Origin of the sequence: Acidovorax sp. LjRoot194 (genome assembly GCF_964253015.1) — a bacterium.
Classification (GTDB): domain Bacteria; phylum Pseudomonadota; class Gammaproteobacteria; order Burkholderiales; family Burkholderiaceae_C; genus Acidovorax.
In genome coordinates, this window is sequence record NZ_CAXUQB020000001.1 from 3,368,771 (window position 1) to 3,423,694 (window position 54,924).

53 protein-coding genes and 1 tRNA gene (2 of these 54 only partly in view) are annotated in these 54,924 nt (G+C 65.5%); 16 read left to right on the plus strand and 38 right to left on the minus strand.

Annotation, left to right across the window (positions count from 1 at the left end):
* From ACSQ3N_RS15110 to ACSQ3N_RS15130, 5 genes are all read right to left on the minus strand, one after another.
* On the minus strand, positions 1-227 hold the start of the coding sequence (locus ACSQ3N_RS15110) for a hypothetical protein (RefSeq protein WP_156372007.1). 322 nt of this gene lie to the left of the window's left edge; 227 of the gene's 549 nt are visible here — the first part of the coding sequence; it begins with the start codon at positions 225-227; its stop codon lies off the left edge, out of view.
* Positions 221-877 carry a peptidoglycan recognition protein family protein gene (locus ACSQ3N_RS15115; RefSeq protein WP_082516813.1) on the minus strand — a complete coding sequence of 219 codons (657 nt, stop codon included), beginning with the start codon at positions 875-877 and terminating at the stop codon, positions 221-223. Before ACSQ3N_RS15115 ends, ACSQ3N_RS15110 begins: the two co-directional genes overlap by 7 nt.
* Positions 878-1,046: 169 nt before the next feature.
* A complete protein-coding gene (locus tag ACSQ3N_RS15120; RefSeq protein WP_056165466.1) occupies positions 1,047-2,327 on the minus strand; it encodes a patatin-like phospholipase family protein in 1,281 nt (426 codons plus the stop codon).
* A gap of 112 nt (positions 2,328-2,439) precedes the next feature.
* Positions 2,440-3,267, minus strand: coding sequence for an HDOD domain-containing protein (locus ACSQ3N_RS15125; RefSeq protein ID WP_056165464.1), 828 nt, complete (start codon positions 3,265-3,267; stop codon positions 2,440-2,442).
* Positions 3,268-3,327: 60 nt separating this feature from the next.
* Positions 3,328-5,697, minus strand: a complete 2,370-nt coding sequence (locus ACSQ3N_RS15130; protein ID WP_436146693.1) for a Tex family protein — start codon at positions 5,695-5,697, stop codon at positions 3,328-3,330.
* A 168-nt stretch (positions 5,698-5,865) separates the two neighbouring features.
* Here ACSQ3N_RS15130 and ACSQ3N_RS15135 point away from each other — a divergent pair, with 168 nt between their 5' ends.
* The 5 genes from ACSQ3N_RS15135 to ACSQ3N_RS15155 all read left to right on the plus strand — a co-directional run bounded on the left by ACSQ3N_RS15135 (position 5,866) and on the right by ACSQ3N_RS15155 (position 9,563).
* Positions 5,866-6,273, plus strand: a complete 408-nt coding sequence (locus ACSQ3N_RS15135; RefSeq protein WP_436146694.1) for a hypothetical protein — start codon at positions 5,866-5,868, stop codon at positions 6,271-6,273.
* 53 nt (positions 6,274-6,326) lie between these two features.
* Entirely contained in the window at positions 6,327-7,475 is a 1,149-nt protein-coding gene (locus tag ACSQ3N_RS15140; RefSeq protein WP_436146695.1) for a DUF72 domain-containing protein, read from the plus strand.
* Between the two features lie 98 nt (positions 7,476-7,573).
* On the plus strand, positions 7,574-7,861 hold the full coding sequence (locus ACSQ3N_RS15145) for a hypothetical protein (RefSeq protein ID WP_436146696.1): 288 nt from the start codon (positions 7,574-7,576) through the stop codon (positions 7,859-7,861).
* A 14-nt stretch (positions 7,862-7,875) separates the two neighbouring features.
* The gene (locus tag ACSQ3N_RS15150) at positions 7,876-8,643 is read left to right on the plus strand and encodes a histidine phosphatase family protein (RefSeq protein ID WP_436146697.1); all 768 of its coding nucleotides are present in this window, start codon (positions 7,876-7,878) and stop codon (positions 8,641-8,643) included.
* Between the two features lie 2 nt (positions 8,644-8,645).
* Positions 8,646-9,563, plus strand: coding sequence for an NAD(P)H-hydrate dehydratase (locus ACSQ3N_RS15155; protein WP_436146698.1), 918 nt, complete (start codon positions 8,646-8,648; stop codon positions 9,561-9,563).
* Between the two features lie 124 nt (positions 9,564-9,687).
* Here the strand turns inward: ACSQ3N_RS15155 and ACSQ3N_RS15160 are convergent, their stop codons facing one another.
* The 9 genes from ACSQ3N_RS15160 to ACSQ3N_RS15200 form a co-directional block, all read right to left on the minus strand.
* On the minus strand, positions 9,688-10,905 hold the full coding sequence (locus ACSQ3N_RS15160; protein WP_436146699.1) for a multidrug effflux MFS transporter: 1,218 nt from the start codon (positions 10,903-10,905) through the stop codon (positions 9,688-9,690).
* A 246-nt stretch (positions 10,906-11,151) separates the two neighbouring features.
* Positions 11,152-11,373, minus strand: coding sequence for a hypothetical protein (locus ACSQ3N_RS15165; protein WP_436146700.1), 222 nt, complete (start codon positions 11,371-11,373; stop codon positions 11,152-11,154).
* A gap of 956 nt (positions 11,374-12,329) precedes the next feature.
* Positions 12,330-13,418, minus strand: a complete 1,089-nt coding sequence (locus tag ACSQ3N_RS15170; protein WP_436146701.1) for a DUF4062 domain-containing protein — start codon at positions 13,416-13,418, stop codon at positions 12,330-12,332.
* Between the two features lie 318 nt (positions 13,419-13,736).
* Positions 13,737-14,183 carry a hypothetical protein gene (locus ACSQ3N_RS15175; RefSeq protein ID WP_156372006.1) on the minus strand — a complete coding sequence of 149 codons (447 nt, stop codon included), beginning with the start codon at positions 14,181-14,183 and terminating at the stop codon, positions 13,737-13,739.
* Between the two features lie 193 nt (positions 14,184-14,376).
* Complete coding sequence (locus ACSQ3N_RS15180; RefSeq protein WP_056165445.1) at positions 14,377-15,462, minus strand: GGDEF domain-containing protein; 1,086 nt, start codon at positions 15,460-15,462, stop codon at positions 14,377-14,379.
* A gap of 189 nt (positions 15,463-15,651) precedes the next feature.
* The gene (locus ACSQ3N_RS15185; RefSeq protein ID WP_056165444.1) at positions 15,652-16,932 is read right to left on the minus strand and encodes a TRAP transporter large permease; all 1,281 of its coding nucleotides are present in this window, start codon (positions 16,930-16,932) and stop codon (positions 15,652-15,654) included.
* Entirely contained in the window at positions 16,929-17,507 is a 579-nt protein-coding gene (locus tag ACSQ3N_RS15190; RefSeq protein WP_436146702.1) for a TRAP transporter small permease, read from the minus strand. Before ACSQ3N_RS15190 ends, ACSQ3N_RS15185 begins: the two co-directional genes overlap by 4 nt.
* A gap of 30 nt (positions 17,508-17,537) precedes the next feature.
* The gene (locus ACSQ3N_RS15195) at positions 17,538-17,987 is read right to left on the minus strand and encodes a type II 3-dehydroquinate dehydratase (RefSeq protein WP_056165439.1); all 450 of its coding nucleotides are present in this window, start codon (positions 17,985-17,987) and stop codon (positions 17,538-17,540) included.
* A 129-nt stretch (positions 17,988-18,116) separates the two neighbouring features.
* A complete protein-coding gene (locus ACSQ3N_RS15200; protein WP_436146703.1) occupies positions 18,117-19,118 on the minus strand; it encodes a TRAP transporter substrate-binding protein in 1,002 nt (333 codons plus the stop codon).
* 194 nt (positions 19,119-19,312) lie between these two features.
* Here ACSQ3N_RS15200 and ACSQ3N_RS15205 point away from each other — a divergent pair, with 194 nt between their 5' ends.
* On the plus strand, positions 19,313-20,098 hold the full coding sequence (locus tag ACSQ3N_RS15205; RefSeq protein WP_436146704.1) for an IclR family transcriptional regulator: 786 nt from the start codon (positions 19,313-19,315) through the stop codon (positions 20,096-20,098).
* A gap of 45 nt (positions 20,099-20,143) precedes the next feature.
* On the opposite strand, the gene ACSQ3N_RS15210 is transcribed toward ACSQ3N_RS15205, so the two are convergent.
* The 19 genes from ACSQ3N_RS15210 to ACSQ3N_RS15300 form a co-directional block, all read right to left on the minus strand.
* The gene (locus tag ACSQ3N_RS15210; RefSeq protein WP_436146705.1) at positions 20,144-20,743 is read right to left on the minus strand and encodes a methylated-DNA--[protein]-cysteine S-methyltransferase; all 600 of its coding nucleotides are present in this window, start codon (positions 20,741-20,743) and stop codon (positions 20,144-20,146) included.
* A gap of 67 nt (positions 20,744-20,810) precedes the next feature.
* Positions 20,811-21,719, minus strand: a complete 909-nt coding sequence (locus tag ACSQ3N_RS15215) for an SDR family oxidoreductase (RefSeq protein WP_056165433.1) — start codon at positions 21,717-21,719, stop codon at positions 20,811-20,813.
* Between the two features lie 205 nt (positions 21,720-21,924).
* Positions 21,925-22,860: a glutathione S-transferase family protein gene (locus ACSQ3N_RS15220; RefSeq protein ID WP_056165432.1), complete on the minus strand. Its 936-nt coding sequence runs from the start codon at positions 22,858-22,860 to the stop codon at positions 21,925-21,927.
* A 30-nt stretch (positions 22,861-22,890) separates the two neighbouring features.
* Positions 22,891-24,579 carry an acyl-CoA dehydrogenase family protein gene (locus ACSQ3N_RS15225; protein ID WP_056165430.1) on the minus strand — a complete coding sequence of 563 codons (1,689 nt, stop codon included), beginning with the start codon at positions 24,577-24,579 and terminating at the stop codon, positions 22,891-22,893.
* On the minus strand, positions 24,576-25,058 hold the full coding sequence (locus ACSQ3N_RS15230; protein ID WP_436146706.1) for a GNAT family N-acetyltransferase: 483 nt from the start codon (positions 25,056-25,058) through the stop codon (positions 24,576-24,578). The genes ACSQ3N_RS15225 and ACSQ3N_RS15230 overlap by 4 nt, the downstream gene beginning before the upstream one ends.
* Before the next feature lie 2 nt (positions 25,059-25,060).
* A complete protein-coding gene (locus tag ACSQ3N_RS15235; RefSeq protein ID WP_056419471.1) occupies positions 25,061-26,077 on the minus strand; it encodes an NADP-dependent oxidoreductase in 1,017 nt (338 codons plus the stop codon).
* A 94-nt stretch (positions 26,078-26,171) separates the two neighbouring features.
* Positions 26,172-26,603: a PaaI family thioesterase gene (locus ACSQ3N_RS15240; RefSeq protein ID WP_082485809.1), complete on the minus strand. Its 432-nt coding sequence runs from the start codon at positions 26,601-26,603 to the stop codon at positions 26,172-26,174.
* Positions 26,604-26,768: 165 nt separating this feature from the next.
* Positions 26,769-27,560, minus strand: coding sequence for an SDR family oxidoreductase (locus ACSQ3N_RS15245; protein ID WP_056165426.1), 792 nt, complete (start codon positions 27,558-27,560; stop codon positions 26,769-26,771).
* 180 nt (positions 27,561-27,740) lie between these two features.
* Complete coding sequence (locus ACSQ3N_RS15250) at positions 27,741-27,950, minus strand: hypothetical protein (RefSeq protein ID WP_056419469.1); 210 nt, start codon at positions 27,948-27,950, stop codon at positions 27,741-27,743.
* Between the two features lie 2 nt (positions 27,951-27,952).
* The gene (locus ACSQ3N_RS15255; RefSeq protein WP_436146707.1) at positions 27,953-29,818 is read right to left on the minus strand and encodes an acyl-CoA dehydrogenase; all 1,866 of its coding nucleotides are present in this window, start codon (positions 29,816-29,818) and stop codon (positions 27,953-27,955) included.
* 48 nt (positions 29,819-29,866) lie between these two features.
* Positions 29,867-30,340 (minus strand): hypothetical protein, encoded by a 474-nt coding sequence (locus ACSQ3N_RS15260; RefSeq protein WP_056165421.1) that lies wholly within the window; start codon positions 30,338-30,340, stop codon positions 29,867-29,869.
* A gap of 307 nt (positions 30,341-30,647) precedes the next feature.
* Positions 30,648-31,823: an acetyl-CoA C-acyltransferase gene (locus tag ACSQ3N_RS15265; RefSeq protein WP_056165419.1), complete on the minus strand. Its 1,176-nt coding sequence runs from the start codon at positions 31,821-31,823 to the stop codon at positions 30,648-30,650.
* 200 nt (positions 31,824-32,023) lie between these two features.
* Positions 32,024-34,123 carry a 3-hydroxyacyl-CoA dehydrogenase NAD-binding domain-containing protein gene (locus tag ACSQ3N_RS15270; protein ID WP_056165417.1) on the minus strand — a complete coding sequence of 700 codons (2,100 nt, stop codon included), beginning with the start codon at positions 34,121-34,123 and terminating at the stop codon, positions 32,024-32,026.
* A gap of 330 nt (positions 34,124-34,453) precedes the next feature.
* Entirely contained in the window at positions 34,454-35,149 is a 696-nt protein-coding gene (locus ACSQ3N_RS15275; RefSeq protein ID WP_436146708.1) for an ABC transporter ATP-binding protein, read from the minus strand.
* 8 nt (positions 35,150-35,157) lie between these two features.
* On the minus strand, positions 35,158-35,949 hold the full coding sequence (locus ACSQ3N_RS15280) for an ABC transporter ATP-binding protein (RefSeq protein WP_436146709.1): 792 nt from the start codon (positions 35,947-35,949) through the stop codon (positions 35,158-35,160).
* Between the two features lie 2 nt (positions 35,950-35,951).
* A complete protein-coding gene (locus tag ACSQ3N_RS15285) occupies positions 35,952-37,283 on the minus strand; it encodes a branched-chain amino acid ABC transporter permease (protein WP_436146710.1) in 1,332 nt (443 codons plus the stop codon).
* A 4-nt stretch (positions 37,284-37,287) separates the two neighbouring features.
* On the minus strand, positions 37,288-38,241 hold the full coding sequence (locus ACSQ3N_RS15290; protein ID WP_436146711.1) for a branched-chain amino acid ABC transporter permease: 954 nt from the start codon (positions 38,239-38,241) through the stop codon (positions 37,288-37,290).
* 75 nt (positions 38,242-38,316) lie between these two features.
* Positions 38,317-39,549, minus strand: a complete 1,233-nt coding sequence (locus tag ACSQ3N_RS15295; RefSeq protein WP_056165409.1) for a branched-chain amino acid ABC transporter substrate-binding protein — start codon at positions 39,547-39,549, stop codon at positions 38,317-38,319.
* A gap of 131 nt (positions 39,550-39,680) precedes the next feature.
* Positions 39,681-41,324, minus strand: a complete 1,644-nt coding sequence (locus ACSQ3N_RS15300; protein ID WP_056419451.1) for a 3-(methylthio)propionyl-CoA ligase — start codon at positions 41,322-41,324, stop codon at positions 39,681-39,683.
* A gap of 222 nt (positions 41,325-41,546) precedes the next feature.
* On the opposite strand from ACSQ3N_RS15300, the gene ACSQ3N_RS15305 reads away from it, so the two are divergent.
* Positions 41,547-42,233, plus strand: a complete 687-nt coding sequence (locus ACSQ3N_RS15305) for a Crp/Fnr family transcriptional regulator (protein ID WP_056166426.1) — start codon at positions 41,547-41,549, stop codon at positions 42,231-42,233.
* Positions 42,234-42,278: 45 nt separating this feature from the next.
* On the opposite strand, the gene ACSQ3N_RS15310 is transcribed toward ACSQ3N_RS15305, so the two are convergent.
* Complete coding sequence (locus ACSQ3N_RS15310; RefSeq protein ID WP_056165404.1) at positions 42,279-43,985, minus strand: carboxylesterase/lipase family protein; 1,707 nt, start codon at positions 43,983-43,985, stop codon at positions 42,279-42,281.
* 183 nt (positions 43,986-44,168) lie between these two features.
* On the opposite strand from ACSQ3N_RS15310, the gene ACSQ3N_RS15315 reads away from it, so the two are divergent.
* The 6 genes from ACSQ3N_RS15315 to ACSQ3N_RS15340 all read left to right on the plus strand — a co-directional run bounded on the left by ACSQ3N_RS15315 (position 44,169) and on the right by ACSQ3N_RS15340 (position 48,894).
* A complete protein-coding gene (locus ACSQ3N_RS15315) occupies positions 44,169-45,203 on the plus strand; it encodes an AraC family transcriptional regulator (RefSeq protein WP_056165402.1) in 1,035 nt (344 codons plus the stop codon).
* Between the two features lie 98 nt (positions 45,204-45,301).
* Positions 45,302-46,783 carry a protein adenylyltransferase SelO gene (locus ACSQ3N_RS15320; RefSeq protein ID WP_056165400.1) on the plus strand — a complete coding sequence of 494 codons (1,482 nt, stop codon included), beginning with the start codon at positions 45,302-45,304 and terminating at the stop codon, positions 46,781-46,783.
* Complete coding sequence (gene msrB / locus ACSQ3N_RS15325; protein WP_056165398.1) at positions 46,780-47,193, plus strand: peptide-methionine (R)-S-oxide reductase MsrB; 414 nt, start codon at positions 46,780-46,782, stop codon at positions 47,191-47,193. The genes ACSQ3N_RS15320 and msrB overlap by 4 nt, the downstream gene beginning before the upstream one ends.
* Positions 47,194-47,217: 24 nt before the next feature.
* On the plus strand, positions 47,218-47,757 hold the full coding sequence (locus tag ACSQ3N_RS15330; protein WP_056165396.1) for a septation protein A: 540 nt from the start codon (positions 47,218-47,220) through the stop codon (positions 47,755-47,757).
* Positions 47,758-47,768: 11 nt separating this feature from the next.
* Positions 47,769-48,038, plus strand: a complete 270-nt coding sequence (locus tag ACSQ3N_RS15335) for a BolA family protein (RefSeq protein WP_056166423.1) — start codon at positions 47,769-47,771, stop codon at positions 48,036-48,038.
* Positions 48,039-48,108: 70 nt separating this feature from the next.
* The gene (locus tag ACSQ3N_RS15340; RefSeq protein WP_056165394.1) at positions 48,109-48,894 is read left to right on the plus strand and encodes a peptidylprolyl isomerase; all 786 of its coding nucleotides are present in this window, start codon (positions 48,109-48,111) and stop codon (positions 48,892-48,894) included.
* A gap of 317 nt (positions 48,895-49,211) precedes the next feature.
* Here ACSQ3N_RS15340 and ACSQ3N_RS15345 read toward each other — a convergent pair whose 3' ends face one another.
* The 4 genes from ACSQ3N_RS15345 to ACSQ3N_RS15360 form a co-directional block, all read right to left on the minus strand.
* Entirely contained in the window at positions 49,212-50,003 is a 792-nt protein-coding gene (locus ACSQ3N_RS15345; RefSeq protein WP_436146712.1) for a heparan-alpha-glucosaminide N-acetyltransferase, read from the minus strand.
* A gap of 231 nt (positions 50,004-50,234) precedes the next feature.
* Positions 50,235-50,311 (minus strand) — tRNA-Pro (locus tag ACSQ3N_RS15350).
* A gap of 89 nt (positions 50,312-50,400) precedes the next feature.
* Entirely contained in the window at positions 50,401-50,652 is a 252-nt protein-coding gene (gene infA / locus ACSQ3N_RS15355; RefSeq protein WP_056165388.1) for a translation initiation factor IF-1, read from the minus strand.
* Positions 50,653-50,879: 227 nt separating this feature from the next.
* Complete coding sequence (locus ACSQ3N_RS15360; protein WP_436146713.1) at positions 50,880-52,187, minus strand: HPP family protein; 1,308 nt, start codon at positions 52,185-52,187, stop codon at positions 50,880-50,882.
* A 317-nt stretch (positions 52,188-52,504) separates the two neighbouring features.
* Here ACSQ3N_RS15360 and ACSQ3N_RS15365 point away from each other — a divergent pair, with 317 nt between their 5' ends.
* The 3 genes from ACSQ3N_RS15365 to ACSQ3N_RS15375 form a co-directional block, all read left to right on the plus strand.
* Positions 52,505-53,692 carry an ABC transporter substrate-binding protein gene (locus ACSQ3N_RS15365; RefSeq protein WP_436146714.1) on the plus strand — a complete coding sequence of 396 codons (1,188 nt, stop codon included), beginning with the start codon at positions 52,505-52,507 and terminating at the stop codon, positions 53,690-53,692.
* A gap of 236 nt (positions 53,693-53,928) precedes the next feature.
* The gene (locus ACSQ3N_RS15370) at positions 53,929-54,792 is read left to right on the plus strand and encodes a branched-chain amino acid ABC transporter permease (protein WP_056165383.1); all 864 of its coding nucleotides are present in this window, start codon (positions 53,929-53,931) and stop codon (positions 54,790-54,792) included.
* On the plus strand, positions 54,789-54,924 hold the start of the coding sequence (locus ACSQ3N_RS15375; protein WP_056165382.1) for a branched-chain amino acid ABC transporter permease. 875 nt of this gene lie beyond the right edge of the window; the window shows 136 of its 1,011 coding nt (coding positions 1-136); it begins with the start codon at positions 54,789-54,791; its stop codon lies off the right edge, out of view. Before ACSQ3N_RS15370 ends, ACSQ3N_RS15375 begins: the two co-directional genes overlap by 4 nt.

The window sequence follows — 54,924 nt, forward strand, 5'->3', positions numbered from 1 at the left end:
GTGCCGAGTGGAAAGGCTCTGGCGGTATTTCTCACGCAATCTTCGCGTTCGTCCCGCGATTGGATGCCAGTGCAGCTGTCGAGGCCTGCCTTCACCTCGTTAGCGTTTTTTACAATCAAGCCATTGCTTGAAGGGGGCTGAAAGGCCGGCTCGCCCTTATTTTCTGCAAGACAAGGCAATGCGAGCGACGCGATCGATACGCCTACCAACAAAGGCTTGATCACCATGATGCTGTGCTCGCTTCGGTCGGATTCTTTCTGCTGACCACCGGATGGCGAAACACTTCTGATTCGGCGATTTGAAGTGTTTGCCGCAATTCGGAGACCAGCCAGCGCAAAGATAAGTTTTGCGCATGATTCACGTCTTCATATACCGAATTGTTGTTGAAATAGACCTCTTTTTGTCTTGGAGAAGCTCCAGCCGGGGCCGACTTTCCAGGCGGCAGAAATGCTTTTCCGGCAATTTCTATTCCTATGCTATCCACGTTAGATGGGTATCTGGACAGCGTAGACTTCAGCATTTCGATCTCGTGCATCCGGTCTACGGCACTTTCTTGTGGGAAACCTTTGGATTTTGCAAACGCCGCGGGTTTACACGAATATTCAGCCAGACAACGTGCCTGCAGTGCGCCAACGTGGTTGGTTCGTTTGAACACAGAAGCTGTCTGGTAGATGACCCCGTCCTTGTCGATAAGAAAATGCGCGCCGTTTGCCTTTGCGTTTGCGTAGCTGTTGAGGGAGCTTGAAGCACGGTCTGCGCCAGTTTGATGAACAATAATCCCTTTCACGTCAGTCAACGGCTGTCTTTCGATCTGCGAAAACCGCCTAGGACGTACATGCGCGGAAACCAGCATGCCTTGCTCATCAATTTGCAGCATCTCAACTCCTGTGAATATCAGGCGATTGTATTTATCAGACGATAGCAATCTATAAAATTAGAAACACTTGTGTTTTTTGAAACTTGCGCACAACAAGATTGGCAGCGATGAATGCGACTCCCGTGACGACAGATATACCCTGAGATAGTCACGATACCCTGTATCTCTGTTACAAAATGCCTACTTGCGTCATATTCACCCGCTCCAGCCAGGTTACCCATTCGTCCACCAGTTGCTGGCTAGCGCGTGTGGCCGTGAGCCAAGCCTTGGCGCGTGCAGCGCTGTCGGTGCCGTAGTGGGTGAAGTCGTTGCGGTCCGGCAGCTTGGCATTGGGCAGGGAGCGCACCCAGTCCGGGCTGGGTGACAGCACCACCATGTTGTCCAGGGCGGCGGTGGAGCGGTGGCGCCACTTGAGGCCTTTGTCCAGCCAGCCGGGGACCACGCTGTGCTGGAAATGCGGGTACAGCACCAGCCCGGGCGATGGGCGCGAAGGGTATTTGTGTTGATTTTGGCTGCCACCGCTCTCTCCGCTTGCGCTACCAGCTATTAAATCAATAGCACCATCCAACATCGTGTCCGGTGTCCGTGACTGCGCTTGCGCCGGCATCGGTGCCGATGTGGGTGTCGGTGTAGGTTTAGAAGTCTGCGATGGCTTGCCGTACGCCAGGTGCAGGTGGTAGTCGGTGATGCCGCCATCCCAGTAAGCCCCCCGCGGAGCGCCCGGAATGTTGTGCACCGCCTGCAGTACGAAGGGGATGGAGCAGCTGGCCTGCAGCGCCGGCATGAAGTTGCCGGCGTTCAGCAGCACCTGCCGCGTGCGGTAGTCCGACGTGGCAAAGGGCAGCGCAGCGCATGCCCGGGCGGCAGCGTCGGCCCCCGTGCCCACGGCATCGGGCGATGAAAACACCACCCGCTCCAGCCAGGCGCCCAGGGCCTTGCGGTGCACGGTGTTGGTCAGGAAAGCGCCCAGATAGCCCAGCGGCGTGGCCAGGCCGTGCTCACGCCGCAGCATGTGGCGCCCGCGCGAGGTGACGATGTGCAGCCGGTAGCGCGGGTGGTTGAGCACCTCGTCCACCCGGCCGCCGTAGAACGCATCAAGGTTCTGGCCGAACCGCTCGCTCACGTGGGCCGCCGTGGGCCGCTTCTTGCCGGGCGGCAGGTCGTAGTTCTGGTGGATGTAGTCGTGCTCCAGCCGCTCGAATGCCGCCACCGAATCCTGCAGGCAGGCCGTGGCCATGCGCCACGCGCCGATGGAGGCGCCGACCAGGTGCACCGGCTGGGTGGATTGCGGCAGCCACTGGCCGAAGATGAACCGGTCCATGGGCCCCAGGATGAGCCCCTTGGGACCACCCGCTGCGCCGGGGATCACGCCCACATCGGCGGGCTGCAGGCCGTGTTGTTCAAGGTGTTCGCGGGCGCGGGGGCCGGCATGGATGCGCAGGGCTTTCATGGGCGGGGATTGTCGCAAAGCCCGGCGCTTACGCCTGTCGCGCTGTCATCCGCCACGGCCCTGCGAATCACCCGCTGCGGGCGATACGCCGCACCCGGGCTTGGCGGCCAGTTCACACCACGTAGTCGGCCGCCTCGGGCTTCACCGTCCAGTCGATCGGGTCCTGCTGCAGCACCATGTCGATGTCGAGCCCCAGCGTCAGGCCCACCTCGCCGGGGAACGACACCGCCAGCTCCCGGTCATCCAGCTCGGCCTCGCGGGCGCGGGCGCGCCAGGAGGCCAGGTGGATGACGCCGGCCAGCGGCTCGTAGACGTTGTTGTCGAAAGGTGCGCCCTGGTGCTGCAGGGCGTCCACCACCGTTTCGGGCAGCTGCCACCGGCGGGCCAGGGCCGCGGTGACGTGGCCGTAGCTGTAGCCGAAGATGCGGTGCTCGATCTTGCCGCGCCGCAGGTCGAACGGCGCGACCAGGGTGTTGACGGAGTGCGCCTTGTCCGGGTCGGCCAGGTGGATCACCAGCTCGCCCAGCGCATGCAGCAGTCCGGCCGTGAAGGCGGCGATCTGGTTCTGGTGCACGATGCCTGCGAGCGACCGCGCGAGCTTGGCGGTGTTCAGGCTGTAGCGCCAGAACTGCTGCATGTTCACACCCGGCACCGAGCGGGACGTCGTGCCCAGCGTGGCCGACGACACCAGTGCGCGCACCTGCCCGGTGCCCAGCAGCGCCAGCGCTTCCGGGATGCCGGCGATCTGGCGCGGCAGCTGAAAGGTGGGCGAGTTGGCCAGCTCCAGCAGCCGTGCCGCCAGCGTGGGGTCGGTGCCGAAAAGCTGGCTCAGGCGCCGCAGGCTGGGCTCGTCGTGCGCCAGCTCGTTCATCAGCAGCGCCACGGCGCGCGGCAGGCTGGGCAATGCCACTGGTTGGGCCAGCAGTGCGTTCAACTCCATGGGGTATGGCACCGAAGGGTTTGGTTGGGCCGATTATGGCCCGCCCTCACCGCCCGGCGCCTAACGATTCTTGGCCTGTTGCAACTTGGCGAACGCCGACGCCATGGCCGACTGCTGCGCGGGTTCGTTGGCCCGGCGCTGCGGCTGCGCATAGCCCCGGCCGGCGCCCTCGAAGCGGTTGTCCCGCGGTGCACCGCGGTCGCCGCTTTGGCGCGGCGGTGCGGCATCGAGTTTCATCGACAGCCCGATGCGCTTGCGTTCCACATCCACCTCCATGACCTTGACCTTGACGATGTCGCCGGTCTTGACCACTTCGCGTGCATCGGTCACGAACTTGTGCGCCAGCTGGCTCACATGCACCAGGCCGTCCTGGTGCACCCCCAGGTCGATGAAGGCGCCGAACTGAGCCACGTTGCTCACCGTGCCCTCCAGGATCATGCCTTCCTTGAGGTCCTTGATGTCCTCCACGCCGTCGTTGAAGCGCGCCACCTTGAAGTCCGGGCGCGGGTCGCGGCCGGGCTTTTCCAGCTCGCCCAGGATGTCCTTGACGGTGATGACGCCGAACTTGTCGTTGGCGAACAGCTCGGGCTTCAGGGTCTTGAGCATGTCGGCGCGGCCCATGATCTCGGCCACGGGCTTGCCCGTCTTCTCCATGATCTGCTCGACCACGGGGTAGGTCTCGGGGTGCACGCCGGTCATGTCGAGCGGGTTCTCGCCGCCTCGGATGCGCAGGAATCCCGCGCTCTGCTCAAAGGTCTTGGCGCCCAGGCCCGCCACGTCCATGAGCTGCTTGCGGCTCTTGAACGCGCCGTTGGCTTCGCGCCAGCGCACCACGGCCTTGGCCACGCTGCCCGACAGGCCCGACACGCGGCTGAGCAACGGCACGCTGGCCGTGTTCAGGTCCACGCCCACCGAGTTCACGCAGTCTTCCACCACCGTGCTCAGGGTGCGGGCCAGCTCGCTCTGGTTCACGTCGTGCTGGTACTGGCCCACGCCGATGCTCTTGGGGTCGATCTTGACCAGCTCGGCCAGCGGGTCCTGCAGGCGCCGGGCGATGGAGGCCGCACCGCGCAGGCTCACGTCCACATCGGGCATCTCCTGCGAGGCGTATTCGCTGGCGGAATAGACGGACGCACCGGCCTCGCTCACCACCACTTTCTCGATGGCGCGCTCGGCTTTGGCGGCCAACTTGATCAGGTCGGCTGCCAGCTTGTCGGTCTCGCGGCTGGCGGTGCCGTTGCCAATCGCAATCAGGTTCACGCCGTGCTTCTCGGCCAGCTTGGCCAGGGTGTGCAGCGAGCCTTCCCAGTCGCGGCGCGGCTCGTGCGGGAACACGGTGGCCGTCTCGACCAGCTTGCCGGTGTCGTCCACCACGGCCACCTTCACGCCGGTGCGGATGCCCGGGTCCAGCCCCATTACCACGCGCGGGCCGGCGGGTGCGGCCAGCAACAGGTCGCGCAGGTTGTCGGCAAACACCTTGATGGCGACCTTCTCGGCGTCGTCGCGCAGACGGGCGAACAGGTCGCGCTCGGTCGACAGCGACAGCTTCACGCGCCAGGTCCAGGCCACGCTCTTGCGGATCAGGTCGTCGGCGGGGCGAGCCGCGTGGCTCCAGCCCAGGTGCAGGGCGATCTTGCCCTCGGCCAGGCTGGGCTTGCCGGGCTCGGGTTCGACAGGCAGCACCAGCTTGGCTTCCAGAATCTCCAGCCCCCGGCCGCGGAACACCGCCAGCGCGCGGTGCGACGGCACGCGGCCGATGGGCTCGTCGTATTCGAAGTAGTCGCGGAACTTGGAGACCTCGGGGTCGTTCTCGTTCTTGCCATCGACCTTCTTGCTGCGCAGCAGGCCCTCGGCCCACAGCCATTCGCGCAGGCCCTGTACCAGCACGGCGTCTTCGGCCCAGCGCTCGGACAGGATGTCGCGCACACCGTCGAGCACGGCGGGCACGGTGGAGAAGTCGGCGCCGGGCTTGCCGTCGTCCAGCACCTCGGGGGGCTTGGTGAAGGCCGCTGCTTCCGTGGCGGGGTCGAGCGTGGGGTCCGCAAACAGCTTGTCGGCCAGCGGCTCAATGCCGAACTCGCGGGCGATCTGGCCCTTGGTGCGGCGCTTTTGCTTGAAGGGCAGGTAGATGTCTTCCAGCTCTTGCTTGGTGGGCGCGGCGGCGATGGCAGCGCGCAGCGCATCGGTCAGCTTGCCCTGCTCGTCGATGCTCTTGAGCACCGCGGCGCGGCGGTCTTCCAGCTCGCGCAGGTACGACAGGCGCGCTTCGATCTCACGCAGTTGGATGTCGTCCAGGCCGCCGGTCACTTCCTTGCGGTAGCGTGCGATGAAAGGCACGGTGGCCCCACCGTCCAGCAGCTCGACGGCTGTACGCACCTGTTGTTCACTGACCCTGATTTCTGCGGCCAACTGCCGGATGATCTGCTGCATGTGTGGGCGAACTCTCTCTGACGGCGAACCGGCCTTTGCCCTGCGGGGCGCAGCCGGTTCTGAAACAAACAAAACGCGAAGCGCGGGAGTTTGCCACAGGCGCTTTGGCCCCCACCCGACCCCACGGCGTGGTGGTCCTGCAGAGGTCCCTAGAATGCGCAGGCTGCCATGAACGACCCCATCCCTTTCCCCATCCGCACCGAATGCCCGCCCGGCACCTGCGTCTGCGGGCGGGACGCATTGATCGAGGCGCCTGGCGGCGACGTGCGCATTCTTCGCCTGACACGCGCCGAAGAAAAGAAACTGCTCGAGCGGCTGGAAAACCTGACCAGCCTTGAAGACCTGCGCCGCATGCAGGCGCGCCTGGAGCAGCAGCTCGGCGTGCGCCTGTCCATCACCCCCGGCCCGAACGAGGTGCGCACGCTGCGCGGCATCGCCATCCTGGTGCTGGACCAGCCCGGCCTGTGCCGCAAGACGCGCCAGGCCATCCCCGCCGCCATCAAGAAGAGCCTGGACCAGCGCCCCGAGATCACCTACGAACTACTCGACGAAAGCGGGCTGTTCGGAGGGCTCTGAGCCACGCGCCCACCTGCCCACACAAGCACCAACGACCCGCCCTACCCGCCTGAATGCAAGACGACCTGTTCGGCGGCCCGCCCGCACCGCCGCCCTCGCCCGCCCCCCACAAGCAGCCACCCGAGTCGTACACGCCCACGGACGGGCTCGGCACCCACCCGGCACCACCCTCCCGACCTCGCCGCACCGGCGTGCACCCCGCCCCCGGCCACGACGACCTGCGTGTCCTGGCTGACGCCTTGCCCCCGCAACTGCGCATGGGCACGTCGTCGTGGACCTACCCCGGCTGGAAAGGCCTGGTGTGGGAGGGCGAACATTCCGAGTCCATGCTGTCCAAACAAGGCCTGCCGGTGTACGCCCTGCACCCATTGCTGCGCACCGTGAGCATCGACCGCAGCTTCTACCGTCCGCTCACGGTGAGCCAGTACGAGCGCTATGCCTCGCAGGTGCCTGACGACTTCCGCTTCGTGGTGAAGGCGCCCAGCCTGGTCACCGATGCGCTGGTGCGCGCCGAGGATGGCCGGGGCCGCGAGCCCAACCCCGCGTTCCTGAGCCCCGACCTGGCCCGCAGCGAGTTCGTGGAGCCCGCCCTGCAGGGCCTGGGGCACAAGCTGGGGGTGCTGGTGTTCCAGCTCAGCCCGCTGCCGCTGGCGCAGCTCGACCGCCTACCGCTGCTGCTGGAGCGCCTGCGCGCCATGCTGCTCGCGCAGCCCGCACTGGCCCCGCTGGCACCCGACGGCGTGATCGCTGTGGAGGTGCGCGACCCCGAGTGGCTGACCCCCAACTTCGCCGCCGTGCTGCGCGAGGCCGGCGCCACCTACTGCCTGGGCCTGCACGCCAAGATGCCGGCCCTGAAGGATCAGTTGCCGGTGCTGCGCGCGCTGTGGCCCGGCCCGCTGGTGTGCCGCTGGAACCTGCACCCGGTGCACGGACCGTACGGCTACGAAGACGCCGAAAAGCTGTACCAGCCCTACGACCGCCTGCACCACCCCGACGAAGAAACCCGCACCGAGCTGGCCGCCGTGATTGCGGGCATGACCGGGCGCGGTCAGAACGCGTTCGTCACCATCAGCAACCACGCCGAAGGCTCAGCCCCGCACACGGTGCTGGGGCTGGCGCGCGCGGTGGCTGGGGCCAGCGGGCACGCCACGCCCGGTGCCGATGCGTCGGCCCAAGTCGAGTCCGCCGGCACAGCGGTGTAGGACACGGATCACCGCCAGCAAAACCGCAGGCTGACAGCGTGCGGCATTCACCTCGGCAACGATGAAGGCAACGACATCCAATCCAAGGGGAACCACACATGGGCATTCGCCAAAAAGTCAAAGAAGTACGCAATTGGGATGAGGCACGCCCGAGCTTCCCTGCAGAGCATTGGTTGGTACTGGGAGCCGGCCTGCTGGTCATGCGCAGCGCCGGCAAAAGCAGGGGCTTTCTCGGCCGCATGGTCGGGCGCGCCGTCGGCAGCGCACTGATCGCCCGCGCCGCATCGGGCCGGGATGGCGTGGTGGGCAAGTTGGCGCGTGCCAGCGCCCCTGGCGCAGGCGTTGCAGGTGTGGTCCGCGCACTGCGCGACCGCACCACGCGCTGACCCGCTGCACCGCCATGGAAACCCGTTGGCCCGCCGCGCTGTGGGTGGTACGGCATGGACAAAGTGCCGGCAACGTGGCCCGCGATGCCGCTGAGGCCGCGGGCCTGGAGACCATTGACCTCGCTTGGCGCGACATCGATGTGCCGCTGTCGGACCTGGGCACCGAACAATCCATTGCCCTGGGGCAATGGTGGGGCCAGCAGCCGGTGGATGCACAGCCCGAGGTGATCCTGTGCTCGCCCTACATACGCGCGGTGCAGACCGCGCGGCTGGTGGCCGAGCACAGTCGGCTCGAACATGTCACTCTGCGCCTGGACGAGCGTCTGCGCGAAAAGGAGTTCGGCATTCTGGACCGGCTCACCAAGTTCGGCATCCAGCAGCAGCACGCCCAGCTGCACGAGCAGCGCACGCACGTGGGCAAGTTCTACTTCCGCCCGCCGGGCGGCGAGAGCTGGTGCGACGTGATCCTGCGCCTGCGCAGCCTGCAGGAGATGGTCACGCGCGAATACGCGGGGCGGCGGGTGCTGGTGGTGGCCCACCAGGTCATCGTCAACTGCATGCGCTACCTCATCGAGCAGATGACCGAGGAACAAATCCTCGCCATCGATCGCGAGGGCGACGTGCCCAACTGTGCGGTGACCATCTACCGCGCCCACGCGGAAGGTGAAGGCCGTACCGACCAGGCCATGCAGCTGGTACAGGCCAACTTCCTCGCGCCGCTGCACGCTGCCAACGCCGCGGTGACCAGCGAGCCCGACGCCACCACCGCCCCCAAGCCCTGACCATGTCTACCCATGCACGGTTGCCCCGCCCCCGGGCGCTGACGGAGTCGCTGCTCGCCCGCTGGCCGCTGCCCGATCCGGGCGACCATGCAGACAAGGAAACGCGCGGCCATGTGCTAGTGGTGGCAGGCAGCCACGAGATGCCGGGCGCCGCCCTGCTGGCCGCCATTGCCGCGCTGCGCGCGGGTGCCGGCAAGCTGACGGTGGCCGCACCCGAGCGTGTGGCACTGGGCCTGGCCCTGGCCATACCCGAGGCGCGTGTGATGGGCCTGGCGGAAACACGCGGCGGCGGCTTTGCCGCACGGGACTGCGACCGCCTGGGCCCGCTGGCAGAAAAGGTGAGCGCCGTGGTGCTGGGCCCCGGCATGCTGGACGAAGCACGCAGCGTGGCCTTTGTGCGCACCATGCTGCCGCTGTTCACGCAGAGCACGGTGGTGCTCGATGCCTACGCCATGTCTGCCGTGGGCGACCGGCCCTTCGATCAGCCGGTAGTGATGACGCCGCACGCTGGCGAGATGGCCCACCTCACAGGCCAATCCAAGGACGAAATACTGGCCGACCCGTTGGCCGCCGTGCGCGCTGGCGCGCAGCGCTGGGGGGCGTGCGTGGCGCTCAAGGGGGGCATCACCTTCATTGCGCAACCCGACGGCAGCGCGCTGCGGTTTGCGGGGGGCACGCCAGGGCTGGCCACATCGGGCTCGGGCGACACCTTGGCCGGGTTGATCGGCGGGCTGGCAGCGCGTGGCGCACAGCCGCTGCACGCCTGCGCCTGGGGCGTGCTGCTGCATGCACGCGCGGGCGCTGCGCTGGCCCGAGAGCAGGGCACCCTGGGCTACCTGGCACGCGAACTGTCCGCGCAGGTGCCTGCACTCATCCACGCCATAAGGCGACGCACCGGTGGCAAAGGGCCAGCGGGATAAGCAAAAAAATCTGCCCTGCCGCGCTCTGGGTGAGCGCTAGCAGCTATATTTTCGATAGCATATGGCCGCAACCGTGTCGTTGAGCTGCGGGCCGTGGGCTCGGAGCTTTGGGGTCTTTTTGGCCCTACAAAGCCTGACCGTGCCCATCACCTGGCACCGCTCGGCTGCGCCCCAGCGTCACCCAGGTCAGCACCAGGCCCATCAGCGCGCCACTGGCCATGCCCACCACCATCGGCAGCGGTTTGCCGGTGGCAAACAGGCCCACCACGCCCATGGCCACGGCGCCGATCAGCATCTGCAGCGTGCCCAACAGGGCCGATGCGGTGCCTGCGATGGCGCCATGCTCCTCCAGCGCCAGCACCGAGGTGGTCGGGATCACCAGCCCCATGAGTGCGCTGGCGAAGAAGTACAGCCCCAGCAGCACGGCCAGCTGGTCGCCCCCGGCCAGGTAATAGGCCAGGAGGGCCACCATGATCACTCCCGCCCCGGTGACGGCCGCCTTGACCGTGTTCACCAAACCAAAACGCCGCCCCAGCTGCGCATTGAACTGCGCCGCCGCAAAGAACGCCGCCGCGTTGACCGAGAACGCCAGGCTGTACTGCACCGGCGTGAGGCCGTAGTGATTGATCAGCACAAACGGCGAGCCCGCCAGGTACACGAAGAAGCCCGCCATCGAGCAGCCGCCGATGAACACCAAGCCCAGGTAGTGCCAGTCGCGCAGCAGCAGCGCGTAGCCCGACAGCGCGCTGCCCAGGCTGCTCTCCAGCCGGTCGGCCGCGGGTCGCGTCTCCTGCAGGCCCTGAGACACCAGGACCAGCCCGGCCACCGCCGCCACGGCCACCGCCCAAAACACGCCACGCCAGCCCGTCACGGCGATCACGCCGCTGCCGGCCAGGGGCGCGAGCAATGGCGAAATGCTGAACACCAGCATCAGCAGCGACATCAGCCGCGCGGCCTCGGTGCCCGTGTGCAGGTCGCGCACCACGGCCCGCGGTATCGCCATGCCCGCCGCAGCGCCCAGCCCCTGCACGAAACGCAGGGCCACCAGCGTCTCGATGTCGGTCGCCAACGCGCAGCCCACGCTGGCCACGGTGAAGAGCAGTAGCCCGGCATACAGCGGCGGCTTGCGCCCCACCATGTCGGAGATGGGTCCGTAGAACAGCTGGCCCACGCCCAGCGAGACGAAGAACGCCGTGAGGCTCCACTGCACCGCGGAGACGTCCGCCCCCAGGCTGGCGCCGATCTCGGGCAGCGCCGGCAGGTACATGTCGATGGCAAAGGGGCCGATGGCCGAGAGCAGGCCCAGGATGAGGGCCATCTTGAAGAAACGGGTCGTTTGCATAGCCGGCCATTGTCACCAGTTTGGTGCGCGGGTGCGGGAAAACCCTGAATTCCCCTGCTTGCGCGCATGCAGGCGGCAGATTACTACGGCCGCGATTTCGCGTGATGCGAACGCCACTGTTCGTTGGAAACTTCGACATCGGATTTGGACGCGGTGCGTCGCAGCAGGCGGCTAGACTTCCGCTGTCGGCCAGCAGCGGTCGTCCGGTGCAAGCGCAATGACTTGCGATCCATCAATACAAATTCTCTATTTCATCAAATGCCAACGCGGACATTGCCCGTAATTGCTTGCCAAGTTAAGGATGAGAGCGGCGAGAAAACCATCATTGCCCTGGCGACCGTATCCGAAGCTCAACTCAGTGGGCTGAACCCAAGGCAGATCGTTGGTCAGTTGATTCAGCCATCCACAACGGATGTGATCGAGTCGACAAACTTTGCGCGGAATCCCGCGTTCGTCGAGTTCATGCATGACGTTATTCGAAGACATAGCCCGAGCCTTCCAGCCCTTCAAGCGGCTGCTAGGAGCCAATGGGAGGGCCATGTGTTCATCATCGATGCGCGGACACCATCTCCACAAGGTCCAGTACCACCCGAAGACATCGTCGGCGGATTTCAAGTGCACAAAGGCCTATTGGACGTGTCAACCTACTCTGCGAATCCCAACCACCGACTACTGTCGGATAGGGGATTTGCACAACTGGACTCTGACCTTGTAGAGATATTGCAAGCTGAGGCCTGCCATGCTCCCTTTCAGGCGGCAAGATCGATTCCAGTTGGGACAGAGAAGCCTTGGTATAAATTCTGGTAGCTCGACAAATGCAATCGGCCAGCAGAAAACCTTACTGTCAATGAATCCACTGCGTTGGCTGTTGAACCTCAGTGCCCTTGCCGCAGAACGTCGGGGCGGGAAAGGTGCGGACCTGTGGGGCACGGGCGGGGCGGCAAATGATCCTCAAGAGTTTGCACCAGTAGAAATCGATGGATCGATACTGCTTCTTGAGACAACAAGAGAGATTGAGATTTGGACGCTTCTTTCGGTGGATAGGTGTCGATTCGCCCGCGCAACTCGTTCGGCTGACGGCACTGTCATGAAGCTCACAGTGTTTGAGCGCCGATTGCGAAACGAAGAAAGCGCCGAGTGGCAGCTGTGGGAAGGTCCGTCTCTTGTGGGTTCACTGGCTGATGCTCAAGCGCTAGGAAAATCGCTGCTAGACCGTTCCGATACATAGGTCCCTATCTGGTTTGGGTAGAGGGTGGCCTGCAGCCTTGGGCCCGCTAACGTCCCTCGCCATCGGGCAGAATTCGGCCAGGAGCAGTCAGTGGCACTTCGGTGAACCGGACGCTCAACGTCTGCGGTGAGCTGTGCCGGAGCAAAACGGATGGAGCCTAACAGACAGCGCCTGCTAGGTTCGTCATGACAGCCAGTTAGACCTCTTCACGCGCCTGCTCATCATTGTCGTCAGCCTCTTCATCGGTGTCGTCATCCTCCGTCCGTATAGCTCGAAGGCTCGTCAGAACTTGGTCTCCATATGGCGTGAGTGTCCAGTACGTTCCCGCGTCCTTGACGCTGCGTGTTTTCTCACTCTTCGCGATTAGGCCCAATGCGCGCAGCTGAATCTTGACGGTCTGGTAGTCATGGTCATCGATCTCGAAATTGCGCAGATTTATGTGGCCGCGCAGGCGCTCTTCAGTAGACCGCTGCGCACGGGAGCGAGCTTGGACCATCTTGTTCATCGAGATGCGAAGGCCGGCTTCGGATGCCTCATCAATCAGGTAAGGTCCAACGTCGTAGAAGATCGCGTTCCAAGAAAGATCGATGCTTAAGTTCCAGGCCCAGCTATTACGGGATGAGTCAAAGGAGTCAAAACGGTAGTTGACCGAATACTCCTCGTATCCTTGCGATAGTTGTTCCGTTCCAGGTGGGGCAGAGTTGCGGACCGCCGAGAGCTTGGCTTCTAGTTCTTCAATCTGACGGCGCAAGCGGAGCACCTCCGCCGCTGCAGCCCCATCAATCAATTCGTTGGATCGGACCCAGCCCACCCCTGGCTGCTGCTTGATTAGCTTCACGACGCTGCGGCTAACTACTGAGCCGAGCTCCGCAGGGCCTTCCCAGAACTTGCACAGCTTTTGGCTAACAGATGATCGGAAGGCAAGAAGCTTGGCTCTCCCTTCATCGGTTTGCTCGCACTTCGCTGAGGGGAGGTTCGCGGGCGTTTTATGGAGGAAGGCTAGCGTTGGTTTACCTGTTTCTAAAGCATACCGATATTCCATTTCGGTGTAGCTAAGGCCACTTGGCGCAACGCTTCCATAGCGACCTGCGCAGATGATGATGTAGTAGTCGCATTCATCGATAACGCGCTTTATTAGACTCCATTGTTCCTCATCAGCAGCTGGGAAAAGCTCCATGCCTGATGGGATGCAGTCCAACTCAAGCAATGCTTGCATCACTTCCTGACGCTCGGCGCGCAGGTCCTCATACGTGGAGCTGACGAATACTTGATAGCGCTTGTCCATTGATGAAGAGACCTAACTTAATGTTGAACGAGCCAACCCGCAGGCCATATCTAGCGCTAGCGGTCTAAATTGATTGGGGAACAAAGCTGCAGTCTGCTCGCAGCCTATTCCGGCAGCACACGAACTGCAAATGATCAAAACACTTAGTCCAGCCATGGAACCGACAGCCCCTCGGTTGCTAATCGGTCCGCGAATGCATTCGGTTCAAATACTACAGCCTGCGCGCAGATTGGGCCATCCCCTGGTCCGTACACCATCAGATGACGCCTTTGCGGGTCTTATAGGAAAGACTGCTCAGGGCCCAAAGCCGACTACCCTTCACGAAAATGGGAAGGTGCCTCCGGTGGAAAACGAGGGGCAAACTTCGGACTGACCTCTACAGAAGGCCAGCACCTGTTTCTGCAGCTCGGCAACTAGCACCGGGTCGGAAACCAAGGTCACCGGATACTGGTCAGCATCGACTTCGCACCAAAGGTTCAGGCTTCGCGCTGCGTCACAAATAGCAGATAGTGCATCTGCAAATTCACTAGCGGTCGGCCAGGGATATGTGCGACGCGGGTCCAATCTGGGAACCAACGAAAGTTGCAATTTGCTGGCGTTGGTAGTCGGCTCCACGAGACCCAGCAAAGTGCCATCAAAGAAGCAAAGTTCCTCGGTCGATTCGCCCCATTGAGTTCGAAAGAAGTTTCGCGACAATCCAGGCGTCTCAATATCTACGGTCAAAACGAAGATGTCGGGGGTGCGTATGAATGGAAAATCTTGCATTGCCGAACGCCTGCTTGTGGCCGATTTCGGTCATCGTATCAGCGCGGCACTCCCATGAAATCAAGGCCCACGCTCACTTCAACAAGTTCCGAAGAGCAGTAGCCTGGATTCACGCAAGCAAATCCACCATGCGTGCGCAACGAGAGCTCAACGCCACCCCCGGCCGCTTCAGCTTGACTGCCGACGGCTGTCCCTAAAGATCAACCTCGCCTCTCCCCGACCCCTCTCCCAGGACCTGCGCCAGCTCGATCCTATTCCGCCCGCCCTGCTTCGCACGATACAGCGCCCTATCGGCCTGGCGCACCAGCTCTTCGGGCAATTGCTCGCGCTGCGGCTGCAGGCTGGCCACGCCGAAGCTCACCGTCACAATGCCGTGCGGTGCGCCCTCATGCGGCAGCGCCAGCTGCACGATGGCCTCCTGGATGTGGCGCGCCACGTCGGCGGCGGCCTTCAGGTCCGAGCCGGGTAGCAGCACCACGAACTCCTCGCCGCCAAAACGCGCGGCCAGCTCGCCTTCGCGCCGCGCGCCCGTCTGTACCAAGGTGAGGGCCAGTGCCTTCAGGCAGGCGTCGCCCGCCAGGTGGCCGTAGTGGTCGTTGAAGTGCTTGAACACGTCCACGTCCAGCATGATGAGCGCCAGCGGCGTGCGGGCCCGCTGGGCCCGGGCCCATTCGCGCGCCAGGGCGTCGTCGAAGTGGCGGCGGTTGGCGATGCCCGTGAGGCCGTCGGTATTGCTCAGCAACTCCAGCCGGTGGTTGGCCTGCGCCAGCGCCTCGGTGCGCTCGTCGACCAGCGCCTGCAGCTCACTGTTGCGCTGGCGCAGGTCGTCGATGGGGTACACCTCGCTGCCGTGCGGCTTGCCGTAAGGGATGGAGACGCTCACGTGGGCGATCTTCCAGTCGCCCTCGGTGCCCTGCCCTGCGGTCGCCGCGGGCTCGCGCCGGAACAGCACCACCTTGCGGGCCGTCTCGCGGGAGAACAGCGCGTCGGGGATCGGCAAGTGGATGTGAAAGAACGCGGTGGCCGCCAGCAGGTCCGGGCCCAGGTCCTGCACGAACAGGTCCACCATGTCGATGCCGATGCGCGCAGGCACCTGGGTAAAGTCCTGCTGCGTCACCTCGACCCATTCGGCCCGGCTTTTCACCAGCCTATCGCTGCTGCCGGCAAAGCCGCTGAAGCTGTCGCAAAAGCGCGCGAGCAGCCGGGTATCGCGTGCGGCATACATCTCGATGTACTCATCGAAAAGCATGCGGGTGAGTCGCTCGCGGTCCGGGGGCATGCAGGGGGTCCTTGTCGTGGGGTGGTGGTGATGGGGCGGCGCCAGCGGCCGCATCACGCGGGCATGGCGACAGGTGCGTTTGAATGTAACACCCGCTGCGCCGCAACAACCACCCCGGCTTACCCTGCGGCCGGCCCTGCACCGGTACCGCTGGGCCCTGCTCAGTCACCCCAGCCGCGCCCGCCTTCGTCACCCATGGAACCACCGCGCGGGGCCCATCACCAGCCAGGGGAACAGCACCATCAGGAACATGATGGCGAACTCCGCGATCATGAAGGGCACCACGCCGCGGGTCACGTCGTCCATCGACATCTTGCCCACCCCGGCCACCACGTTCAGCACCGTGCCCACGGGCGGCGTGACCAGGCCGATGGAGTTGTTGATGATGAACATCACGCCGAAGTAGACCGGGTCGATGCCGGCGGCCGTCACCACCGGCATCAGCACAGGGGTCAGGATGAGGATGGTGGGCGTCATGTCCATGGCGGTGCCCACCAGCATCACCAGCACCATGATGGCCGCCATCAGCAGCACCTTGTTGTCCATGAAGGGCTGCAGCAGCCCCACCACCTTGGACGGCAGGTCGGCCACGGTGATGAGCCACGCGCTCACCATGGCGGCGGCGATGAGGAACATCACGATGGCGCTGGTCTTGGCCGCGGCCACGAAGATGCCGTACAGGTCGCGCCAGGTGATCTCGCGGTAGATGACGGCCGACACGAACAGCGCGTACACCGCCGCCACCACGGCCGCCTCGGTGGGCGTGAACACGCCCATGCGCAGGCCCACGAGGATGATCACCGGCAGCATCAGCGCCCACAGCGCCTTGCGCAGGGCCGTGAGGATCTCGCCCGCGGACTTGCGCGGCGGGGGCACGATCTTCTCGCTGCGCACCAGCACGGCCCACGTCAGCCACAGGGCCGCACCGATCAGGATGCCCGGCACGATGGCCGCGAGGAACAGCTTGGAGATCGACACGTTGGCCGCCACGCCAAAGATCACGAGGCCGATACTCGGCGGGATCACCGGGCCGATGACGCCGGTGGCCGCGATCAAACCGCCTGCGCGCGACTTGTCGTGCCCGGCCTTGACCATCATGGGCAGCAGCAGCGCGGTGAGCGCCGCCGCATCGGCCACGGCCGAGCCCGACAGGGCCGACAGCAGGCAGCCGGCCATGATGGTCACGTAGCCCAGGCCGCCCTTCACATGGCCCACCAGGGCCAGCGCAAAGTCCACGATGCGGCGCGACAGGCCGCCCACGTTCATGATCTCCCCCGCCAGCATGAAGAACGGCACGGCCAGCAGCGGAAAGCTGTCGGCCCCGCTGATCAGGTTCTGCGCCAGGATCTGCGCGTCGAACAGATCCAGGTGCCACATCAGCGCCACACCGCTGGCCAAGAGCGAGAACGCGATCGGGATGCCCATGGCCATGGCGAGCAGCAGCGCGCCCACAAAGACGAAGATGGTCATCGCGCGGCCTCCTTGCCGTGCGGAGCATCGGTGGTGCCTGCCGAGCCCAGGATCTGCTGCAACTGCACGGCCTCTTCGGACTCCTGCACCATCACCAGGTCTTCATCGGCGATCTGGCCGCTGAGCAGGCGGTACAGATCAATCGCCAGGATGAGCGCCGCGCACACCGCAAACACCAGCCCCGCCGCGTAGACGATGGCCATGGACGCGCCCGTGGTGGGCGCCGTCACGTCCCAGTTGATGCGCGCCTGCGCCAGGCTGCCCTGGAACAGCAGCCACACGATGTAGAGCATCACGACATGGCCCAGGGCCAGGCAGATCTTCTTGCCCACAGCCGGCAAGCGCTGTACCACCATGTCCACCCCCAGGTGGCCATGCTCGCGCAGCGCGACGATGGCCCCGAGGAAGGTCATCCAAATGAAGAGCCAGCGCGAGACTTCTTCCGACACGGTGATGCCCGAGTTGAAGCCGTAGCGCAGCACCACGTTGCCGAACACCAGCACCACCATCAACGCGAGCATGGCGGCGATCACCGCCTCCAGGCCGCGGCAGGCGCCATCCATCCACCGATTCATGTTGTATTTCCTGTGATGGAGGATGGGTACTCAGGCGGGCTGCGCAGCCTCGCGCAGGCTCTCCACCAGCGAGCGCAACGCCGCCAGGTAAGAATGCGGCCCGAAGCCCTGCACCGTGGCCTTCACGGCCGGCGAGATGATGGAATGCGCGCGCCATGCCTCGCGGGCGGCGATGTTGGACATGTGCACTTCGATCACCGGGAACGGCATGGCTTTGATCGCGTCGTGCAGCGGCACGCCGTGTTGCGTGAGGCCCGCGGGGTTTACCAGCGCGCCCTGCGCGGCGTCTATGTGGTCGTGCAGGAAGTCGATGAGCGCGCCTTCGTGGTTGGACTGCACGATGGCCAGTTCTACCTGCAGTTCGGCTGCGAGCTTTTGCAGCCGATCGTTGATCTGCGCCAGCGTGGTGGTGCCGTAGATGTGGGGTTCGCGGCGCCCGAACAGGTTGAGGTTCGGGCCGTGGAGGACGAGGATTTTCATGGGGTGTTAAGGGTTGAGAGCGGCTGACAAAGCTCAGCGAAGCGGTTCTGGCTAGGCGCTGCGTCGCAGGCAGTGCGAATAGCACGACAAGACGCAGCAACGACGCCAGAAGAGTTTTGCCAGGCGCTCTTACTTGCGGATGCGGGCGAGTTCGCTGTTGTAGAGCTTCACGATGGCCGGGTCGTAGGTGGCGGCGAACTTCTCGATCACGGGCTTGGCGATCTGCTGCATGCGGGCCAGCTCGGCCGGCGCGATCTCGTTGTAGACCATGCCCTTGGCCTGCAGGTCGCCCACCGATTTCTGCGCGGCGGCGCGGCTCACCTGCCGCTGGTAGCCGCGCGCCTCGTTGGCGGCGTCGTGCATCATCTTTTGCTCGGCGGGGGTCAGCTGGTCCCAGAACTTCTTGCTCACCAGCACGATGTTGGCGGCATACACGTGGTTGGTGGCGCTCACGTACTTCTGCACCTCGAACATCTTGTTCGACAGGATCACCGCATAGGGGTTCTCCTGGCCGTCCACCGCCTTGGCCTCCAGCGCGCCGTACAGCTCGGCAAACGGCATGGGCACCGGGTTGGCCTTGAAGGCCTTGAAGGTGTCGAGGAACACCGGGTTGGGGATCACGCGCAGCTTCAGGCCGTCGAAGTCATCGGCCTTGGTGATGGGCCGCTTGCTGTTGGTCACGTTGCGAAAGCCCAGGTCCCAGTAGCCCAGGGCCACCAGGCCTTTTTCGGGCAGCTTGGCGATCAGCGTCTGGCCCAGCGGGCCGTCCAGCAGCGCATCGGCCTGGGCAAAGTTGGCCACCGCGAACGGAAAGTCCACCAGCCCGAATTCCTTGACGATGCCGGCCAGCGACGTGGTGGCCGGGGCCGACATCTGCTGCACGCCGCCCTGCAGGGCCGACTGCTGCTGCAGCTCGTTGCCCAGCTGCGAGGCGGGGTATTCCTGCACCTTGAGCTTGCCGCCGCTCTTGGCCGCCAGCAGCTCGGCAAAGCGCTTCACGCCAAAGCTCACCGGGTGGTCCGCATTGTTCAGGTGACCGAAGCGGATCACGCGCTCTTGCTGGGCCGCGGCCGGCAGGGCCAGCAACAGGGACAGGCCGGCGGTGGCCAGAAGGCAGGCAGTTTTCTTCACGGGGCATCTCCATCAAAAAAGGGCAAGGCTTGCCAGGGCGCAACCGATGTCGCCGCCGCAGCACTTGGAATGCATCGTAGAAAAAAGTGGAAAGTGTTTCCATAGTAGAAACCCTTTAACAAATTTTGGTACATTGCTGCCGAACCGTGCCAGCGCCCCCGGCCTGCCCACACCCCTTTCGAAAGCTATTGCCCATGAGCAGCATCCTCGAGCGCAGCTTCAAAGTCCTGGAACACCTCGCGCCCCACCCCGAAGGCAAGGCGCTGTCGAACCTCGCGTCCGAGCTGGACATGCCGCTGAGCGCCACGCACCGGCTGCTGGCCGAGCTGGTCCGCTGCGGCTATGTGCGCCAGGAGCACAACCAGGGCAACTACATGCTGACGATCAAGCTGGTGTCGCTGGGCCTGGGGTTCCTGAGCGCGAGCGGCATCGTGGACATCGCCCAGCCGCTGCTGGACCGGCTGGCGGCCGAATCGGGCGAGCTGGTGCGCCTGGCCGTGGTGGACGGCAGCGAGCTGACCTTCGTCGCCAAGGCGCAGGGCGCCGTGCGCGGCCTGCGCTACGACCCGGACATGGGCCTGTCGGTGAACCTGTCGTGCAGCTCGGCCGGCCATGCGTGGCTGTCCACCCTGAGCGATGAGGAAGCGCTGGCGCTGGTGTCCCAGCAGGGCTTTGGCAAGCCCGAGGACTACGGCCCCAACGCACCCACCACCGTGAAGGCCCTGCTGGCCTACCTGAAGGCGGCGCGCCAGCGCGGCTTCAGCATGATCGTCGAAGTCTTCTCGCCCGCCATGACCGCCATGGCCGCGCCCATCCGCAGCAGCCACGACGGCGCGGTGATCGGCGTGGTCACCATTGCAGGGCCGCTGGTGCGCCTGACCGAGGAGCGCATGCTGGCCCTGGGCCCTGCCCTGCTGGCCACCACCGAAGAGCTGGCGATGGCCAGCAGCGGATCGGCGATGCTCAGAAAGCGTGGGTAGGCAGGGTGGGCTGCTGCTGGCGCTGCGACTGCGTCTGAACCCGCGTTAGCCTCGGGGCGCAAACAGCGCCAGCGTGTCGTGCGCAAAAGCGCCCTCGATCGCCAGCATGCGCATCTTGGTGGCGGCCCCACCCCCGGCAGAAAAGCCGCCGGTCTTGCCATTCGCGGCCAGGATGCGGTGGCATGGCACTACCGGCGCAAAAGGGTTGTGCCCCAGCGCCTGGCCCACGGCGCGCGCTGCACCGGGCTCGCCCAGCGCGGCGGCCATTTCGCCATAGGTCATGGTCTTGCCCGGCGGGATGCGGCGGGCCAGTGCGTACACGCGGGCGTTGAACGGCGGCACGCCGTCGGTGGCCAACGGCACATCCAGCAGATCGTCGTGCACGCCCTCCAGCGTGGCCACCACGCGCGCGGCCCAGGCGGCCACGGCGGGCGGCATGGCGCATTCGGACAACTGCGGAAAGCGCCGCTGCATGCGGGTGCGCGTCGCGGCCTCGCCCGCGTCTTCGGGCAGTTGCACGCCCACCAGCAGATCGCCCTGCCATGCGATGCCGCAGTGGCCGATGGCGGTGCCGAACAGCGCGAAGCCGCGATCGCCGCAGGCGCTGCCCTGCTGCGCGGCGATGGTGTCTTGCTCTGCAGTCATTGCTATATTTTTAATAGCTGTTGGCACTTTTGCAGCAAGCGGCAGGGGCCCGTTCAGTCCTGAACCCTCAACCCTCGGCCCTCAACGCTGCCCGCAGTTGCTCGCCCACTTCGGGCTTGCTGGCAAACGGGTCGGTGGGGTTGCGGCTGAGCATGATGTCTTCCATGCGCGTCTGCACCGAGGCGATGGCCTTGGGGTGGCTGTAGATGTAGAACTGGCCCTGCGCCGCTGCGTCGAACACTTTCTGCGCGACTTCGGCCGCGGTCACCTTGCCGCTGCCCACGGCCTTGTCGCTCATGGCCTGGCCGATGAGCTGGCTCTTGGTGGGCTTGTCGGCCGGCATGTCGCCAGGCCGGTTGCGGTGGCTCTGGGCGATGCCGGTGGGCACGAAGAACGGGCACAGCACGCTGGCCTTGATCTGGTCCGTGACCAGCGACAAATCCTGGTACAGCGTCTCCGACAGGCTCACCACCGCGTGCTTGCTCACGTTGTAGATGCCCATGTTGGGCGCATCCACCAGGCCCGCCATGCTGGCGGTGTTGACGATGTGGCCGCGCCAGGCCGGGTCTGCCTTGGCGGCCGCCAGCATCATCGGCGTGAACAGGCGCACGCCGTGCACCACGCCCCAGAGGTTCACGCCCAGCACCCATTCCCAGTCCTTGACCGAGTTCTCCCACACCAGGCCGCCCGCGCCCACGCCGGCGTTGTTGAACACGAGGTGCGGCGCGCCGAAGCGCTGCTGCACATCAGCGGCCAGCTGCTCCATCTGCGCGGCGTTCGACACATCGACCTTGCGCGCCAGCACCTGCACGCCCGCGGCCTGCATCTCGGCCGTGGCAGCGTCGAGCGCGTCCTGCTGAATGTCCACCAATACCAGGTTCATGCCCAGGCGGGCGCCGATGCGCGCGCATTCGAGGCCGAAGCCCGAGCCTGCGCCAGTGAGGACGGCGGTCTTGCAGGCAAAGTTGTCGATCATGGTGGTGTCTCCTTGAAGTGGTGTGTGGTTTTGTGTGTGTTCAGCGACAGGGCATGTATCGATGCATCCGTGCGGTGACCGGGTCATCCATCGCCCTGCCGTTCGCCCTGAGCTTGTCGAAGGGTGTCCGCGAGGGCTGCCCTGGCTTCGACAGGCTCAGCCCGAACGGAAGTGGGTGTGGTTGTGAGGTGGCGCGGCGCCGCCGTCAGGCCTTCGCAGCCCGCAGCACATACCCGATGCGCGGGAAGTGCACGTGCACGGTGCCCGCGCGCGGGTCGGTGCGGCGCAGGGTGTAGCGGGTGCGGGTGGCGGCGATCAGCTCGCCCTCGGTCGGCTCGGTGCCGAAGCTCTCGGCGGCGATGGCGACCTGCGAGCCCAGCGGGATGCCATGCTCGTCCTGGAACACATCGTCCATCAGCGGCAGCGGCTCTGCGCCGGCCGCCACGGTGATGGCGTCTTCGGCCGCGAACTTCTCCATGCGCCCGTGGCCCAGCGCGGCCACACGGTCCATCCATTCGAGCACCGCGGGCGTGGCCGCAAAAATGTCGGCCATCACCGGCACGCACTGGCGGGTGAACCACAGCGGGTGGTAAGCAGCAAAGTCGGCAAGACACGGCTCGGCGCCGAACAAAAAGTCATGCTCCTCGGCCATGTGCGCGATGCGGCGCAGGTACGAGCGGTAGGCCGCCGTGGCGTCTGCGGGGCGCAGGCGCTGCATGCCCGCGCTCATCTCGCGGCGGTCTTCGCTGAAGGCCTGGGCCACGTTGGGCGGCAGGTTGGCGAACATGGCCGATGCGCCCTTGGGCTGCAGGTTGTAGGCCATGGCCGCCCAGAACAGGCTGCTGTCGGCCCACTGCGCAAACACCCGGGCCACGCCCTTGAGGTGCGGCGGGTACAGCACGGGCTCGGGCTGCTCGTGCTCCAGCACGTCGCAGATCAATGCGGAGTCGCAGTAGATGTCGGCACCGACCTGCAGGAACGGCGTCTTGCGGTAGCCGCCCGTGAGCGCCACCACATCGGGCTTGGGCGCGATGCTGGGGATGATCACGGACTTCCAGGCCAGCTTCTTGAAGCCCAGCACCAGGCGGATCTTTTCGGAAAACGGCGACGAGGGGTAGTGGTGCAGGATGAGATGGGACATGGGTTTCTCCGCAAAATTCTGTGGGGTGAATCAGATCGGAAGCGCGCGGGCCAAGATGGCGTCCAGGTCCACGCCCGCACCCAGCGTGCCGAAGCTGTAGCCCCAGTCGCCGGCCAGGCGCGAATCGCAGAAGGCACCGAACACGGCGCCGGGTGCACTGCGGTACAGCAGCGCGGCCTGCACGGCCAGGGCCACGTCCTGCGCCAGGCGGCGGGCCTCGGCCTCGGTGGTCATGGCGTCCACGCGCAGGGGCAGCGCGCTGGACAGGCGGTCGAGCGCCGGGTGGGCGCCGCGCGCGGGGGCCAGTTCGTCGGCCAGGGCCGCAGCGGTGTCGGCGCGGCGCACGGCGCGCAGCAGGTCCAGCGCCATGATGTTGCCGGCGCCTTCCCAGATGGAGTTGAGCGGCATCTCGCGGTAGATGCGGGCCATGGTGCCTTCGCCGCCCTCTTCCACGTAGCCGTTGCCGCCCAGGCATTCCATGGCCTCCTGCGCAAACACGCTGCCGCGCTTGCACACCCAGAACTTGGCCACGGGCGTGAGCAGGCGGGCCATGACGGCCTCGTGCTCGCTGGAGGCCTTCTTGTCGAAGGCGCTGGCCAGGCGGATGGACAGTGCGGTGGCGGCCTCGCTCTCCAGCGCCAGGTCGGCCAGCACGTTGCGCATGAGGGGTTGCTCGATGAGCTTCTTGCCAAAGGCCGACCGCTGGCGCGTGTGGTGCAGCGCGATAGTCAGCGCCTGGCGCATGAGGCCGCTGGTGCCCAGGGCGCAGTCCAGCCGCGTCATGGTGCCCATCTCCAGGATCTGCGCCACGCCGCGGCCTTCGTCGCCCACGCGCCAGGCGTTCGCGTCGATGAATTCGACCTCGGAGCTGGCGTTGGCGTGGTTGCCCAGCTTGTCCTTCAGGCGCTGGATGCGGATGCTGTTGAGCACGCCGTTGCGGTCGTCCGGCAGCACGCGCGGCAGGAAGAAGCAGGTCAGCCCGCCGGGCGCCTGCGCCAACACCAGGAAGGCATCGCACATGGGCGCCGAGAAGAACCACTTGTGGCCCGTCAGGCGGTAGCGCGGGCCCCAGGCATCCTCGCCGTCGGCCACGGCCTGGGTGGTATTGGCGCGCACGTCCGACCCGCCCTGCTTCTCGGTCATGCCCATGCCCATGGTGAGCGCGGATTTTTGCGAGAACAAGGCCAGGCGCGGGTCGTATTGCGTGCTGGCCAGGCCCGCGCTCCAGTCGGCCCACACGGCGGTGTTGCCGCGCAGTGCTGGCGTGACCGCATAGCTCATGGAGACCGGGCACAGCACCGAAGGCTCGGCCTCTGTGAACAGCATGAAGCCGGCGGCCCGCTCGGTGTGGGCGTACGCCGCTGCTGCACCCGTGCGCGACCAGGGCGTGGCGTGCAGGCCGTGGCGCAGCGCCGCGCCGATCAGCGCGTGGTAGCTGGGGTGGAACTCCACCACATCGGTGCGGTGGCCGAAGCGGTCATGGGTGTGCAGCTGCGGCTTGTGCGTGTTGGCCAGGCGCGCGTGGGCCTGTATTTCGGCCGAGCCCATCTCTGCGCCCAGGGCCGTGAGGCCGGCCAGCGGCAGCGCGGGGCTGTGCAGGCGCAGCGCATCCTGCAGCGGCTGGTTGGTGGTGAACAGGTTCACATCCGCCCACGGCGTGCTCTGGTTGAACACGTCGTGGGTGCGGGCCAGGCCCGCAGCAGGTGCCGTTGTGGTCATGACGGGCTCCGCAGCATTTCGACGTGGGGGATGTCGTCTTCGAGGTATTCGTCCGACACCGTGACAAAACCCAGGCTGCCGTAGAAGCGCTGCAGGTGCGCCTGGGCGCTGATGCGAATGGCGTGGCCCGGCCACGCCGCGGTGCAGCGGGCGATGCCCTCTTGCATGAGCGCACGGCCCGTGCCGTTGCCGCGCGCCTCCTTGGCGGTGACCACGCGGCCGATGGATGGCTCGGCGTAGTTCACACCCGGGTCTGCCACGCGCAGGCAGGCCTGCAGCACGCCAGCGTCGTCGTAGCCCAGCAGGTGGTGCGACTTCTTGTCGGCGCCGTCCGGGTCCTGGTAGGGGCCCTGCTCCAGGATGAACACCTTGCAGCGCAGGGCCAGCGCGTCGTGCAGCGCGTGCACGCCCAGGTCGTCGAAGCGGGCCCAGGCCCAGCGCAGGTGGGGCGACGGGTTGCTGGTTTCCATCATGCCCATGCTCAGATCAATTTCACGAGCTGCTTGCCGAAGTTCTTGCCCTTGAGCAGGCCCAGGAACGCTTCGGGTGCGGCGGCAATGCCGTCCGCCACAGTCTCGCGCGGGCGCAGCTTGCCGGTGCCAACCAGCGTGCCCAGCTCTTTCAGGGCCTCGGGCCAGACTTCCATGTGCTCGCTCACGATGAAGCCTTCGACCTTCATGCGGTTGATGAGCATGAGCGCAGGGTTGGCCATGGGCAGCGGCGCGCCGTCGTAGCCGGCGATCATCCCGCACAGGGCGATGCGGCTGAAGGCGTTCATGCGCAGCATCACCGCGTCCATGATCCATCCGCCCACGTTCTCGAAATAGCCGTCGATGCCGTTCGGGCAGGCTTCCTTGAGCGCCTTGGACATGGCCTTGACGTCGCTGTGCTGCTTGTAGTCGATGCAGGCGTCGAAGCCCAGTTCCTCTACGGCGTACTTGCATTTTTCAGCACCACCGGCAATGCCTACCGCGCGGCAGCCGCGCGCCTTGGCCAGCGCGGCAAACGCGCTGCCCACGGCGCCGGTGGCGGCGCTCACCACCACGGTGTCGCCTTCCTTGGGGGCGATGATCTTGACCAGGCCATACCAGGCCGTCACGCCGGGCATGCCCACCGCGCCCAGGTAGTGCGACAGCGGCACGTGGGCCGTGTCCACCTTGCGCAGCGCGCCGGGGGCGTTGGCGTCGACCACGCTGTATTCCTGCCAGCCGCCCATGCCCACCACCTTGTCGCCCACGGCGTACTTAGGGTGGCGGCTCTCGGCCACCTCGCCCACGGTGCCGCCGATCATGACCTCGCCCAGGCCCTGCGACGCGGCGTAGCTCTTGCTCTCGTTCATGCGGCCGCGCATGTACGGGTCCAGGCTCAGGTAGTGGTGGCGCACCAGCACCTGGCCGTCCTGCAGCGCAGGCGTGTCGGTGGCGACCAGCTTGAAGTTGCTGGCCACGGCCTCGCCCTGGGGACGGTTGTCGAGAACGATTTGCTGATTGCGTGGCATGGGAAGCTCCTTGAACGTTTGCTACTATATTTATAGCCGCCAGCGCTTATCCATCAAGCGGTAGCGGCCATTTTGACTTGAATTTCGGGCCGACTCAGTCGGTAGAAATCACCTTGAGGCCATTGACGCTGCGGCCGTCCACCGGCAGGCGCTTGACGTACTTGAAGGTGCCGGTGGCGTGGCTGCAGATCTTGCCTTGCGCGTCGTACACCGTGCCTTCGGTGAATGCCATGGTGGCGGTGCGGTGGATGAGCCGCCCCTTGGCCACCAGCGGGCCGCGGGCGGGCTGCATGAAGCTGGTCTTCATCTCGATGGTGACCACGCCCATGTCGGGGGTCTCGCTGCGCGCGGCCGTGGCCATGGTCACGTCCAGCAGCGTCATCGACGCGCCGCCGTGGGTCACGTCGAACGAATTCAGGTGCTCGGGCTTGGCTTCGTAGCGCAGCTCGGATTCGCCCTTCTCCATGCGGTGCAGGGTGAAGCCGAGGTGGCTGACAAAGGGGATCTCGACACCAAATTTCAGCACAGGTAACTCCAGTTTTTGTAGGGAGGCAAAAGCATACGCCTTCGCACTGCCTCGGCGGCACAACCACGGGCATGGCGAGGGCATCGGGTGCACTGCCCACACTGCCCACACTGCCCGCTCCGCCTGCTCCGGCCTGCCCGCCACACGGACGTGCAGGCGGGGCCATCAGCCGCCAGTGACGATGCTCACGCCGCCGTCCACTGCCAGCCACTGGCCGGTGATGTGCTTGCCCGCGTCCGACGCATACAGCGCGCACAGGCCCTTCAGGTCCTCGTCGTCGCCCAGGCGGCCCAGCGGCGCGTGCGCGGCCAGGGCTTCCTCACCCATGGCCTTCAGGGTGCCCACCGTCATCTTGCTCGGGAAGAAGCCCGGGCAGATGGCGTTGACGCGGATGTTGTACTTGCCCCATTCAGCCGCCAGCGCGCGGGTGAAGTTGATCACCGCGCCCTTGGACGTGTTGTAAGCGATGGTGTTCATGCCCTTGGGATTGCCGCCCAGGCCCGCGATGGACGCCACGTTGATGATGCTGCCACTGCGGCGCGCGATCATGCTGTGCTTGGCGATGTGCTGGCTCAGGATGAAATAGCCGCGCACGTTCAGGTTCATCACCTTGTCCCAGGCGTCCACGGGGTGGTCTTCGGCCGGGGCGCCCCAGGCGGCGCCGGCGTTGTTCACCAGGATGTCCACATGGCCCAGGCGCTCCAGGGTTTCGTCGGCCAGGCGGCGGATGTCGGCTTCGTTGGAGCAGTCCGCGGCGATCCAGCGCGCGTCGATGCCGGCGGCCTGCAGGTCGGCCGTGGCTTCTTCCAGGTCGGACGCCTTGCGCGAGCTGAGCACGATCTTGGCGCCCGCCTCGCCCAGCGAATGGGCCAGTTGCAGGCCCAGGCCGCGCGAGCCTCCGGTCACGAGGGCGGTCTTGCCGGTCAGGTCGAACAGTTGCTGGATGGTGCGGGTCATGAAGTGTGTCTCCTTGGGTTTGTGGGTCTGCAGTCCGGGTGCGAACGGCCCGCCCTGCGGGCGTGCGGCCATTCGGCACATGAAATCAAGTCACGCAATGATTGTGCGATGCAACGCGGAGGTGCCATGTCGCGGGAGTGTCGCGGATGGGGCCACGGCATGCAGAGGGCGCTGACCGCTTCATGGCGCAGCGTCTGCCCGCAGGCGCGAGCGCACGCCGATCAGCACCAGCCCCACCACGGCAGCCACCCCGCCCACGGCGATGAGGGTCCAGCCCAGCGCATCGTCCGTGCGCGCCGTGGCGATGCCCAGCACCAGCACCAGCAGGCCGCCGTAGATCAGGGCCCAGATGAGCTGGTGCAGGCGCTGCAGTGCGCGTGGTGTGGCCATGGTCAGAACGCCTCTTCAGGAAAGCTGGCGCAGGTCGCATCGCGGGTGCTCACCACCTGCAGCCACGCGCCGATCTTGGGCAGCTCGTAGTGGAAGAAATAGCGCATGGCGCCCATGCGGCCCACGCTGGCGGGCTGCGCCAGCGCAGCGTCGTCGGCCAGTGTGGCCAGCGCCAGGTCCAGCCACACCCAGGCCAGCACCGTGTGGCCGAAGGCCTGCATGTACGGCACGGCATTGGCCAGCGCATCGGCCGGCTGGCCCGTGGCCCACGCGGCCTTGGTGGCGGCACTGATCTGCTGCAGGGCCGCGCCCAGTGCGTTCGCATGCGCGGCCAGCGCGGGCACCTGGATCGCCCGCTCGATGGTGGCGTTGATGCGCCCGGCCAGCAGCGTAAGGCCGCGTCCGCCTTCCATCAGCACCTTGCGGCCCAGAAGGTCCATGGCCTGGATGCCGTGCGTGCCCTCGTGGATCATGTTCAGGCGGTTGTCGCGCCAGTACTGCTCCACCGGAAAGTCGCGCGTGTAGCCGTAGCCGCCGTGGATCTGGATGGCCAGCGAATTGGCCTCCAGGCAGAACTCGCTGGGCCAGCTCTTGGCGATGGGCGTGAGCACTTCGAGCAGCAAGCGGGCCTCGTCGGCCGCGGCTGCGTCGCCGGTGTGCTGCTCGTCCACCAGACGGGCGCAGAACAGGTTGAGCGCCAGCGCGCCTTCGCCATAAGCCTTCTGGGCCAGCAGCATGCGCTTGACGTCGGCGTGTTCGATGATGCGCACCTGCGGCTGCGCGGCATCCTTGACCACGGCGGCGGGGGCGCCACCGGCCGCGTCCTTGGCGCCCTGCACCGGGCGGCCCTGCGGGCGGTTCTTGGCGTAGTCCAGGCTGGCGTAGTAGCCCGCCAGGCCCAGCATGGTGGCGGCCATGCCGATGCCGATGCGCGCCTCGTTCATCATGTGGAACATGCAGTGCAGGCCCTTGCCCGCCTGCCCCACCAGATAGCCCACGGCGCCGGCCTGCCCGGCCACCGGGAACTTGCCCTCGCCAAAATTCAGCAGCGTGTTGGTGGTGCCGCGCCAGCCCAGCTTGTGGTTCAGGCCCGCCAGCGCCACGTCGTTGCGTTCGCCGGTCAGCTGGCCCTCTACATCGACCATCTTCTTGGGCACGATGAACAGCGAAATGCCGCGCGTGCCGGGCACGAGCTTGCCGTCTGGCCCCGGGATCTTGGCCAGCACCAGGTGCACGATGTTCTCGGTGAGCTCATGGTCGCCCGAGCTGATCCACATCTTGTTGCCCGTGAGGCGATAGCGCGCGCCCAGCGGGTCGGCTTCGAAGTCGCTGCCATCGGGCACGGCGCGCGTGGCCACGTCCGACAGCGACGAGCCCGCCTGCGGCTCGGACAAACACATGGTGCCCGACCAACGCCCGTTGAACTCGTTGAGTGCGAAGACTTCTTTCTGCAGCGCCGTGCCGTGCGCCATCAGCAGGTTGGCGTTGCCCGAGGTCAGCAGGTTGGAGCCGATGCTGATCGACGCCACCGCAAAGAAGCTGTTGGCCGCCGCCTCTACCGTGTAGGGCAGCTGCATGCCGCCGATGTCGTAGTCCTGCGCGGCCGACAGCAGGCCCGATTCGGCGTAGGCCTTGCGGGCCTCGTACGTCGCCGGGGGCAGGATGACCTTCTCGCCGTCGAAGCGCGGCTCCTCGATGTCCACCGTGCGGTTGTGCGGCGCGTACTTCTCGCGCGCGATGCGCTCGCAGGTGTCCAGCACCGCGTCGAAGGTTTCGCGCGAATGGTCAGCGAAACGGCCGCGGGCCGAGAGGCTCTCGGCCTCCAGCCAGTCGTACAGCAAAAAGTCGAGCGTGGAACGCAGGGTCATGAGGTCTCCTTGAATGCTGCATGCCCTGCCCCCTCGCCGGCGCGAGGATCAGCGGGCGGGCAGCGCGATGTTCTTGAAACACCAGTACTCCATGTCCGAATCGGGCTTGGGCTGGCAGCTGGCCTCTCCGAGCTGCAGGCGCGTGGCACCTGCCGGGAGCGGCGGGAAAGTGATCTTCAGAAACTTGGTGCGGCCGGGCTTGACCGTGTCCATCTTCACGTTGCACAGCGTAAGGCCGCTGATCGCACGCTGCGGCAGCACCGCACCGCTGTCCAGGTCCTTGAGCGTGAAGGCATCGGGCGAGCCCGTGGGCTGCGCGCAGGCTTCGAACGCCTCGTCGGTACTGTTCTTCACCACCAGGGTGACGCGGGTCTGCTTGGCATCGAGCACGATCTCCTGCAGCACCACGTCGGCGTCGGACTCCAGCGGCTGCTGGAGCTTGAAGCTCTGTGCGTGGGCACCGCAGGCCACGGCCAGCGCGGAGAGTGCGGTGAGAAATCGAAGTGAAGTGGTGCGACGCATGGGAAAACCGGTGAAAGGAAGAAAAAGTAGAAGGCGGAGACGGCCCGGCACCCTGGGGCGCCAGCAACCGCGGCGGATTCTGCCGCGCGCCGGTGCCGCCGCTGGGGTTTGCGCGCCGCCACAAGGCAACAATTTGTAGCCCCTTCTTCTCAACCCCCTGTCACTGCATCCATGGCCCTGCCGCATTCAGGGACCCGCCACCCGCACGCGCTCGGCGGCCATGTATGTATGTAAGCCCCTCATACAGACCGGCCTTGGGCAAGGCCGGCCCGGTGCGCATGCCGGCAGAGCGCCGGAACGCTATCGGTCAGAACACCTCGAAGACGCCGGCAGCACCCATGCCGCCGCCGATGCACATGGTCACGCACACCTTCTTGGCGCCGCGGCGCTTGCCTTCGATGAGCGCATGGCCCGTGAGGCGCTGGCCCGACACTCCGTAGGGGTGGCCCACGGCGATCGCGCCGCCGTTCACATTCAGGCGGTCGGCCGGGATGCCCAGCTTGTCGCGGCAGTACAGCACCTGCACGGCGAAAGCTTCGTTCAGCTCCCACAGGTCGATGTCCTGCACGGTGAGGCCCAGCTTCTTGAGCACCTTGGGCACCGCGAACACCGGGCCGATGCCCATTTCGTCGGGCTCGCAGCCGGCCACGGCAAAGCCGAGGAAGCGGCCCAGGGGCTTGAGGCCCTTCTTGCTGGCGTACTCTTCACTGGTCACCACGCAGGCGCCTGCGCCGTCGGAGAACTGGCTGGCATTGCCGGCCGAGATCACGCCGCCGGGCAGCGCGGGTCGGATGCCACTGATGCCTTCCTTGGTCGTGCCTTCGCGCGTGCCTTCGTCCTTGCTCACGGTGACCTGCTTGGTGATCAGGCCCAGCGTCTTGTCGGCAATGCCGGCGGTGACGGTGATGGGGGCGATCTCGGCATCGAACAGGCCGGCGGCCTGGGCTGCGCAGGCCTTTTGCTGGCTGGCGGCGCCGTATTCGTCCATCGCGTCGCGGCCGATGTTGTAGCGCTTGGCCACCTGTTCGGCGGTCTGCAGCATGCTCCAGTAGATCTCGGGCTTTTGCTTGGCCAGGGCCAGGTCCTGGATCATGTGCAGGTTCATCTCCTGCTGCACGCAGGAGATGCTTTCCACACCGCCCGCCACGTACACGTCGGCTTCGCCGGCAATGATGCGCTGGGCCGCGGTGGCGATGGTCTGCAGGCCCGACGAGCAAAAGCGGTTGATCGTCATGCCCGACGCCGTGATGGGCAGGCCGGCCTTGAGCGCGATCTGGCGAGCGATGTTGCTGCCCGTGGCGCCTTCCGGCGTGGCGCAGCCCATGATGACGTCGTCGACATCGGCACCGTCGATGCCGGCGCGCTGCACGGCATGCTGCACGGCGTGGCCGCCCAGCGTGGCGCCATGGGTCATGTTGAAGGAGCCCTTCCAGCTCTTGGCGAGCGGCGTGCGGGCGGTGGAGACAATCACTGCGGAGGTCATGGGAAATCCTTTAATCGGTGAACGGGGTGCGCGCCGGTGCTTCGCTTCGTCAATGAGCTTACAAATGAAATGGATGCGTTCTCGTGCCAGGCAAGGCGCAAACCGCAGTCATAGCCAAGCTATGACGAGGATTTGCAACGCAGCATGGTGAGAGAAGGCGCGATTTCATGTACGCGATTTGGCGAAGCGAAGTACCTGGTTTACTGGAAGGCCTTGCCTTCGGCGGCCAGCTTGGCCAGCAGCGGAGCGGGCTTCCAGGCGTTGGCGTCGTCCATGGGGTTCTGGGCAAAGCGGTTCATCGCCTGCACCACGTTGAACAGGCCCACTTCGCTGGCATAGTGCATCGGGCCGCCGCGGTGGATGGGGAAGCCGTAGCCGGTCAGGTACACCATGTCGATGTCGCCGGACTTGCTGGCAATGCCCTCTTCCAGGATGTGCGCGCCTTCGTTCACCAGGGCGAACACCAGGCGCTGCACGATTTCCTCGTCGGAGATCTTGCGGGGCGCCGTGCCCAGGGTCTTGCGGTGCTCTTCGATCATCTTGTTCACCACATCGCTCGGGATCGCGTCGCGCTTGCCGGCCTGGTAGTCGTACCAGCCTGCGCCGGTCTTCTGGCCAAAGCGGCCCAGCTCGCACAGCAGGTCTGCGGTCTTGCTGTACTTCATGTCGGGCTTTTCGCTGTAGCGGCGCTTGCGGATGGCCCAGCCGATGTCGTTGCCGGCCAGGTCGCCCATGCGGAACGGGCCCATGGCAAAGCCGAACTTCTCGATGGCCTTGTCCACCTGCTGGGGCGTGGCGCCTTCGTCCAGCAAAAAGCCGGCTTGCTGGCTGTAGCGCTCGATCATGCGGTTGCCGATGAAGCCGTCGCACACGCCCGAGACCACGGCGGTCTTCTTGATCTTCTTGGCCACGGCCATCACGGTGGCCAGCACGTCCTTGGCGGTGGCCTTGCCACGCACCACTTCCAGCAGCTTCATCACGTTGGCGGGGCTGAAGAAGTGCATGCCCACCACGTCCTGGGGACGCTGGGTGAAGTTGGCGATCTGGTCCACGTCCAGCGTGGAGGTGTTGGAGGCCAGGATGGCGCCGGGCTTGGCCACAGCGTCCAGCTGCTTGAACACGGCTTCCTTCACGCCCATTTCTTCGAACACGGCCTCGATGATCAGGTCGCAGTCCTTGAGCTCGTCGTAGCTGAGCGTGGTGGACAGCAGCGCCATGCGCTGGGCGTACTTGTCTTCTTTGAGCTTGCCCTTCTTGACCTGCGATTCGTAGTTCTTCTTGATGGTGCCGATGCCGCGGTCCAGGGCTTCCTGCTTCATCTCCAGCATCTTGACGGGGATGCCGGCGTTCAGGAAGTTCATGGCGATGCCGCCACCCATGGTGCCCGCACCGATCACGCCCACCAGCTTGATGTCGCGCTTGGGGGTGTCCGACGGCACGTCAGGGATCTTGCTCGCAGCGCGCTCTGCCATGAACAGATGGCGCAGCGCGCGGGACTCGGGGGTCCACATCAGGTTGATGAAGATCTCACGCTCGACCAGCATGCCTTCGGCAAACTTCTTCTTGGTGGCTGCTTCGACCGCGTCCACGCACTTGGCAGGCGCGGGGAAGTTCTTGGCCATGCCCTTGACCATGTTGCGTGCGAACTGGAAGTACGCGTCGCCTTCGGGGTGCTTGCAGGGGAAGTTGCGCACCAGGGGCAGCGGGCGCGCATCGGCCACGCTCTGGGCGAACGCCAGGGCTTCTTCGGCCAGCGACTCGGGCGATGCGGCCAGCTTGTCGAACAGCTTTTGGCCGGGCACGCCGGCAATCAGTTCGCTCTTGACGGGCTCGCCGCTCACGATCAGGTTCAGCGCGGCTTCGACGCCGATCACGCGCGGCAGGCGCTGCGTACCGCCCGCGCCGGGGATCAGGCCCAGCTTGACTTCAGGCAGTGCGATCGAGCAGCCAGGCGCTGCAATGCGGTAGTGGCAGCCCAGCGCCAGCTCCAGGCCGCCGCCCATGGCGACGGTGTGCATGGCGGCGACCACGGGCTTGCCCGAGTTCTCGACGGCGAGGATCACCGACAGCAGGTTGGGCTCTTGCAGCGACTTGTCGGTGCCGAACTCCTTGATGTCCGCACCGCCCGAGAAGGCGCCGCCCGCTCCGGTGATGACGATGGATGTGACCGCTGCATCGGCATTGGCACGGGCCAGGCCGTCCACGATACCTTGGCGGGTGGCCAGGCCCAGCCCGTTGACGGGAGGGTTTGCCAGCGTGATCACGGCAACGGAGCCGTGGACTTTGTATTCAGCGGTCATGGTGCTGTTGTTCCTTGGAGAGTGAAAAAGAACGATCGTGCGTTTTTATTGTAGGTGCTTCGAAACAGTTTGGCGTGTCAATTTGTCCCGGGCGGGACAAGGGGGTTTCAAACATCCCCAGACGAGTAGATTCCGGCGGGCAAAAAAAGAGGCGCCACCTAAGACCGGGCGCCTCGTGGACCGATGCAAAAAAGCGTCCTCAGGCCTCAGCCACGCCCTCAGCGCGCGAAACTGGCGCGCTCCAGGCCAGCGCCCCCGCGCAAGGGCCGCCCCGCCGCGCTGGGGGCGTCCCCCTCCGGGGAAGGCGCCGCAGGCGACTCAGGGGGGCTTCTAAACCTCCAGCCACTCCTTGCGGATGTAGTTGTCGGCCCGCAAGCTATCCGGCGTCCCCTGGAACACGATGGAGCCATGCCCCATCACCAGCGCGCGGTCCGAGATCTTCATCGCGATCGTCAGCTTCTGCTCGATCAGCAGCACCGAGATGCCGCGCGCCTTCAGGGTCTGCAGGTACTGCCCCACCAACTCGACGATCTTGGGCGCCAGGCCCTCGGTGGGCTCGTCGATGATGATCAGGTCGGGGTCGCCCATCAGCGTGCGGCACAGCGTGAGCATCTGCTGCTCGCCGCCGGACATCACGCCCGCCTCGGTGTGCTGGCGCTCCTTGAGGCGCGGGAACATTTCGTACATGTCGTCGAACGTCCAGCGACTGCCCTTGCCGCTGCCCTTTTGCCCCAGCAGCAGGTTCTGGTGCACGGTGAGGTTGGGGAACACGTCGCGGCTCTCGGGCACATAGCCCAGGCCGAGGTGGGCGATCTCGTAGGCCTTCTTGCCGTTCAGGGGCTGGCCCTTCCACTCCAGCGTGCCCTCCCAGTCCACCAGGCCCATGATGGCCTTGGCGGTGGTCGAGCGGCCCGAGCCGTTGCGCCCCAGCAGCGCCACGATCTCGCCGGGCTGGACGTCGAAGCTCACACCATGCAGCACATGGCTCTTGCCGTAGTAGGCGTGGAGGTTGTCAATTTTCAGCATAGTCAATCTCAGTGTCCCGCGCCTTGCTCGTCGGCCACGGACGAACCCAGGTAGGCCTCCTGCACGCGCGCATTGGCGCGCACCTTGTCGGGGGTGTCGAAGGCGATCACCTCTCCATAGACCACCACGGCGATCTTGTCGGCCAGGCCGAACACCACGCCCATGTCGTGCTCCACCGTCAGCAGGGTGCGGCCTTCGGTCACTTCCTTGATGAGGTGGATGAAGCGCGTGGTCTCGCTCTTGCTCATGCCGGCGGTGGGCTCGTCCAGCAGGATCACGTTGGCGCCGCCCGCGATGGTGATGCCGATCTCCAGCGCCCGCTGCTCGGCGTAGGTGAGGTTCATGGCCAGGGTGTCGCGCTTCTTGTCGAGCTTGATCATCTCCATGAGCTCTTTGGCGCGCTGATTGGCGTCGTGCAGGTTCGACAAAAAGCGCAGGAAGGTGTACTTGTAGCCCATGCTCCACAGCACGCCGCAGCGCAGGTTCTCGAACACCGAAAGCTTGGGGAAGATGTTGGTGATCTGAAAGCTGCGCGACAGGCCCTTGCGGTTGATCTCGTACGGCGCCAGGCCGTTGATGCGCTGGCCGTTCAGGATCACGTCGCCGCTGGTGGGCGCAAAGCGCCCGCTGATCAGGTTGAACAGCGTGGACTTGCCAGCGCCGTTCGGGCCGATGATGGCCACGCGCTCGCCAGGAGCCACGACCAGGTTGGCGCCACGGATGATTTCGGTCTTGCCAAAGCTCTTGCGCAGGTCGCGCAGTTCCAGGGCGTAGGCAGGGGTTGCGTTGTCAGCGGCCATGTTCACAGCGCCTCCGTACGCTTGATGTGGTGTTCGATTTCTTCCTGGATGGTGCTCCACTGGCGCACGAACTGGCGGCGGCACAGCTCGAACAGTCCGAAGCCCGTGATCATCACGAAGATGGCGCCTAACCAGCTGGCAAAGCCCTTGGCGTTGAGCGTGGCGCCCAGGAAGGTCAGCTCCGGCCCGAGTGCCGCGTTCAGTTGCAGGTGGTAGGTCATCTCGATCATGCAGGCCGCCCCCAGCACGCCCACCAGCGCGGTGCCGGCCAGCGCCAGGTACGAAGTGCCCAACTGGCGCAGCTTGCCGTATTTGGCCAGGCGCAGGTTCATCATAATCAGGCTGGCGATGCCGCCGGGCGCATACATCACCATGAACAGGAACACCAGGCCCAGGTACAGCAGCCAGGCCTTGGACAGCTCGGACAGCAGCACCGAGGCCAGCACCAGCAGCACCGCACCGATGATGGGGCCGAAGAAGAACGTGGCCCCGCCCAGGAAGGTGAACAGCAGGTAGCCGCCCGAGCGGATCACGCTCAGACTGTCGGCGCCCGTGATGATCTCGAAGTTGATGGTGGCCAGGCCCCCGCCGATGCCCGCGAAGAAGCCCGCAATGATGAACGCGAAGTAGCGCACGCGCTGCGTGTTGTAGCCGATGAACTCCACACGCTCGGGGTTGTCGCGCACCGCATTCAGGATGCGGCCGAGCGGCGTGCCGGTGAAGGCGAACATCGCCGCGGTGCACACGAAGCAGTACGCTGCAATCAGGTAGTACACCTGCATGCCCGAGCCAAAGTTCAGGCCGAAGAAGGCCTTGCCGTACGTGCGGTCGGTGGTGATGCCGCCTTCGCCTCCGAAGAACTCGGGGAACATCAGCGCCATGGACGCCACCAGCTCGCCGATGCCGAGCGTGATCATGGCGAAGGTGGTGCCCGACTTCTTGGTGGTGACAAAGCCCAGGATGATGGCGAAAAACGCCCCGGCCAGCCCCCCTACCAGCGGGATGAGCACCAGCGGGATGTTGACCGTGCCCTTGGTTGCCATGTTCATCGCATGGATGGCGATGAACGAGCCGAGACCCGTGTACACCGCATGCCCGAAGCTCAACATGCCGCCCTGCCCCAGCAGGATGTTGTACGACAGGCAGATGATGATCAGGTAGCCGATCTGCGACAGCATCGTCAGCGCCAAGCTGCTGCGAAACAGCATGGGCGCGACGATGAGCATGGCCGCGAACAGCGTCCAGATGACGAAGCGGCCCACGTTCCAGGGCTTGAACCGGTAGTAGGAACTGGCGCCGGAGCCAGTGGTGGTAGGTGTCGAATTGGAATTCATGGCTTCAGTCCTCCCGGGTACCCAGCAGGCCCTTGGGCCTGAAGATCAGGATCAGCACGAGGAACAGGTACGGCAGGATGGGGGCCACTTGTGAAATGGTGAGTTTGAGCAGCGGGTAGCCAAAGGTCTGGTCGGTAACGGCCACGCCCACCGCCTTGAACACATGGATGAGCGAGTAGTCGAGCGCCACGGCAAAGGTCTGCACCAGCCCGATGAGCAGTGACGCAAGGAACGCCCCCGCCAGCGAGCCCATGCCGCCCACCACCACCACCACGAAGATGATGGAGCCCACCGACGCCGCCATGGCGGGCTCGGTGACGTAGGTGTTGCCGCCGATCACGCCGGCCAGGCCCGCCAGGGCCGCACCGCCGCCGAACACCAGCATGAACACGCGCGGCACGTTGTGGCCCAGCGCCTCGACCATGTGCGGGTACTTGAGCGCCGCCTGGATCACCAAGCCGATGCGCGTGCGGGTGAGCAGCAGCCACACCGACACCAGCATCAGCAGCGCCACCAGCATCACGAACGAGCGCGACTTGGGGAACTGCGTGCCATACAGCGTGAACAGGGGACCCTGCAGTTGCGTGGGCAGGCCGTAGGGCACCGTCGAGCGGCCCCACACCAGCTGCACCACTTCCAGAATGAGGTACGAGAGCCCGAACGTGACGAGCAGCTCCGGCACGTGGCCAAACTTGTGCACGCGGCGCAGGCAATAGCGCTCGAACGCGGCGCCCAGTGCAAACACCGCCAGCGGCGCAAGCACCAGCGCCGGCCAGAAGCCCACCACGCCGGAGATGGTGAACGCGAAATAGGCACCCAGCATGTAAAAGCTGGTGTGCGCAAAATTGAGCACACCCATCATGCTGAAGATCAGCGTGAGGCCCGAGCTGAGCATGAACAGCAGGAGCCCGTAGCTCACTCCGTTCAGCAGCGAGATCACGAAAAACTCAGAATTCATTGGAATTTTTCACTGCAGGGGTAAAAAAAAGGCCCGAGTGGTCGGGCCTCGAAGCGATGCAACACAGGACCGTGTTTACGGACGCTTCATCTGGCACGACGAGGGCGTGCTGGCCACATAGGGCTCGTAGTACTTCACCGGCACGAAGGTGTAGCCGGTGTTCTCCGAATCGAGCGGGTACTTGCCGCCGGCCTTCTCCCACTTGGAGATGAACAGGCCTTGCTGCAGCTGGTGGTCCGTCTTGCGCATCTCGACTTCGCCGTTGAAGCTCTTGAACTTCATGCCTTCGAACACCGCGGCCACCTTGACGGGGTCGGTGGACTTGGCCTTGGCAAAGCCTTCGGACAGCATGGTGAAGGCGTGGTAGACCGCACCGGTGTACATGTCGTCGTTGAACTTCTTCTTGTAGTCCACCACGATCTTGTTGATCTCGCCGGGCAGGTTCATGTGGGCGTAGGCCACCATGTACACACGGCCTGCGGCGGCCGAGCCCATCGCGGTGGGGCTGCCGGTGACCGAGCCGTAGTAGGTGTAGAAGTTGACGTTGTTCAGGCCCGCATCGTTGGCGGCCTTGATGAGCAGCGCCAGGTCCGAGCCCCAGTTGCCGGTGATCACGCTGTCGGCGCCCGACTGCTTGATCTTGGCGATGTAGGGCGCGAAGTCGCGCACCTGGGCCAGGGGGTGCAGGTCGTCGCCGACGAACTGCACGTCAGGACGCTTGCGGCCCATCATTTCCTTGGCGTACTTGGCGACCTGGTGGCCGTGCGCGTAGTTCTGGTTGATCAGATAGACCTTCTTGACCTCGGGCATGTCCTTCATGTACGTGGTCAGGGCTTCCATCTTCATGGAGGTGTCCGCGTCCAGGCGGAAGTGCCAGTAGCTGCACTTGCTGTTGGTCAGGTCTGGGTCCACCGCAGCGTAGTTCAGGAAGAGGACTTCCTTGCCGGGGTTGCGGGCGTTGTGCTTTTCCAGCGCGTCCATGATGGCCAGGGCCGGGCCGGAGCCGTTGCCCTGCACCACGTAGCGTGCGCCCTGGTCCATGGCCGAGCGCAGCGCGCTGGTGGTCTCTTGCGGGCTGAGCTTGTTGTCGATGCCGATGATCTCGTACTTGACCCCTGCGGCGTTCTTCTTGTTGAACTCTTCAGCGATGAACTGGAAGCTCTTGAGCTGGTTGGTCCCCACGGCCGCCATCAGGCCGGAAAGCGGGTCGAGCCAGGCGATCTTGACGGTCTCGCCCTTTTGAGCGAACGCCCCGCCAGCACTTGCCAGGATTACCGAGGCTGCTACAGCCTTAATAGCGAACTTCATGGTCTTGTCTCCTTGTAAATATATAAAACGCAGCGTACCGCGTTGCAACAAAGCGATGCTCAGGGATTGCCCCTACCAGCGTCGCACACGCGACTGGCCCCGCGCTCCCCCGAGCGCGGGGCACGTGTTCATCACAAACCCGGAAGCTTGTAATCCTTCAATTGCTCGCGCAATCTGGTCTTGAGCATCTTGCCGGTGGCGCCCAGCGGAATGGCCTCGACGAACACGACGTCATCGGGGATCTGCCACTTGGCGGTCTTGCCCTCGTAGAAGGCGAGCAGCTCTTCGCGGGTGACCTCGGTGCCGGGCCGCTTGACCACCGCGACGATGGGGCGCTCGTCCCACTTGGGGTGCGGCATGCCCACGCAGGCAGCCATGGCAATTGAAGGGTGCGCCATCGCGATGTTCTCGATGTCGATGGAGCTGATCCACTCGCCGCCGGACTTGATCACGTCCTTGCTGCGGTCGGTGATCTGCATGAAGCCGTCGGCGTCGATGGTGGCCACGTCGCCCGTGGGGAACCAGCCGCGGCCCTGCGCGTCCTTGACGAGCGGGTTGCCGCCCTCGCCCTTGAAGTAGCTGTCCACGATCCACGGGCCCTTGACCAGCAGGTCGCCGTAGGTCTTGCCGTCCCACGGCAGTTCCGCCCCGTCGCCGCCTACGATCTTCATGTCCACGCCGTAGATCGCGCGGCCCTGCTTTTGCAGGACCTTCATCTGCTCGTCCTTGGACAGCGCCAGGTGCTTGTTCTTCAGGGTGCACAGCGTGCCCAGCGGGCTCATCTCGGTCATGCCCCAGGCGTGCAGCACCTCCACACCGTAGTCTTCCTTGAACGCATGGATCATGGCGGGCGGGCAGGCCGAGCCGCCGATGACGGTGCGGCGCAGCGTGGAGAACTTGAGGCCCGCGGGCTTCATGTGGCCGAGCATCATCTGCCACACGGTGGGCACGCCCGCGGCGTAGGTCACCTTCTCGGCTTCGATGAGTTCGTAGATGGACTTGCCGTCCATGGCCGGGCCCGGGAACACCAGCTTGCAGCCCGTGAGCGCGGCCGAGTACGGAATGCCCCAGGCGTTGACGTGGAACATGGGCACCACCGGCAGCACCGAGTCGCGTGCCGACAGGCACATCACGTCGGGCAGCGCCGCGGCGTAGGCGTGCAGCGTGGTGGAGCGGTGGCTGTACAGCGCGGCCTTGGGGTTGCCCGTGGTGCCGCTCGTGTAGCACATGCTGGACGCGGAGTTCTCGTCGAACTCGGGCCAGGCGTAGTCGGGCGCATAGGCGCCGATCCACTCTTCGTAGCTGGCCAGTCCCGGCACGCCGGAGTCTGCCGGCAGCTTGTCCGCATCGCACAGCGCTACCCACTTCTTCACCGTGGGGCACTTGGCGTGCACGGCCTGCACCAGGGGCAGGAAGGTCAGGTCAAAGCACAGCACCTGGTCTTCGGCGTGGTTGACGATCCAGGCGATCTGGTCGGGGTGCAGGCGCGGGTTGACGGTGTGCAGCACGCGGCCCGAGCCGGAGACGCCGAAGTACATCTCCATGTGGCGGTAGCCGTTCCAGGCCAGCGTGGCCACGCGGTCGCTGAACTGCAGCTTCAGGGCATCCAGCGCATGGGCCAGGCGGCGCGCACGCGCCCCGAGGTCTCGGTACGTGTAGCGGTGGATGTCGCCCTCGACCCGGCGCGAGACGATTTCAGCGTCGCCATGGTGGCGCTCGGCGAACTCGATCAGCGACGAAATCAAGAGCGGTTGGCTCTGCATCAGACCCAGCATGGGGGCTCCTTGGATGTGGTGGTGAATGGAAAGATCATCGTAGCGCGGTGCGGGCCTTCGGACGTGTCACGCTGGTGGTGAAAACCCGCAGTCCGCGGCGCGCATTCCATCGGGGCAAGGGCAGTGTGCGCCGCAGGCGCGGGCTTGCCAACACCTGTCGCCCCGTTGACAAACGCACAGGGAATACCCTGCATGGCTTCTGAACCCGGGACAATGCGGCGCATGCTCTGCTTTGCGCCCACCGCCCAGCGTTTCATCGAAGCCCAGCCCTGGTTCGCCAGCGTGCCCGCAGCCCTGCAGGAGCGGCTGCGGGCCGAGGTGTTCTCCATCCAGGGCGACAAGGGCGCGGTGATGATGCCCGCCGGCAGCGCCGTGCAGGGCTGGTACGCCGTGCTGTCTGGCCTGGTGATGCTGCAAAGCCCGGCCAGCAAGGGCCGCTCGTCGGCGTTCATCGGCGTGCCCGACGGCGAGTGGTTCGGCGAAGGCTCGGCCATGAAGCCCGAGCCGCGCAAGTACAACGTGGTCGCACTGCGGCCCACCACCTTGCTGTGCCTGCCGCTGCCGCTGTTCAACGCGCTGCGCGAGACGCACCTGGGCTTCAACCAGTTCCTGGTGCTGCACCTGAACATGCGCCTGGGCCAGGCCATGACCATCATCGAGGCGGGCCGCACGCAGTCCACCGAGCACCGCGTGACGCTGTACCTGAGCCGGCTGTTCTGGCGCAGCACGCGCCGGCTCAACCTCACGCAGGACGAGCTGGGCCAGTTGGTCGGCCTGTCGCGCCAGACGGTGAACCGCGTGCTGCAAACGCTGGAAGGGCTGGGCATCGTGTCTCTGGACTTCGGCAAGGTGGCCATCGTGGATGACGACGCACTGAGTGCATACCTTGCCGCCACCGTGGCATCCTGAACGGACATGGGCTTGGACATCACCGGGCAGGCTGACTGAACACGCTTACTGAACGCTGAGGCGCGCAGCCTTCTGGTCCGCGTCGAAGATGAACCTGCGCGGCCAGGCCTGCCACTCCTGCCCCAGGCCGGCGTGGTTGGGGTTGCCGGTGTGCACGAAGGCACGCACGCCGTCCATCATCACGCCCGACAGGGCCAGGCGTCCCGGCTGGTTGGCGGTGCTGTTGGCGGCCTTGGCCAGCAGCGAAGGGCCGAAGTTGCCGAACACGAACGGCAGATCGAAGCCGTGGGCTGCGCCGTACACATCGTTCCAGGGCGCGGGCTGCTGGGCCCAGTTGAACTGGTAGCTCCAGACGTCGGCCTGGTGGGTGCGCAGCGTGTTGAGCAGGTTGTCGCGGCTCGGGTCGATGAAAGCGGCGCCCAGCAGCTTCATGCGGGCGTTGTAGCCGGTGACCGGCGCGGTGACGGGCAGGTACGACGCGTCGATGACGTCGGCCGCGGTGAGCGCGGTGGGCGCATCGGGGTTGAAGCTTTGCGTCATCGCAAAGCGCTCGGCGTCGCTGATCTTCATGCCGGGCTTGCCGCCCAGCAGTGCGAGGAAGGGCGCGAAGAGCTTGGCCTCGTCCAGCGTGTAACCCGACAGCACCGGCACCTTGTGGTAGCGCCCTGCCCCGATGGCGGCGATCGGGTCGACCGGAATCACCACGCCATCCGGGATGGGACCCGAGCCCGTAAGGCCGCCTTTGAGCACGGTCTGCAGCACCACGCGGCCGTCCTTGCCGCGCAGGTAGCTGGCGGTGTGCGCGGGCGTCCAGCCGGACACCAGCACAGCCGCCGCTGCCGCGTCGGGCGCCAGCCCGTCGGCCACTGCCAGGGCCGCCAGCAATGCCCCCGCCTGCGCCGCGTATTTGCTGGCCGGGTTGAGCGTGGGGATGGTGCCTGCGGGCAGGTTGGTGGGCAGCGAGATGCCGGCGCTGACCGGCAGTGCCTTGTGGAACAAACCTGCGGCTGCCGGTGCGGTCAGCAGGGCCAGCACATTGGTGGCACCCGCCGACTGCCCCATCAGCGTGACGTTGCCCGCGTTGCCGCCAAAGCGGCCGATGTTGTCCTGGATGAAGCGCAGCGCCTGGATGTTGTCCAGCAGCGCGTAGTTGCCGCTGTACGCCTGGCTGCCGGTGTGCAGCGCGGGCAGCTGAAAGAAGCCCATCACATCGAGCCGGTAGTTGGCCGTGACGACCACCGCGTTGGCCTTGCGCGCCAGCGCCGCGCCGTCGTACACCGGGTCGGCCGTGTAGCCCGATATGCCGCTGCCGCCGTGCAGGAACAGCAGCACGGGCAGGTTGTTGTCTCCGTTGGCCGGGCGCCAGATGTTCAGGGTCAGGCAGTCTTCGTTGCCCACGGGGGTGCCCAGGGTCTGGCCGATGGTGTCGTCAAAGCGGTTGTTGGCGCCGGGGCCGTACAGGCGCCCCATCTGCAGGCAGGCGCTGCCAAACCGCGTGGCATCGCGCTCGCCCGTCCAGGCTGCGGGCTCTGCGGGCGGTTGCCAGCGCAGGTCGCCCACGGGGGGCTTGGCAAACGGCAGGCCCTTCCAGGCGTAGGTGCCGGTGGTGGCGCTGTCGTCGGTGCCGCGCACCGCGCCGTAGCGGGTCTCGCGCAGCTCGGGTGGCGTGCCACTGGAGCCGCCGCAGGCCGTACCCATCAATGCTGCCAGCACGGCGGCGCCAAAGCGCACGCGGCGTTGAAAATCAGCCATGTCTTGTCTCCTTGGGGGTTTTCAGGAATGGGTCGGGCCTCTCTGAAGCGTCACACTTGCGGCAGGGCCAAACCTCAGCGACGATTGTGTGAACGCATCGCCATCGGCCCACTATCGCAACCGTGCCAAAACAGTGACTTCAGAACACCACCCTCGCGTTAACCCTGACCCGGCAGCCCGGCCATGACACCGCGCACCAGCTCCGCCGCGTGGGTTCGCGGCATTGCGGACATGTTTGCAGCCGAAGGCCTGCCTGCCGCAGACCTGTGCACTGAAGCGGGCATCGACCTGCCCGCCCTGCTGCAGCAGCAGACCCGCGTGGATGTGGACCGCGTAAGCCGCCTGTGGGAGGCCGCCGCGGCGCGGTACGGCCAGCCCGGCCTGGGCCTGGAGCGGGACCTGGCGGCGCGCTACGGCAATGTGGACCTGGTGGGCTATGCGCTGGCCTCCGGGCCCAACCTGATGGTGGGGTTTGAGCACCTGCAGCGGCAGATGGCGCTGATATCGGACGCCACCACCTTCGAGATGCAGCGCGACCCGCGCGGCCAGGGCTACTGGCTGGCGATCAGCCACATAGGCGCCACCCGGCCCATCCCGCGCCAGCGCATCGAGTTCGCGGTGCTGACCTTGTTCATGCTGTGCGGCTGGCTGACCCGGCGCGATATGGTGCCGCTGGCGGTGCAGTTGACCACGCCGCTGCCGCAGGACGATGCCCGCTACCGTACGGCGTTCGGCCTGTTGCCGCAGTTCGGGCAGGGGGCCAACCGGTTCCTGCTGTCAGACGCCGATCTGCTGGCGCCCATACCCACTCACAACCCCAGCCTGTGGGCGCTGCACGAGCGCATGGTGGAGTCGGAGCTGGACCAGCTCGGCCAGACGCTGGCCAGTACCAAGGTGCGCACCGAGATTGCGCGCGTGCTGCACCTGGGCGAGCCGCGGCGCGAAGACATCGCTGCGCGACTGCACCTGACCGACCGCACGCTGCAGCGGCGTCTGCAGGCCGAATCCGTGAGCTACCAGCAGCTGCTGGACGACACACGCTGCGAGCTGGCGCGCCAGCACCTGAGCGATGCGCGGCGCACCCTGGGCGAGATCTCCGACCTGCTGGGCTTTGCGGACCAGAGCAACCTGTTTCGCGCCTGCAAGCGCTGGTTCGGCATGCCGCCCGGCCAGTACCGCGCGCAGGTGCTGCAGCCCGAGCCCGAAGCCGCGTCCTGACAAGGGGGATGGCCAAGGCAGAGCAAGCCAGGGGCCTGTGTGTCGTGGCCCATGGCCCTGTCGGCTCGGGGGCATCGACGGTGCGAGACAATCGGGCGATGAATCAGCGCGCCGACAGCGAAACCCTTGCCGACATCGGCCTGGCCTGGAACCATGGTTTTGCCGCCCTGGGCCCCGACTTCTACACCGAGCTGCGCCCTACTCCGCTGCCCGCGCCCCACTGGGTGGGCACCAGCGCCGACGTGGCGCGTCTGATCGGCCTGGACCCTGCGGTGCTGCACACCGACGAGGCGCTGCAGGCGTTCACCGGCAATGCGCTGCTGGCGGGCTCGCGCCCTCTTGCCAGCGTCTATAGCGGCCACCAGTTCGGCGTCTGGGCCGGGCAATTGGGCGATGGCCGCGCCATCTTGCTGGGCGAGACGGCCAGCGGCCACGAGGTGCAGCTCAAGGGCGCCGGCCGTACGCCCTATTCGCGGGGGGGCGACGGCCGCGCCGTGCTGCGATCCAGCATCCGCGAATTTCTGTGCAGCGAGGCCATGCACGGCCTGGGCGTGCCGACTTCGCGCGCGCTGTGCATCACCGGATCGCCCGGCCCCGTGCGGCGCGAAGAGGTCGAGACCGCCGCGGTGGTCACCCGCGTGGCACCCAGCTTCGTGCGCTTTGGCCACTTCGAGCACTTTGCAGCCAACGGGCTCGAGCCCCAGCTGCAGACGCTGGCCGACTACGTCATCGACCGCTACTACCCCGCATGCCGCGGCACTGCCGAATTCGGTGGCAACGCCTATGCAGCACTGCTGCAGGCCGTGAGCGAGCGCACCGCGCGCCTGATGGCGCAGTGGCAGGCCGTGGGGTTTTGCCATGGCGTGATGAACACCGACAACATGAGCATCCTGGGCCTGACCATCGACTACGGGCCGTTTCAGTTTCTGGACGCGTTCGTGCCGGGCCATGTGTGCAACCACAGCGACACGCAAGGCCGCTACGCCTACAACCGCCAGCCCAACGTGGCGTACTGGAACATGTTCTGCCTGGCCCAGGCCCTGCTGCCGCTCATCGGCGACGAAGAGCTGGCCAAGCAGGCGCTGGAGTCGTACAAGACGGTGTTCCCCGAAGAGTTCATGGCCCGCATGCGGGCCAAGCTGGGCTTGCCCACGGCACGCGAGCAGGACGGCGCACTCATCGACGGCATCCTGCAGCTGCTCGCCAAAAACGGCGTGGATTACCCCATCTTCTGGCGCAGGCTCTCGCACGCGGTGGGCAGCAGCGATTTCGAGCCCGTGCGCGACCTGTTTGCGGACCGCGAGGCGTTCGACGCATGGTTGCTATCATATTCAGAGCTACTTGCGCTGGATGATCAAGCGGTAGCGGCCGATTCGATGCTCAAAACCAACCCCAAATTCGTGCTGCGCAACCATTTGGGCGAACAAGCCATCCGCGCAGCGAAACTTGGCGACTTCAGCGAAGTCCAAACCCTTCAGCGGCTGCTGGAGCGCCCCTTCGACGAGCACCCCGGGCACGACGCCTACGCAGCCTTTCCGCCCGACTGGGCGTCTTCCATCGAGATCAGCTGTTCATCATGACCCACCCCGTGCAAAAAACCGACGCCGAATGGCAAGCCGTACTGCGTGACAAGGGCGCCGAGCCCGTGGCCTTCCAGGTCACCCGCCATGCCGCCACCGAACGCCCGTACACCGGCAAGTACGAGGCCCACTGGGCCGACGGCAGCTACCACTGCATCTGCTGTGGCGCCAAGTTGTTCGATTCGGTGACCAAGTTCGACGCGGGCTGCGGCTGGCCCAGCTTCTCCGAAGCCATCCCGGGCGCGATCACCGACATCGTCGACCGCAGCCACGGCATGGTGCGCACCGAGACGGTGTGTGCACAATGCGGGGCCCACCTGGGCCACGTGTTCGAAGACGGCCCTGCACCGACCGGCCTGCGCTACTGCATGAACTCGGCCTCGCTGGACTTCGAAACCGACAAAGGCTGACCGCCGAGACCCTCCGCTGATTCCATGAAAATTCTGATCGACTTCTTCCCCATCCTGCTGTTCTTCGGGGCCTACAAGTTCTACGGCATCTATGTGGGCACCGCCGTCCTGATGGCCGCCACCGTCGTGCAGATGGGCCTGATCTACGCGATGGAGCGCCGGCTGCAGACCATGCACAAGGTGACGCTGGTGCTGATCCTGCTGTTCGGCACGCTCACGCTGGTGCTGCAGGACGACCGCTTCATCAAATGGAAGCCCACGGTGCTGTACGGCGCCATGGCCATCGCCCTGGCCGTGGCCGTGTGGATCTTGAAGAAGAACTTCCTCAAGATGCTGCTGGGCGCCCAGCTGGCGTTGCCCGACGCGGTGTGGGCCCGCCTGAATGTGGCGTGGATCATCTACTGCGCGTTCATGTCGGCGGTCAACGCTTATGTGGTGCTCAACTTCAGTACCGAAGCGTGGGTCGACTTCAAGCTGTGGGGCTATGCCTTTCCGCTGGTCTTTCTGGTGTGCCAAGGCTTCTATATTGCCCCGCACCTCAAGAACGACGAGCCCGTGGCGTGAGGGGTGCCGACATGACCACGTCCATCTCCATAGCGCAGCAGATGCACCAGACCCTGGCCCAGCGGCTCACGCCCACCGCCCTGGAGGTGCTGGACGAAAGCGCCGCCCACGCCGGGCATTCCGGGGCCAATGGCACCGGCTTCGGCACGCATTTTCGGGTGCGCATTTCGTCACCTTTGTTTACAGGCAAGGCCCGGGTTGCCAAGCACCGCCTTGTGTATGATGCGCTGCAAGAATTTATTGACCGAGGCGTCCACGCCCTTGCCATTGAAGTTCTCTGAACCGGCCCAAGTTATTAAGACGCCGGATTTCAGCTGGCACAAAAACAACCTTTCAATTTTTGGATTCCGCATGAAGAAACAGCTCCTGTCCGGCCTCGTGGCCGCTGCCGTGCTGGGCACCATGGCCCTGCCAGCTTCCGCCCAGAACGTGGCCATCGTCAACGGCAAGGCCGTGCCGAAAGAGCGCGTTGAAGCCCTCAAGCAGCAAGTGGAACGCTCCGGTCGCCCCGTGACGCCAGACATCGAAGGCCAGATCAAGGAAGAAGTCATCACCCGCGAAATCTTCATGCAGGAAGCGCAAAAGCGCGGCCTGGAAGGCTCCGCCGACTACAAGTCGCAAATGGAACTGGCACGCCAGACCATCCTGATCCGCGAACTGTTCGCCGACTACCAAAAGAACAACCCCGTGACCGACGCCGAGATCCAGGCCGAGTACGACAAGTTCGCGGCAGCCAACAGCGGCAAGGAATACAAGGCCAGCCACATCCTGGTGGAGAAGGAATCGGACGCCAAGGCGATCATCGCCTCCATCAAGAAGGGCGCCAAGTTCGAAGACATCGCCAAGAAGCAATCCAAGGACCCAGGCTCCGGTGCCAAGGGTGGTGATCTGGACTGGGCCAACCCATCGAGCTACGTGGGCGAGTTCAGCGAAGCCCTGGTCAAGCTCCAAAAGGGCAAGATGACCGACACCCCCGTGAAGAGCCAGTTCGGCTACCACATCATCCGCCTGGACGACGTGCGCCAGGCCGAGTTGCCCAAGCTGGAAGAAGTGAAGCCCCAGGTGGCCCAGCAACTGCAACAGCAAAAGCTGGCCAAGTTCCAGGAAGACCTGCGCACCAAGGCCAAGGTCGAGTAATCGACAAGCGCTTCTGGGCACACCAGACGCAGGCGGCTCGGCCTACCGAGCCCGCCACCAACAATGCGGCCCAGGCCGCGTTTTTTTATGGGTGGTTGGACCAGTGCTTACCTTGAGGGAAAAGACTTCATCAGGCTGCGCCACGCCCGGCCTGCAGCCAGAGATCATGCGGGGAATCTCGATATGCAGGAATCCCGCGTTTGTGCTGTTCCAAGTCGATCCAGGCGACTCCAACGCGCCAAGCCTTCCCACAAGCCCCTGTCCCGCGACTTCTGCGCCAGGCCTCACGGCACGAGCAGGAATGTGGCGTCAGGCCGCTAGGCTCTCCACCAGGCTACCGCCATCAGCACGCCGATCATCACTGGCTGGTGCACCATGTAGTAGCTCAGACTCCACCGCCCCAGCCAGGCCAAGGGCCGCAAAGCCGTCGGTAGCCGCCACTGCAACCAGGCGCTGCGCCGGGCCAGCAGCCATTGGCCGGTAGCAAGCCCCCACCACATCACGCCCAGCCAGGGCAGCACGGGCACATAGTCCTCGGTGAATGGCTTGCGCCCCACCAGCCCTAGCCAGTTGAGCCAGCGGCTGTTGAACCAGGGCGCTGCGTCGGCCCAGGCGCCGGTGAGCAGATGATGGGCCAGCGGCGGCAGCGCCAGGGCCAGCAACCCCGCCAGCCACAGCCAGCGACCCCAGCCCGCTGTGAGCCGCGCCATCAGCAGCATGACGGCCATGCCGTGCAGCACACCGAAGTAGATGAAGCTCTGCGGAAACATCACCACCGAGCCCACGGTGACCAACAAGGCACAGCCCGCGATCTGCGCCCATCGCCGCCCAAAGCGCGCCCACCCCTGCCCCTGCTGCAATGCGATGGCCTGCCCCAGGCCTGCGCAAAAGAGAAAGAGGCTCACGATGACCGTGCGCTGCGAGGTCCAGAACGGGTCCACGCGGAAGTTCTGCGGCCAGAAGCCCAGATGGCTCAGGTCGAAGCAGAAGTGGAACACCGTCATCCACACCATTGCCAGGCCGCGCAGCGCATCCACCGTGTCGTAACGGGCGGGCCGCGGCGCAAAGACAAAGGGAGACGGAGACGAAGGCACAGGAAGTGGGGTCATCGTGTTCGAGGTGGGTCAGCACAACGCCATCAAGGGCCCTGTAGCAGCCCTGAAGGCACAAGACAGTATGCGGTGGTGCGAATGGTGCCTTGGTGCGGCGGTGCACTTGATATTCTGCCGTGCTGCACACGCACTCCTTTCGAGCCGAATCGAGCTTGTCACCCGGCTGCAGAAAAGTGGGTCCACAAAGCAAAAAGGCCTTGCAGCATGTGCTGCAAGGCCTTCAAACATTGGTCGGAGCGGCGGGATTCGAACTCGCGACCCTCTGCTCCCAAAGCAGATGCGCTACCAGGCTGCGCTACGCTCCGACAGCTCGTATTCTATAACGGAATTTCAGCTGTTTTGGGTTCGTTGCGGTTTTTTTGAAATTTTCAACACACCGCACGCGAACACCAGGTTATCGATTGCCGCCAGGGCCCGGGCCGCGGCCTGCCAGGTGGCGGAAAGTGATGCGGCCCTTGCTCAGGTCATAGGGCGACATTTCCAGCGACACCTTGTCACCCGCCAGAATGCGGATGTGGTGCTTGCGCATCTTGCCGCCGGTATAGGCGATCAGTTGATGGCCGTTTTCCAGCGTGACGCGAAAGCGCGAGTCGGGCAGGACTTCCGTGACGGAGCCTTGCATTTCAATGAGTTCTTCTTTGGCCATGTTCTATCTCTTCAAACAAATATTCTGTGATCGGCGCCTGACTACTTGTGCATCCACCATGGCAGCTACGGCGTGACCGGTTGTACTCGGCACACGGTGCATTGCGGGCGGTGGGAGTCGCTGCACCCAGGGCGCAGATCAGGCAGAAAGCCGGGGGAGACGGCGTCAGTGGACAGGCAAAGCGCTGTGCAAAGCCTGTCAATTGTACCGCGGAACCCTGTTTTTGCCTATGGCGCGGCGGTGGGGGCTGCAGCACCCGGCACAGGCGCCTTAGCGAGCGCGGCAGCGGGCTGCACACCGCTGTCCGACGGGCCGCCCTGCCCCTCTGAGCCGTCGCGCCCCTGCACCACGATGGCCAGCGTCCGCACCAGGTCCGTCTGCGTAATCACACCCACCAGGCGCTCGTCGGCGTCGACGATCGGAATGTGATGATGCCCGCCGTGTGAAAACAGCGGCACCAGATCCATGGCGTGCTGGTCCGTGCGGGCCACCTGCACAGGGTGCGACATGATCTCGCCCACTGTGCCGGGCTGGTCGCCGCGCCCCATCACCAGCGCGCGCAGGCGCCGGCCCAGGCCCTCATGGATGTCCAGGTTGGCCAGCCGCATGAAGTCCGCCACGGTGACGATGCCGGTCACGAGTTGCTGGCCGTCCACGACGGGTAGTGCCTTGATCTGCCGGGCGCGCATCAACGCCCAGGCGTCCTTGAGCGATACGCCCGCCTCCACTGCAAAGGGAGGCCTCGACATGATGTCCGCGCAGCGAACCTCGCCCAGCGTGCGCTGGAACGCAGCCCGCCCGGCCAGGTACAGCAGCCCTTCCAGGTCCGCGCGGCTCACGTCCAGCACCTGGTTGTAGTGCGCCAGCGCCGCATCCACGTCACCTGCGGTAAAGGCACCAGGCGCCACGCTGGCGCGCACGGGCGTGCGCTGGGGGTGCGGATAGCTGCGACCGGTCAGGCTGTTGTAGACCACGCCCGCCACCAGCAGCACGACCACGTTGAACAGGATCGGGAACATGGCCAGATGAACCCCGTCACCCGCCGTCAGCACCACATACAGCGCCATGGCGCCGCCCGGCGGGTGCAGGCAGCGCAGCGGCACCATGAGAGCGATGGCAACGCCGATTGCCAGCGCCCCCGCCAGCGCCGGGTCGGGCACCAGAAGCGAACACACCCCGCCGACCACGGCCGACAGCGTGCTGCCGCCCAGCACCGGCCAGGGCTGCGCCAGCGGGCTCGACGGCATGCCGAACACCAGAATGGCGCTGGCACCCAGCGACGCGATCATCCAGGGCCCGTGCGCGATGCCCATGCCCTGCGCCCACCACCGGCTCAGCAACGCCGTGATGAAAACACCCATCACCGCACCCGCGATAAAACGCATCCGCTCACGCCCGTCGATGCCCAGCGGCGCCGGCCAGAAGTTGCGCAGCCAGCGCCGGATGCGGGCGCTGGAGGTGACGGCTGGGGACGAGGGCTTGGCGGCGGTAGAAGAAGTGGATGACGACGTGGGACGGGGCTCGGAAGAAGACATGGAACAGCCTGAGAGGACACCAGCTGAGATAAACACCAGCGCCATCTCTTCGCAACACAGGACGACAGACAGTGGACACTGCGGGCCGCGCAGCCCTGCAGCAGCCATGAAAAAACGGAACCGCATTGTGCTCCGCTGCGCAGCACAGCGCATGCACAGCGGCTCCGCCAACGCGAACGATAGCGCGCCATGTCACTACCGCCCGCCCAACCACCCACCGGCGAACGATCTGCGCCACCGGTACGGGTAAGCCATAGTTTTCTGCGGGGAGGCCTTGGGTTAAATTGCTTTAAGCCTAAACAAAGGAGACCCACCCCATGACCACCCGCCGACTCGTCATCAGCCGCAGCGCCGCCCTCGTGGGCGCTGCATCCACCGGCCTGCTGCTGCCCTCCATCGTCCGGGCGCAAAGCGGCAAGGTGCGGGTCGGCTTCATGCTGCCGTACACCGGCACCTTCGCGCAGTTGGGTGGGGCCATCGAGAACGGTGTTCGCCTGGCCATCGACCAGCAAGGCGGCAAGCTCGGCGGCCGCGAGATCGAATGGTTCAAGGTGGACGACGAGTCCGAGCCCAGCAAGGGCGTGGAAAACGCCAGCAAGCTGGTGCAGCGCGACAAGGTGGATGTGCTGATCGGCACGGTGCACTCGGGTGTGCAGATGGGCATCCAGAAGGTGGCGCGCGACACTGGTGTGCTCAACCTGATTCCCAACGCGGGCGTGCATGCCGCCACCCGGGCGCTGTGCGCACCCAATGTGTTCCGCACCTCGTTCAGCAACTCGCAGCCCACGCTGGCGCTGGGCAATGCCATGGTCGAGAAGGGCCACAAGAAGGCCGTGTGGATCACCTGGAAGTACGCAGCCGGTGACGAAGCCTTCGAGGGCTTCAAGCAAAGCTACACCGCCGCTGGCGGCACCATCGTGAAGGAACTGGGCCTGCCCTTCCCCAACGTCGAATTCCAGGCGCTGCTGACCGAGATCGCCGCGCTCAAGCCTGACGCGGTGGCCTGCTTCTTCGCAGGCGGTGGCGCGGCCAAGTTCATCAAGGACTACGCGGCCGCAGGCCTCAAGGACAAGATCCCGCTGTATGGCTCGGGCTTCCTCACCGAAGGTGTGCTCGATGCGGCGGGCCCCGCGGCGGACGGCATCATCACCACCATGCACTACAGCGACTCGCTCGACACGCCGCGCAACAAGCAGTTCCGCCTGGAATACGCGAAGGCCTTCCGCAGCCAGCCCGACGTGTACGCCGTGCAGGGCTACGACACCGGCCTGCTGCTGGTACAGGGCGCCAACGCCGTGAAGGGTGACCTGTCTGCCAAGCCGGCCGTCATCAAGGCGATGGAAAGCGCCACCATCGACAGCCCGCGCGGCAAGTGGACGATGAGCAAGTCGCACAACCCCGTGCAGGACATCTACCTGCGCCGCGTGGAGAACAAGGAAAACAAGGTGATCGGCGTGGCCGCCAAGGCGCTGGCCGACAGCGGCGCCGGTTGCCGCATGGGCTGAGGTGGGCGGACACGCTGCCCGACGCAGCGGCCCCGCCCTTGTTCTTCGGCACGCTGCGTGCACGACGGCACTGCCTGCGCGCGGGCGTGGCCCATGCGCGCAGGCGCTGAGCCAGGGCGTCTACCTGCCTTGCGCGGGACACACCGCACCATGACACACTCACCCGTGGATGACTCCACCGCGCAGGCCCGCAAGCCGCCCGCCGCACTGCACCCGCCGCCACCCTCACCACGCCCATGGACTTCGCGACCTTTCTGATTCAACTGCTCAACAGCGTGCAGTACGGCCTGCTGCTGTTCATGCTGGCCGCCGGCCTCACGCTGATCTTCGGGATCATGGGCGTGGTCAACCTGGCGCATGGCAGCTTCTACATGCTGGGGGCCTACCTGGGGTATTCGCTGTCGGGCTACTTCGGCAGCCTCACGCTGGCCATCCTGGGCGGGGCGGTGCTGGCCGTGGTGTTCGGCCTGGCGCTGGAGTGGCTGCTGTTCCGGCACTTCTACCACCGCGACCACCTCGACCAGGTGCTGCTGACCTTTGGCCTCATCTACATCTTCGAGGAGCTGCGCTCCATCCTGTGGGGCGACGACGTGCACGGCGTGGCCATCCCGAAGATGCTGGAGTGGTCCATACCGCTCACGGACACGCTGTCCTACCCGGTGTACCGGCTGTTCATCTCCGGGGTCTGCATCGTGCTGGCACTGGGCCTGTACCTGCTGATCTCCAAAACCCGGCTGGGCATGAAGATCCGCGCAGGGGCATTCAACCGCGACATGGCGGAGTCGCTGGGGGTGAACATCAAGCTCATCCATGCCGTCGTGTTCGCGATCGGCGTGGGCCTGGCCGCCGTTGCGGGCATGGTGGCAGCGCCCATCTCCAGCGTCTACCCCAACATGGGTTCGTCGGTGCTGATCATGTGCTTTGTGGTGGTGGTGATCGGCGGCATCGGGTCGGTGCGCGGCGCGCTGATCGCGGCGCTGCTGGTGGGCCTGGTGGATACGTTCGGCAAGGTCCTGCTGCCTTCGGTGGCCGGGATGCTCGTCTACATGCTGATGGCAGCCGTGCTGCTGTGGAAACCTGAAGGCCTGTTCAAACAATGAGCACCCCCCGCACCAACATCGAGGTGCTGCCCCGCAGCGCGCAGCTCGTCCTGGCCATGGGCCTGGTGGCGCTGCTGGCGTTTCCGTTCGTCGGCAGCGACTTTTATGTGCAGATGGTCACGCGCATGATGA

What these genes read in the sequence shown, in the direction of transcription:
- ACSQ3N_RS15115 (WP_082516813.1), bottom strand. Translation starts at nt 877, where the DNA reads ATGCTGCAAATTGATGAGCAAGGCATGCTGGTTTCCGCGCATGTACGT.
- ACSQ3N_RS15120 (WP_056165466.1), bottom strand. Translation starts at nt 2,327, where the DNA reads ATGAAAGCCCTGCGCATCCATGCCGGCCCCCGCGCCCGCGAACACCTT.
- ACSQ3N_RS15125 (WP_056165464.1), bottom strand. Translation starts at nt 3,267, where the DNA reads ATGGAGTTGAACGCACTGCTGGCCCAACCAGTGGCATTGCCCAGCCTG.
- ACSQ3N_RS15130 (WP_436146693.1), bottom strand. Translation starts at nt 5,697, where the DNA reads ATGCAGCAGATCATCCGGCAGTTGGCCGCAGAAATCAGGGTCAGTGAA.
- ACSQ3N_RS15135 (WP_436146694.1), top strand. Translation starts at nt 5,866, where the DNA reads ATGAACGACCCCATCCCTTTCCCCATCCGCACCGAATGCCCGCCCGGC.
- ACSQ3N_RS15140 (WP_436146695.1), top strand. Translation starts at nt 6,327, where the DNA reads ATGCAAGACGACCTGTTCGGCGGCCCGCCCGCACCGCCGCCCTCGCCC.
- ACSQ3N_RS15145 (WP_436146696.1), top strand. Translation starts at nt 7,574, where the DNA reads ATGGGCATTCGCCAAAAAGTCAAAGAAGTACGCAATTGGGATGAGGCA.
- ACSQ3N_RS15150 (WP_436146697.1), top strand. Translation starts at nt 7,876, where the DNA reads ATGGAAACCCGTTGGCCCGCCGCGCTGTGGGTGGTACGGCATGGACAA.
- ACSQ3N_RS15155 (WP_436146698.1), top strand. Translation starts at nt 8,646, where the DNA reads ATGTCTACCCATGCACGGTTGCCCCGCCCCCGGGCGCTGACGGAGTCG.
- ACSQ3N_RS15160 (WP_436146699.1), bottom strand. Translation starts at nt 10,905, where the DNA reads ATGCAAACGACCCGTTTCTTCAAGATGGCCCTCATCCTGGGCCTGCTC.
- ACSQ3N_RS15165 (WP_436146700.1), bottom strand. Translation starts at nt 11,373, where the DNA reads ATGCATGAACTCGACGAACGCGGGATTCCGCGCAAAGTTTGTCGACTC.
- ACSQ3N_RS15170 (WP_436146701.1), bottom strand. Translation starts at nt 13,418, where the DNA reads ATGGACAAGCGCTATCAAGTATTCGTCAGCTCCACGTATGAGGACCTG.
- ACSQ3N_RS15175 (WP_156372006.1), bottom strand. Translation starts at nt 14,183, where the DNA reads ATGCAAGATTTTCCATTCATACGCACCCCCGACATCTTCGTTTTGACC.
- ACSQ3N_RS15180 (WP_056165445.1), bottom strand. Translation starts at nt 15,462, where the DNA reads ATGCCCCCGGACCGCGAGCGACTCACCCGCATGCTTTTCGATGAGTAC.
- ACSQ3N_RS15185 (WP_056165444.1), bottom strand. Translation starts at nt 16,932, where the DNA reads ATGACCATCTTCGTCTTTGTGGGCGCGCTGCTGCTCGCCATGGCCATG.
- ACSQ3N_RS15190 (WP_436146702.1), bottom strand. Translation starts at nt 17,507, where the DNA reads ATGAATCGGTGGATGGATGGCGCCTGCCGCGGCCTGGAGGCGGTGATC.
- ACSQ3N_RS15195 (WP_056165439.1), bottom strand. Translation starts at nt 17,987, where the DNA reads ATGAAAATCCTCGTCCTCCACGGCCCGAACCTCAACCTGTTCGGGCGC.
- ACSQ3N_RS15205 (WP_436146704.1), top strand. Translation starts at nt 19,313, where the DNA reads ATGAGCAGCATCCTCGAGCGCAGCTTCAAAGTCCTGGAACACCTCGCG.
- ACSQ3N_RS15210 (WP_436146705.1), bottom strand. Translation starts at nt 20,743, where the DNA reads ATGACTGCAGAGCAAGACACCATCGCCGCGCAGCAGGGCAGCGCCTGC.
- ACSQ3N_RS15215 (WP_056165433.1), bottom strand. Translation starts at nt 21,719, where the DNA reads ATGATCGACAACTTTGCCTGCAAGACCGCCGTCCTCACTGGCGCAGGC.
- ACSQ3N_RS15220 (WP_056165432.1), bottom strand. Translation starts at nt 22,860, where the DNA reads ATGTCCCATCTCATCCTGCACCACTACCCCTCGTCGCCGTTTTCCGAA.
- ACSQ3N_RS15225 (WP_056165430.1), bottom strand. Translation starts at nt 24,579, where the DNA reads ATGACCACAACGGCACCTGCTGCGGGCCTGGCCCGCACCCACGACGTG.
- ACSQ3N_RS15230 (WP_436146706.1), bottom strand. Translation starts at nt 25,058, where the DNA reads ATGGGCATGATGGAAACCAGCAACCCGTCGCCCCACCTGCGCTGGGCC.
- ACSQ3N_RS15235 (WP_056419471.1), bottom strand. Translation starts at nt 26,077, where the DNA reads ATGCCACGCAATCAGCAAATCGTTCTCGACAACCGTCCCCAGGGCGAG.
- ACSQ3N_RS15245 (WP_056165426.1), bottom strand. Translation starts at nt 27,560, where the DNA reads ATGACCCGCACCATCCAGCAACTGTTCGACCTGACCGGCAAGACCGCC.
- ACSQ3N_RS15250 (WP_056419469.1), bottom strand. Translation starts at nt 27,950, where the DNA reads ATGGCCACACCACGCGCACTGCAGCGCCTGCACCAGCTCATCTGGGCC.
- ACSQ3N_RS15255 (WP_436146707.1), bottom strand. Translation starts at nt 29,818, where the DNA reads ATGACCCTGCGTTCCACGCTCGACTTTTTGCTGTACGACTGGCTGGAG.
- ACSQ3N_RS15260 (WP_056165421.1), bottom strand. Translation starts at nt 30,340, where the DNA reads ATGCGTCGCACCACTTCACTTCGATTTCTCACCGCACTCTCCGCGCTG.
- ACSQ3N_RS15265 (WP_056165419.1), bottom strand. Translation starts at nt 31,823, where the DNA reads ATGACCTCCGCAGTGATTGTCTCCACCGCCCGCACGCCGCTCGCCAAG.
- ACSQ3N_RS15270 (WP_056165417.1), bottom strand. Translation starts at nt 34,123, where the DNA reads ATGACCGCTGAATACAAAGTCCACGGCTCCGTTGCCGTGATCACGCTG.
- ACSQ3N_RS15275 (WP_436146708.1), bottom strand. Translation starts at nt 35,149, where the DNA reads ATGCTGAAAATTGACAACCTCCACGCCTACTACGGCAAGAGCCATGTG.
- ACSQ3N_RS15280 (WP_436146709.1), bottom strand. Translation starts at nt 35,949, where the DNA reads ATGGCCGCTGACAACGCAACCCCTGCCTACGCCCTGGAACTGCGCGAC.
- ACSQ3N_RS15285 (WP_436146710.1), bottom strand. Translation starts at nt 37,283, where the DNA reads ATGAATTCCAATTCGACACCTACCACCACTGGCTCCGGCGCCAGTTCC.
- ACSQ3N_RS15290 (WP_436146711.1), bottom strand. Translation starts at nt 38,241, where the DNA reads ATGAATTCTGAGTTTTTCGTGATCTCGCTGCTGAACGGAGTGAGCTAC.
- ACSQ3N_RS15295 (WP_056165409.1), bottom strand. Translation starts at nt 39,549, where the DNA reads ATGAAGTTCGCTATTAAGGCTGTAGCAGCCTCGGTAATCCTGGCAAGT.
- ACSQ3N_RS15300 (WP_056419451.1), bottom strand. Translation starts at nt 41,324, where the DNA reads ATGCTGGGTCTGATGCAGAGCCAACCGCTCTTGATTTCGTCGCTGATC.
- ACSQ3N_RS15305 (WP_056166426.1), top strand. Translation starts at nt 41,547, where the DNA reads ATGCTCTGCTTTGCGCCCACCGCCCAGCGTTTCATCGAAGCCCAGCCC.
- ACSQ3N_RS15310 (WP_056165404.1), bottom strand. Translation starts at nt 43,985, where the DNA reads ATGGCTGATTTTCAACGCCGCGTGCGCTTTGGCGCCGCCGTGCTGGCA.
- ACSQ3N_RS15315 (WP_056165402.1), top strand. Translation starts at nt 44,169, where the DNA reads ATGACACCGCGCACCAGCTCCGCCGCGTGGGTTCGCGGCATTGCGGAC.
- ACSQ3N_RS15320 (WP_056165400.1), top strand. Translation starts at nt 45,302, where the DNA reads ATGAATCAGCGCGCCGACAGCGAAACCCTTGCCGACATCGGCCTGGCC.
- msrB (WP_056165398.1), top strand. Translation starts at nt 46,780, where the DNA reads ATGACCCACCCCGTGCAAAAAACCGACGCCGAATGGCAAGCCGTACTG.
- ACSQ3N_RS15330 (WP_056165396.1), top strand. Translation starts at nt 47,218, where the DNA reads ATGAAAATTCTGATCGACTTCTTCCCCATCCTGCTGTTCTTCGGGGCC.
- ACSQ3N_RS15335 (WP_056166423.1), top strand. Translation starts at nt 47,769, where the DNA reads ATGACCACGTCCATCTCCATAGCGCAGCAGATGCACCAGACCCTGGCC.
- ACSQ3N_RS15340 (WP_056165394.1), top strand. Translation starts at nt 48,109, where the DNA reads ATGAAGAAACAGCTCCTGTCCGGCCTCGTGGCCGCTGCCGTGCTGGGC.
- ACSQ3N_RS15345 (WP_436146712.1), bottom strand. Translation starts at nt 50,003, where the DNA reads ATGACCCCACTTCCTGTGCCTTCGTCTCCGTCTCCCTTTGTCTTTGCG.
- infA (WP_056165388.1), bottom strand. Translation starts at nt 50,652, where the DNA reads ATGGCCAAAGAAGAACTCATTGAAATGCAAGGCTCCGTCACGGAAGTC.
- ACSQ3N_RS15360 (WP_436146713.1), bottom strand. Translation starts at nt 52,187, where the DNA reads ATGTCTTCTTCCGAGCCCCGTCCCACGTCGTCATCCACTTCTTCTACC.
- ACSQ3N_RS15365 (WP_436146714.1), top strand. Translation starts at nt 52,505, where the DNA reads ATGACCACCCGCCGACTCGTCATCAGCCGCAGCGCCGCCCTCGTGGGC.
- ACSQ3N_RS15370 (WP_056165383.1), top strand. Translation starts at nt 53,929, where the DNA reads ATGGACTTCGCGACCTTTCTGATTCAACTGCTCAACAGCGTGCAGTAC.